The organism is Actinoplanes sp. KI2, assembly GCF_025630775.1.
GTDB lineage: Bacteria > Actinomycetota > Actinomycetes > Mycobacteriales > Micromonosporaceae > Actinoplanes.
Genome location: NZ_JAOSZE010000063.1, coordinates 1 through 49,807, shown reverse-complemented (window position 1 = coordinate 49,807; position 49,807 = coordinate 1). Strand labels below are relative to the sequence as shown.

The window sequence follows — 49,807 nt, the reverse complement described above, 5'->3', positions numbered from 1 at the left end:
ACCGCGCCGTTCGACGATCAGACGCATGGGACGATCGCGCCGTTCGACGATCAGACGCACGGAACGACCGTGCCGTTTGAGGGTCCTGCGCCGCGGACGATCGCGATCCCGGAGGGCTTGCTGACGCTGCGGGAGCGGTTCACCGATCGGCTCTGGGTCGCCGACGCCGATGTGCCGGGCACGATGGTCGACTATCTGGCGCGGCACGGGCGGCCGATCCGGTATTCGTACACCGACCGGGACTGGCCGTTGGAGACCTATCAAAATTCCTATTCCGTACGGCCGGGCAGCGCCGAAATGCCGAGTGCGGGGCGACCGCTGACCGGCCGGGTGCTGGCCGAGCTTGCCGGGCGGGGCGTCCTGGTCGCGCCGATCACGCTGCACACGGGGGTCGCGTCGGCCGAGGTGGACGAGCCGCCGTATCCGGAATGGTTCGAGATTCCGCAGGCCACCGCCGAACTGATCCGGCACGTGCACGCGGCCGGGGGCCGAGTCGTCGCCGTCGGCACGACGGTGGTGCGGGCGCTGGAGACAACCGGTGGTGCGGCCTGCAGCGGTTGGACCGACCTGATGATCGGCCCCGAACGCCGGGTCCGGGTGGTGGACGGGCTGCTCACCGGCCTGCACGAGCCGCGCGCCTCGCACCTGCGCATGCTCACCGCGATTGCCGGCGAGGAGGCGCTGCGGGCCGCCTACGCCGAGGCGCTGCGCGGCCGCTACCTGTGGCACGAGTTCGGCGACGTCCACCTGATCCTGTCCGGCGCCCGCCTGGCCGGCCCGACGACCGCGACCGCCAGGAACAGCACGACGACGACACCCGACCAGGACGCGGCGACGAGCACCCACGACCACGACGCAGCGACAGAAGCCCGCCACCGAGGCGGCAAGACAACGGCGCCCAACCGGGACGCGGTGACGGGCGCGCGCAACCGGGACACGGCGGCAGGCGCCCACAACCGGGACACGGCGGCAGGCGCCCACAACCGGGACACGGCGGCAGGCGCCCACAACCGGGACACGGCGGCAGGCGCCCACAACCGGGACACGGCGACAGGCGGCCACAACCGGGACACGGCGATGGGTGCGCACGATCCGGCAGGATCAGGCGCGCATCACCGTGGCGATGGGGATGCCGGCGGCTCGCAGGGCCGGGATGAAGCCGCCCAGGACGCCGGCCACGATTCCCGCGATGATGCCGGCCACGCCGGCCTCCCAGGGGAACTGGACGTTGTGCAGGAGCGGCTGTGAATCGCCCAGCAGCATGGAGACGACCTTGAGTGCGGCGGCGCTTGCCGCGATTGCTGCGGCGGCGGTGAGCAGGCCGGTCAGCAGCGTCTCGGCCAGCACGATGCCGGCCAGCAGGGTGCGCGGCGTGCCGACGGCGCGGCGCAGGGCGAATTCCTCGACGCGTTCGCCGACCGTTGCGAGGCCGACGTTGAGGATGCCGGCCACGCCGATGAGCAGAACGAGTCCGGCCATCGAGAAGAAGATCAGGCGCATCAGCGTCAGCTCTTTGCCGCGCTCCTTGTGGGAGTCCACCGTGGAGATCGACGTTTCGACGCCCAGGCCGCGCAGCTTGGCCGTGAGCACCTGCTCCACCGGGGTCGACGGCTGGAACATGACCTGTAACCCGCTGCCGGTGTTGGGGTCGGACAGCCCGCTCGTCGGCAGCCAGTTGGTCAGCTCGTCGGCCCGGGCGTACGCGTGTGGTTGCGAGTCGCCGTCGTCGATCACACCGATGAACTGCGGCGTGATGTTGTTGGCCGCCCCGTTGACCCGCATCTCGGCGGGCACATGATGCCGGCTGAAGCCCTTCGCCGCCTCCTGGTTGAGCACCAGCCGGGGCGCCAGCGCGGGCACGGTGGTGAAGTCCAGCCACCGGCCCGACTGCTGGTGGAACGGCCGGAACACCCGGACGTCCCCGGTCAGCGCGATGAGTCGCAGCTCGACGGCCTCGCCCTTCGGGCCGCCCTGGGCCTCGCAGTGGCCGTCGCCGTAGCAGACCCGGGCGTCGCCCCAGTTCTCGTCCAACGGGGAGCCGCCCGGGTTGACCGGGGTGACGCCGGGCTCGCCGATGATCGCCGACATGTCCATCGTCGCCACCGCGTCGGACCGGCCGCGCAGGGTGCTGGTCACCACCTCGGCGGTCCCGGGGGCCGGCGCAAAGCCCATGACCCGGGTGCCGTCGATGCCGTTGGTGAGTTCCAGGTCGGACAGCAGCGCCCGCTCGGCGATGCTCGCGCCGGCCTGCACCACCACGACCGCGAGCACCCCGAGGAAGAGGCTCACCATCGACAGCAGCGTGCGCAGCTTGCGGGCCCGGATGCCCTGCAGGCCGATGATCAGCGACGACCGGAGCCGGCCGGAGAGTCGGATCATGCCGGCACCCGCTCGGTGAGCACGCCGTCGACGAGGTCGAGGATTCGGCCCATCCGCGCCGCGTGGTCTCGGTCGTGGGTGACCAGGATCAGGCCGCAGCCGTGCTCGGTCGCCCCGAGCAGGGCGTCGATCACCAGCGTGCCGGTTTCGGTGTCGAGCGCGCCGGTTGGCTCGTCGGCCAGCAGGATGCGAGGGTTGCGAACCAGGGCCCGCGCGATCGCTACCCGCTGCTGCTCGCCGCCGGACATCTTGGCCGGTCGGTTCTTCGCCAGGTGGGCGATGCCGACCTGGTCCAGGGCCGCCATCACCCGCTTGCGCCGCTCCCGCCGGGGCAGCCAGCCCTGGCCGTTGACCAGTGCCATCGCCACGTTCTGGGCCGCGGTCAGGTGCTTGAGCAGGAAGAACCGCTGGAACACGAAGCCGAAGTGGGAGCTGCGCAGCTTCGCGGCCCGGCGCTCGGGCAGGCGGCTGATGTCCTCGCCGGCTAGCAGGTACCGGCCCGCGTCCGGCCGGTCGAACAACCCGACCACGCTCAGCAGGGTGCTCTTGCCCGAGCCGGAGCGGCCGACAATGGCCACGCTCTCGCCGGCCCGCACGGTGAGATCGACGCCGTCGAGGATCGTGCGCGGCTCCTGCTGGCCCTTGAGCACCTTGGTGATGCCGGTCAGCTCAACCAGCGGCTCTGCGACCAGGCTCATCCGGGCGCCCCCGAGCCGCCCTGGTCGGTGTTCGGCGCGGCGGTCGGCAGGTCCGGGCCCGGGACGGCGATCGTCTCGTCGCCCTTCAGTCCCTTGCGGATCTCGATGACCTTGCCGTCGGTGATGCCGAGCGTGACGTCGACGGTTCTGCGGGTGCGGTCCGGCCCGACGATGTCCACCTTGCCCTTGCCCTGCACCCCGGCGACCGCCTCGACCGGCAGCACCATCGCCTGCGTGGCCTTGGCGGTGATCACGTCGAGCGTCACGGCGGCGCCGTTGATCAGCTTGACGCCGGCGGGCGCGGTGCAGACCAGCCGCATGCCGGTCGGCTCGGAGCCTTCGGCCGAGCCACCGGCCGACGGGTCTTCGACCGCCCCCTGGGGCGGGCCGGCGGACGGCGGCGCGGAGGGATTGGTGGTCGGCGGCGGTTCGGGGATCGTCCCGGCGGGCAGTGCGGCGATCGTGCCGAGCGCCCGGCACGGGAAGGGGCCGGGGCCGTTCTTGATCTGACCGCGCACGGTCTGCACGGACCCGGAGATCCGGTACGCCTGGGAGCTGTCGATCTCGGCGACGATGCCGTACCCGGAGTGCTTCGCCGACGCCACCGGCATGCCGGCCGTGACGGCGGCATGGTCGGCCATGAGCCGGCCGGCGAAAGTGGAGCCGGTCGGGATGTACACCCGGTTCGGCGCCCCGTCCCGCCACACCGAGCCCACCCACAGCGGCTCGGTCGCGGGTTTGGCCGACGGCTGCCGGTTCACGTACCGGATCTCGCCGCTGACCGGCGCGACGATGCCGAACACCGGGTCGATCTCGACCTTGCCGGTGAGACTGAGTTGGTTGGTCAGGTCCTGCCGGGTGGGTTTCACCGTGGTCAGCACCGTGCCGCGCGGCTCGAGCCCGGGCGTGTCCGACTTCTCGGCCTGCGACGTGCACCCGCACAGCAGAGCGCCGGCCGCGGCCACCACCCCGAGGCAGGCGAGCCTGCGTCTGTCCAACGGATCCCCCTAGCGGTCCGGGGAGCCAGCGATGATCACCGATCGGCTCCGCGGTCGAGACCCTACCTGGATCATGCAAGCCCGCCGCCGCTCCGGGCCCGGCCGAGACGGCCCCCGGCAGAAGACGGCCCCCGACCGGAGACGGCCCCCGGCAGAAGACGGCCCCCGACCGGAGACGGCCCCCGGCAGAAGACGGCCCCCGACCGGAGACGGCCCCCGGTAGAAGACGGCCCCCGACCGGAGACGGGCTCCGACCGGAGAACCGGCGCGCATCCACCGGCGGGTTAGGGCCGGCCGCCGTACGAGGGATGGCCCACCGGCTCTTCCGGTGATCATTCATGAACAACGGCCCACCTGGGGATACGCTCCCTGCCGTGGCGACGCGCGTGGTGGTGCTGGGTGCGGGATTCGGCGGGCTCGAGCTGGCGACGGAGGTGTCCGGCCGCTGCGGCGCCGATGCGCAGGTGACCCTGATCGACCGGGCCGAGGGGTTCGTCTTCGGTTTCTCGAAACTGGACGTGATGTTCGGCCGGCGACAGGCCGAGCAGGTGCTGCACCGCTACGCCCAGATGGTCAGCCCCAGCGTGCGGTTCATCGGCGCGACGGTCACCGGCATCGACCCGGCGACCCGGCATGTCGAGACCACCGCCGGTGACTTCGACGCCGACGTCCTCGTCGTGGCGCTCGGCGCCGACCTGCACCCCGAGGCGACGCCCGGCCTGGTCGAGGGCGGCCACGAGTTCTACACCTTCGCGGGCGCGTGCCGGGCCCGGGACGCGCTGCGGGACTTCGCCGGCGGCAAGGTGGTCGTGGCCGTCACCTCGACACCGTTCAAATGCCCGCCCGCTCCGAGCGAGACGGCTTTGCTCGTACACGAAATGCTGGAAGCTCGTGGCCTGCGCGACCGTTCGGAGATTTCCCTGGTGATGCCGCTCGGGAAGCCGATCCCGCCGTCGCCGGCGGCGTCGGAGGCCGTGCTGGCGGCGTTCGCCGAGCGCGGCATCGAGTGGGTGCCCGAGCGGCTGGTCCGCGAGCTCGACCCGGCCCGCAAGGTCGCCGTCCTCGGTGCCGGGAGCGGCGAAAGCGGCGGCGGCGAGCTGCCCTACGACCTGTTCCTCGGCGTGCCCGTGCATCGCGTGCCGCAGGTCGTGGCCGACTCCGGGCTCGCCGTGGACGGCTGGGTCCCGGTCGATCCGCTCACCTTGGAGACCAAATTCCCGGATGTGTACGCCGTGGGCGACGTCACCAGCATCGGCACTCCCAAGGCCGGCGTCTTCGCCGAGGGTCAGGCGGCCGCGGCGGCGGCCCGCATCGTCGCCAAGGTCAAAGGCCGGACCCCGGACACCGTGTACGACGGGCACGGCGTCTGTTATCTGGAGTTCGGCCACGATCGGGTGGCCAAGGTGGGTGTCACCTTCGTCGCCGGTCAACCGCCGGTCGGCGACCTGGAGGGCCCTTCGGCCGCCCTGGCCGCCGACAAGACAGCGTTCGGCGCGAATCGGATCCGCCGCTGGTTCGGCCACGAATGGGCGTGATCTAGGAGGGACCGTGGTTCACCCACGAGCGGGGTGATCTACGGCGCGACGCCCTTGGCGACCGCCGTGACCGAGCCCTGATTTATGCCGTTCACCGAGCAGGTCTTCGTCGCCAGCGGGACGAAGACCGACTTGGTCTCGTCCGGCGGGTAGACCCGGTAGCCACGGACGCTGACCGGCTTGCACTGGGCCGCGTCGTAGAAGCCCACGTCGTGCGTGGCGAGCATGGAATGCGCGGCGCCACCGGCGGCTAGCTTGATCGTGCCGCTCGGCGCCTCGGTCTCGGCGCGGGCGAACGGCGCGTTGACCCGGTGCTCGTCGGCGCCCGCTACCCAGTGGACGCCGGGAAAGCCGGTCAGCGTGCAGGCGTGGCCCGAGACATTCTTGAACCTCAGCGGCGTGTACGTGGTGCCGGCCGCGCCGTCTCCCTCGCCCAGCGAAAGTTTGAGGTCACCAGTGTGACACCGTGGCGTGCTCGCCGACTTCGTAGCCGCGCCGGAGGCGGGAATCCGGCCGGAGCCGGTACCCGCGGCCGTGGTCGGGGCCGTGGTCGGGGCCGTGCCGGTCCCGGCGCCCGGCGAGCCGGCCGGAGTGGTGGACGTCACCGTGGTGGTCGGGGCGGCCGTGGGAGTGCCGCTCGACGACGAACAGCCGGCGGCGAACAGGAGTGGCGCGGCGGCCAGGGCCAGGAGTCGTTTCATGACAACAGTGATATCCCCCTTGGATCACCGGAACCTCACGAACTCGTGCCGCGATGGTGTTTCTTGACGTAGGTGTAACCCGGCTCGAGCGGTTTGCCGTCGACCTGCTCGTGCAGCGTGATCTGTTTCTCCGATGCGTGCGCCCCGGGCGGGAGCTTGCGCACGAACCCGTTGACGAGGTGGTCGCGCCGCTCGCTGGCCTCGTCGTCGTCCGGGTCGGCCGGCTCGACCAGCGGCGCATAGAAGAGCATGCTGACCGGCTTCTGCCCGGCCACCGCCGGGTACCACGGATAGCCGGAGGACTCGACGCTGCCCTCGACCCGGGTCAGGTACCCCTCCCGGATCAGCTGGTCGACGGCGTTGCGCAGCAGGAACGCGGCCTTGGCGCCCCGGCCGAGCCCGGTCTGCGCGGCCAGCCCGGCCTCGGCGAGCACCGCGCTGCCGTCCTCGAAGACCCGGCCCTGTTTCCGCACGGCGGCGAGCACCCGCCCCCGGTTGGAGGGGCCGGCCTCGAACTCGCGGGTGACGACCTTCGGGTCGTACTCGTGGAAGTAGTTGATCCCGTCGACGTTGATCGGCTCGTCGAGGGCCGTGGTGCGCACCAGCACCTCGGCCTTGCCGACCGGCCAGACGACCGTGACCAGCACGCCGGGGTGCAGGTCGAGCGGCCAGGCGAGGCCGGTGAGCTGCCACTCGACGTCCTCCCGGAGGGTGGATTCGAAGACCGGCCGGGTGGCGGTGCGGCCGCGCGCTCGATGCTCCAGAACAACCGAGATGGCCGCCCGGTCGCGAAGGAAGCCGACGCACTCCTCGGGCACGGCGCAGACCCCGTCCACCAGGTCGGACCGCCACAGCGCCAGCCGGCGCGTCGCCGTCTTCATGTGAGCCCGTCCTTCGGTCAGGAATCGAGAAGCGCCTGCTGACAGCCGCGACAAGAGTACGACTGGTTAGGTTAGATCAAGCCGAGCGCCCGGCCCGCGGAAAGCCGAGCGTCCGCCCGTAGAAAGCCGAGCGCCCGGCCCGTAGAAAGCCGAGCGCCCGGCCCGGAGGAGAGCCGTGCGCCCGACCCGAGGAGACGCGATGCCCAAGGCCGCGCAGACCGCCGCCGACAGCCACGACCTGATCCGCGTGCACGGCGCACGGGTCAACAACCTGAAGGATGTCAGCGTCGAGATCCCGAAGCGCCGGCTCACGGTGTTCACCGGCGTCTCCGGCTCGGGCAAGAGCTCGCTGGTCTTCGGCACCATCGCGGCCGAGTCGCAGCGGTTGATCAACGAGACGTACAGCGCGTTCGTGCAGGGCTTCATGCCGTCGCTGGCCCGGCCGGACGTCGACGTGCTCGACGGGCTGACCACCGCGATCCTGGTCGACCAGGAGCGGATGGGCGGCGACGTGCGCTCGACCGTGGGCACCGCGACCGACGCGAACGCGATGCTGCGCATCCTGTTCAGCCGCCTCGGCGACCCGCACATCGGCTCGCCCCAGGCGTACTCGTTCAATGTTCCCTCGGTCAGCGGGGCCGGCGCGGTCACCATCGAGAAGGCCGGCCAGAAGACCAAGGAGCGGCGCAGCTTCAGCATTCTCGGCGGCATGTGCCCGCGCTGCGAGGGCCGCGGCTCGGTCAACGACATCAACCTCGCCGAGCTGTACGACGAGGAAAAGTCGATCAACGGGGGCGCCATCAAGATCCCCGGCTACAGCATGGAGGGCTGGTACGGCCGGATCTTCCGCGGCGTCGGGTACTTCGACCCGGACAAGCCGATCAAGAAGTACACCAAGAGGGAGCTGAACGACCTCCTCTACAAGGAGCCGACCAAGGTCAAGATCGAGGGCATCAACCTCACCTACTCGGGGCTGATCCCGGCGATCCAGCGGTCGATGCTCTCCAAGGACATCGACGCCCTGCAGCCGCACATCCGCGCGTTCGTCGAGCGGGTCGCGATCTTCAGCACCTGCCCCGACTGCGGCGGCACCCGGCTCGCCGCCGAGGCCCGCTCCTCGAAGATCAAGGGGCTCAACATCGCGGACTGCTGCGCCATGCAGATCAGCGACCTCGCCGAGTGGGTCCGCGGGCTCCGCGAGCCGTCGGTCGCGCCGCTGCTCACCGCGCTCGGCGAGACGCTGGACTCGTTCGTCGAGATCGGCCTCGGTTACCTGTCGCTGGACCGGCCGTCCGGCACCCTGTCCGGCGGCGAGGCGCAGCGGACCAAGATGATCCGGCACCTCGGCTCGGCGCTGACCGACGTCACGTACGTCTTCGACGAGCCCACCATCGGCCTGCACCCGCACGACATCCAGCGGATGAACGACCTGCTGATCCAGCTGCGGGACAAGGGCAACACGGTGCTGGTCGTCGAGCACAAGCCGGAAGCGATCGCGATCGCCGACCACGTGGTCGACCTCGGGCCGGGCGCGGGCGGCGCCGGCGGCGAGGTCGTCTTCGAAGGCACCGTCAAGGGCCTGCGCACCAGCGGCACCCTCACCGGGCGGCACCTCGACGACCGGGCCGCGCTCAAGGACGAGGTGCGAAAGGCCCAAGGCGCTTTGGAGGTACGCGGAGCCGACACGCACAACCTGCAGAACGTGCACGTCGACATCCCGCTCGGCGTGCTCGTGGTCGTCACCGGCGTGGCCGGCTCGGGCAAGAGCTCGCTCATCCACGGTTCGGTGTCCCCGCGGGACGGCGTGGTCTCCGTCGACCAGGGCGCGATCCGGGGCTCGCGGCGCAGCAGCCCGGCCACGTACACGGGCCTGCTCGAACCCATCCGCAAAGCGTTCGCGAAGGTCAATGCGGTGAAACCGGCGCTGTTCAGCGCCAACTCCGAGGGCGCCTGCCCGAACTGCAACGGCGCCGGCGTCATCTACACCGACCTGGGCATCCTGGCCAGCGTCGCGACCACCTGCGAGGTGTGCGAGGGCAAACGCTTCGACGCGTCGGTGCTCGAATACAAGCTGGGCGGCAAGGACATCAGCGAGGTCCTGGCCATGCCGGTGACCGAGGCCGAACAGTTCTTCGGCGCCGGCGACGCGAAGATCCCCGCCGCGCACGCGATCCTCGCTCGCCTGGCCGACGTGGGCCTGGGCTACCTGAGCCTGGGCCAGCCGCTCACCACCCTGTCCGGCGGCGAGCGGCAGCGCCTCAAGCTCGCCACCCACCTGGGCGAGAAGGGCGGCATCTACGTCCTCGACGAGCCCACCACCGGCCTGCACCTGGCCGACGTGGAAAACCTGCTGGGCCTGCTGGACCGCATCGTCGACGCCGGCAAGTCGGTCATCGTCATCGAACACCACCAGGCCGTGATGGCCCACGCCGACTGGATCATCGACCTGGGCCCGGGCGCCGGCCACGACGGCGGCCGAGTGGTCTTCGAGGGCACCCCGGCCGCCCTGGTGGCCGACCGCACCACCCTGACCGGCCGCCACCTCGCCGACTACGTGGGCGCCTGATCACGGGGGCGGCGGTGCTAGCATTGCTATCACTTGTTCGTAGGTGGAGGTGAGCCGTGGCGGCCCTCAGCATTCGGGATCTGGACGACTCCGTACGCGAGAAACTGCGTCAGCGCGCGGCACGCCACGGCAGGTCGATGGAGGCCGAGATCCGCGCCATCCTGACCGAGGCCGTCGACGACGACGGGCCCCGGCCCGACCTGTTCAGCGCCCTGACGGAGCGGTTCGCCCGCCTCGGCGGCGTCGACCTGCAACCGCCGGCGCGCAACACGCCAACGCGCGCGGCGGACCTGCCGGAATGATCGTTCTCGACACCAACGTCGTTTCCGAGCTCATGCGCGCCGAACCGGCGGCCGCCGTCCTCGCCTGGACGCAGCAAAACTCCAGCAGTGGCCTCTACACGACAACCGTCACCGTCGCCGAGATCCGTTACGGCATCGCGCGGCTGCCCGAGGGGCGCCGCCGCGAGACTCTCCACCAGGCCGCCAACGAGATCTTCGCGGCGTTCCCTCGCCAGGTTCTCCCCTTCGACCTGGCGGCGGCCAACGTCTACGCGGACGTCGTCACTGTCCGGGAAGGACTGGGGACCCCGATCGACGGATTCGACGCCCAGATCGCCGCCATCTGCCGCTCCCAGGCGGCCGCGCTCGCCACCCGCAACACCAAAGACTTCAGCAACACCGGAATTGCCCTCGTCGATCCTTGGCAGGCGCCGTAACGGGCTCGCTCGGGCGTCAGGCGCTCATGCCGCCGTCCACGACCAGGGTTGCGCCGGTCATGAAGGCGCTGTCCGGGCCCGCCAGGAACAGCACCGCCGCCGCGATCTCGTCCGGCGTGGCGTGGCGGCGCAGCGGGATCATCTCGTCGAACACCTGGGCGGCGCGGTCGGCCGGCGCGCCCGTGGCCGCCACCTCGATGGCGTGCTGGAAGTCGTTGTCGATCGGCCCCGGGTGGATGGTGTTGACCCGGATCGCCCGGGAGGCGACCTCCTTGGCCAGCGTGCGCATCAGGCCCACCAGCGCGTGCTTGGCCGTGGCGTACGCGCTGATTCCGGGGTCGGAGGTCAGGCCCACCACGCTGGAGTTGATGATGATGCGGCCGCCGTCGGGCAGGGTCGGCAGGCTGTATTTGCAGGTCAGGAACGATCCTCGGACGTGCACGGCGAGCACCCGGTCGAACTCGTCGTCGGGGTACTCGGCGACGGGGGCGATCACCCCGGCCACGCCGGCGTTGCTGAAGACGATGTCGAGGCGTCCGAACCGGGCGATCGTGGCGCGTACGGCCGCCCGCACCGAGGCGGCGTCGGTCACGTCGGTGCGCAGAACGGCCGCCACGTCGTCGCCGAACTCGGCCCGGCACGCGGCCAGGCCGTCGGGCGCGATGCCGGCCAGCACCACCCGGCAGCCCTCGCGGACCATCGCTCGCGCGGTCGCCCGGCCGACGCTGCCCTCACCGCCGGTGATCAGTGCCACCTGGCCGTCCAACCGTCCCACGACGGTCATCCTCGGCGGCCGGCGGCCAGCCGTCTTGCTCAGGAGCGCACAGCGCTTGACGGAGCGCGCGGTAGTCCCGCGGGCTCGACCCGTACGCGGCCCGGAAGAGACGGCTGAAGTGGGCGGCGTCGGGCAGGCCCCAGCGCGCGCCGATCGCGCTCACCGGGCGGGAGGTGTGCAGCAGGTCGTGCCGGCACGCCTCGAGTCGGCGGCGGCGGATCCACGCGGACACCGTTGCGCCCTCGGCCTGGAACAGCTTGTGCAGGTAGCGGGTGGAGATGTGCTGCTCGGCGGCGACCTGGTCGGGGGTCAGCCACGGCTCGCCGAGATGCCGGTCGATGTAGGCGACCGCCCGGGTGAACAACGCCCGGTGCGCTGCGCCCGGGTCCTCCGGCCGCACGTCGAGATGCCCGGCCAGCGCGGTGGTCAGCAGGTCGAGCACGTTGGTGCCGAGGCGCTGGTTGTCCCGCACGTCGACCTCGTCGAGCACGTCCGCGGCCCGGCTCAGGAACGAGCTGATCAGGCCGCCGAGGCCGCTCGCGCCGGCGAACCGGGTCGCGGTGATCTTGCCGACGTCAAGAGCGGAGAGGCCGAGCAGGGCGCGCGGGAAGATCAGGACGAGCAGTTCGCAGGGGTCGTCGAAGGAGAACGTGTACGGCCGGGTGGTGTCGTAGACCGCGAAGTCGCCGGGGCCCAGGACGGCGTCCCGTCCGTCCTGCACGAGCACGCTGCCGCCGGTGCGTTGCAGGCCGAGCTTGAAGTAGTCGCCCTGCTCGGCGGAGATCAGCCGGCTGGTGCGCCGCACCTGGTGGCTGTCCGCGTCGACCTGGTAGAGCCGCAGCGGGCCGAGGCTGGCCCCGCGCAGCTCGCCGCGGAAGGCGCCGTCGCCGGTGCGGGACGCGTCGAGCGGCACGAACGCCTCGGAGACCGCGTGCCGCCAGTAGTCGAAGCGCTCGCCCGGGGGAAGGTCGTCGGTCCGCACGACATCGATCATGGTCAACCTCCGACGTCAGGAGACTCAGCCTCCTGCGGCGGGCGCGGACGGTCAAGCGGTGTGCGTTCGCATTCAAGACCTTTCCGGCGTACGGCGAGTACACCGATGACCATGGGTAGGACGATGAGCCGGCGTACCCTCCTCGGCGCGGCGGGGCTGGCCGCCGCGGGCCTGGCCGGCGCGTGCAGCAAAGGCCTCCAGAGCAGCACCACGTCGAGCGGCAAAAACATAAAGATCGGATATGTCATCCCGAAGACCGGGCCGCTGGCCGTCTTCGGCGAGTCGAACGACTACGTCTTGGGCGTTATCCGAAACGCCCTCAAAGACGGAATCACCGTGGGAAGTACGAAATATACGATCGAGATCGTCGACAAGGACAGCCAGTCGAGCAGCGCCAGAGCCGCCCAGGTCGCCGGCGAGCTGATCAGCCAGGACCAGGTGGACATCGTGCTGGCCACCTCGACGCCCGACACCACCAACCCGGTCAGCGACCAGTGCGAGGCCGCGAAGGTGCCGTGCATCGCCACGATCTGCCCGTGGGAGATCTGGTACTACCCGCGCGGCGGCAAGGACTTCGAGTACACCTATCTGCACTTCATCGGCACCCAGGCCGAGGCGCAGGTGTTCGCGAAGCTGTGGCAGCGCGTTCCCGGCGCCCCGCACACGGTCGGCGCGCTCTGGCCCAACGACGTCGACGGCGAGAGCTACCGCAAGTACTTCACCCCCGTCGTCAAGGACCTGGGATACCAGCTCGTCGACCCCGGCGCGTACCAGGACGGCACGCAGGACTTCACGCCGATCATCTCGACCTTCAAGAACGGCGGCGTCGACATCCTGCAGGCCGCCCCGATCCCGCCCGACTTCATCACGTTCTGGAAGCAGGCACACCAGAACCGCTTCACCCCGAAACTGGCCACCATCGCCAAGGCGCTGCTGTTCCCCAGCGCGGTCGAGGCGCTCGGCCCGCTCGGCAACAACCTGGTCGCGCCGGCCTGGTGGCACCGCGACTATCCGTACAAGTCCTCGCTGGACGGCACGACGGCGGCCGCCTTCGCCGACGGCTATCAGCAGAAGACCGGCAAGCAGTGGACCCAGCCGATGGGCATGGACCACGCGGTCTTCGAGATCGCGGTGGCCGCCCTCAAGGCCTCCGGCAACCCCAAGGACAGAGCCGCGGTGGCGCACGCCATCGGCCAGCTCAAGGGTGAGTCGATCACCGGCACCTACGACTTCACCAGCGGACCGGTCAAGAACGTCGCCCTCGCCCCCGACCTGATCGGCCAGTGGCGGCTCAACGCGAGCGGCAAGTTCGACCTGATCGTCGTCGACAACAGCGCGGCACCGAGCATCCCGGTCCAGGGCGACCTCCAGTTCCTGCGATGACGGCGGCCCTTGAGGTCCGCGGGGTCGGCAAGCGGTTCGGCGCGCTCACCGTGCTCGACGACGTCTCGTTCGAGGTGGCCGAGGGCGAGGCGCTCGGGGTGGTCGGGCCGAACGGCGCCGGCAAGACCACTCTGCTCGACATCGTGGCCGGGGCGCAGCGCCGCGACCACGGGCGGGTGCTGCTGTGCGGTGTCGAGGTGACCGGGATGCCGACGGCCCGGCGCTGCCGGCTCGGGCTCGCCCGGACGTTTCAGGTGCCGCGACCGCTCGGCGACCTCACCGTGTACGAGACCGCGCTGCTCGCTGCCGTGCGGGGCGGCGGCCGGCGGGGGAAGTCCGCCGAGCGCGCGGCGATCGACGCGCTCGGGCGGGCGGGCCTGCTCGACGAGGGCGACCGGCGCTCGTCCGGGCTGCGGCTGCTCTCCCGCAAGCGCCTCGAACTGGCCCGGGCGCTGGCCGCCGGGCCGCGGGTGCTGCTGCTCGACGAGATCGCCGGCGGGCTGACCGACGCGGAGACCGGGGCGCTGATCGGCACGGTCCGCGAGCTGTCCGCGGGCGGGGTCGCGATCGTCTGGGTGGAGCACGTGATCAGGGCGTTGACGCAGGTGGCGACCCGTCTGGTGTGCCTCGCCGATGGCCACGTGCTGGCCTCGGGCGAGCCCGCGGCCGTGCTCGAGGACCCTGCGGTGCGCCGGGCCTACTTCGGGCGGGGCGTGTTGTGAGCCTGCTGCGACTGGACGCTCTCGACGTACTTTATGGAGATTTTCAGGCTCTTTTCGGGGTTGATCTGGAGCTTGCGGAGAACGGTTCGCTGGCCCTGGTGGGCGCCAACGGCGCGGGCAAGACGACGCTGCTGCGCACGATCGCCGGCGCGATGACGCCGGCTCGCGGCACGATCGAGTTCGCCGGTTCGGACATCACCCGGACCAAACCCCATTTCCGGGTGCGCCGCGGGATAGCTCTCGTCCCGGAGGGGCGAAGGCTGTTCCCGTCGCTGACCGCCGAGGAGAACATCCTGGTCGGCGGCGTGCAGGCCGGCCCGGACGCGTGGCAGCTCGCCCGGATCTACGAGGTCTTCCCGCTGATCGCCCGCTGCCGGAACCGGCGCGCCGCGCTGCTGTCCGGCGGCGAGCAGCAGGCCGTGGCGATCGCCCGCGCCCTCGCTTCCGGCCCGCGGCTGCTGCTGCTCGACGAGATCTCCCTCGGCCTGGCACCGGCCATCGTGGACGAGCTTTACGAGACACTCGCGTCCCTGCGGGCGGCCGGGACCTCAATGATCCTGGTGGAGCAGGACCTCGACCGCGCGCTCGCCGCCTGCCCCTCGGTCGTGTGCCTGCTCGAAGGCCGGGTCGTCCTCGCCGGGCCGTCCGCCCGGACCAGTCGCGCGCAGGTGATCGACGCCTACTTCGGGACCGCGTCGTGACCTGGCTCAACGCGGCCGTCCAGGGCATCCTGCTGGGCGGCGAGTACGCGCTGATCGCCTGCGGCCTGTCCCTCACCTTCGGCGTGATGCGCCTGGTCAACCTGGCCCACGGCGACCTCGCGGTGTGCGGCGCCTACCTGGCCCTGGTCTTCTCGTCGGCGCTCGGCGTGCCCGCCTGGTGGGCGTTGCCGCTGATCCTGCCGCTCGCCTTCGGCGCCGGCGCGGTGCTGCAGGTGTCCGTGCTCGGCCGGGCGCTGCGCGGCGGCGACCTGGCCCCGGTCCTGGTGACCTTCGGGCTGTCGGTGGTGATCGAGAACCTGCTGCTGGTCGGCGCCGGCGCGAACACCCGCTCGCTGGAGGGCGGCCGGCTCGCCCAGGCCAGCGTCGAGCTGGCGGGCGGCATCGTGGTGTCCTGGCTGCGGGTGACCGGCCTGCTCGTGGCGCTGGCCGTGCTCGGCGTGCTGCAGGTGCTGCTCTCGTCCACGTCGTGGGGGCGCAGCGTGCGCGCCACCTCGGACGACGTCGACACCGCGCGGCTGGTCGGGGTGCGGGTGCGGCCGGTCTTCGCCACCGTCGCCGGCGTCGCGGTCGCCACCGCCGCGCTGGCCGGCGTCTTCCTCGGCATGATCTCCGCGTTCGACCCGCTCGCCGGCGGCACGCTGCTGATCTTCGCGTTCGAGGCCGTGGTGATCGGCGGCCTCGGCTCGCTGTGGGGCACCCTGGCCGGTGGCATCGCGCTCGGCCTCACCCAGCAGCTGGTCGGCGAATGGAACTCGCAGTACGCGGTCCTCGCCGTCCATCTGCTGTTCCTGCTCGTCCTCGCCGTACGCCCGCAGGGAATGTTCCGATGACTCCGGTGATCAGCCGGTGGAGCCGGACCGCCACGGTCACCTCGTCGATCGGCGGCGCGGCGGCGCTCGTGCTCGCCGCGGTGCCGTATTTCGCCGCCCGGGCCGAGACCGCGCTCATCGACCTCTTCCTGTTCGTGGCGCTGGCCAACCTGTGGAACCTGCTCGCCGGCTTCGCCGGCCTCACCTCGTTCGGGCAGCAGGCGTATCTGGGCGTCGGCGCGTACGCCCTGTACCTGTACGCGGCGGCGGGAATCGACCCGGCGCTCGGCGTGGTGCTGGCCGCCCTCACCGCCGCGGCGGTCTCGCTGCCGGTCTCCCTGCTGGTGCTCCGATTGACCGCCGGCTACTTCGCCGTCGCCACCTGGGTGGTCGCCGAGGTGCTGCATCTGCTGGCCACGGTGTCTCCGCGGGTCGGCGGCAACACCGGGGTGAGCCTGCCCGGCGTGGACCGCTATCCGCTGGTGCTGTGGCAGGCGATCACCTACTGGTGGGCGCTGGGGTTGGCGCTGGCCTGCGTGGTCGGCATCGCCGTCCTGATCCGCAGCCGGTTCGGCCTCGACGCCCGAGCCGTCCACTTCGAACCGACGGCGGCGGCCGCGGCGGGGGTGGCGGTCGGCCGGGTCCGCCGGGTCGCCTACCTCCTGTCCGCGCTCGGCACCGGCGCGGTCGGGGCGGTCGTGTTCTGCCACACCCTCTACGTCCAGCCGGCCTCGATCTTCGGCCCGCAGTACAGCGTCTACATGCTGTTCATGGTGCTGATCGGCGGCATCGGCACGTTGGAGGGGCCGCCGCTGGGTGCGCTGCTGTTCGTCACGATGCAACAGTTCCTGGCCGGCTACGGCGCGTGGTACCTGGTGATCCTCGGGGCGGTGGCCATGCTGGTGACGCTCTTCGCGCCGCGGGGGTTGTGGGGCGCGGTGGCCGGCCGCTGGGACATCTCCCTGCTGCCGGTCGGCTACCGCTACCGGCGTTCGTGAGCCCGGCTCGCGTACGTCCGCGATCGGACCACCGGGTCCGGCCGCCCCGCGATCGACGTGGTGGCCGACCGGCTCGGGCTGCGCACCTACCACTGGGCGGACCCGGTCCCGCCCCGGTCGGCGCAGGCGCGACCACACCCACCAACGGCGCCCGGGCGAGCATCGTGGCACCGAGGTCCAACGCTCGCGCCGGCCGAGCGTGGGTTCGGCCTCAGGCCGGCTGGCTGAGGGAGAGCGTGTTGCCGTCCGGGTCGTGGAACCATGCGACCCGCGCCCCGCCCGGCGCCGTCCACACCCCGCGGTCGTCGTGGTCCAGGCCCGGGTAGCGGAGGAACTCGACTCCCCCGGCCAGCAACTCGTCGACCTCGGCGGCGACGTCCTCGACCTCCCAGCCGAGGACCGTGAACGACTGGACGCGCAGCGCCGAGCCGACGTCGGTGATCCGGATCAGCCCGCCCGGCCCGTCCACCACTACCGCGAAGCCGTCCGCCGACACCACCGGCAGACCCAGCACCGACTCGTAGAACGCACGGGATCGGCCCAGGTCGGTGGAGGGCACGAAGGCGACGGTACGCGCGGAAGCGAGCATGCCCTCCACGCTGCCCCGACCTCACCCCGGAATCAACTGATCGGCCCCGGCATAGTGCTCCCACCACCTATCCCGGCGATGCTTCGTGAGCTCACCCTTCCGGCGGGCGAACAGCAGGATGTCCCCGTTGAAGTCGAATGTCGCATCCTCCGCCCCGGTGTCCAGCACGCGCCGAACAACGGTCAGCATGTTGGTCACGACCCACGGGATATCGGCGAACTTGTCCAGCCGAAACCCGACCCGGACGCAGGACTCGGGCTCCCACTCCCACGGGCCGTCGTCGGTCTCCAGGCCGAGGTAGCCGTCCTTCCCGGCGACAATCGTGACGTTGAATCCGTACTTCTCCTTGTGCTCCGCGAAGAGCCGCCGCGCGGTGCCGGTCGGACGCTCGCTCGGCTCCGGAAACGCGCGCCCGGCCACCTGGTCGACCGGAGTCTCCCCGGCAAGGGTCAGTCGGTATTCGAGAGCCATGGACCTACTTTCCCTCCCGCTGGCATGCGGGGCGGCATGGGGCGGGCCCAACCTGGGTGGGCCCGCCCTGCGTCCGGTCAGTGGATGGTGATGTTGAGCGTCCTGGTGCCGGTGGCCGGGATGCCGACCGTGCCGTCGTACGAACCGTGGTGGTCGATCCCGTTCAGGTAGTAGGTCCAGTCGATTTTCACCTGCTGGGGGCCGATCAGCCCGGTCCGGTAGGCGCCACCGGGCCCAGCGGCGGACGAGTCGAACTCGCCCATCAGGTCGCCGGTGACCGCGTTGAGCATGTGCAGTCGCCAGGTCGAGCCGGCCGGTGCGGTGACCGTGCCGGCCAGCACCGCGCCCTTCGCCGGGGTGAAGTTGTACGTGCCGGTCACCCGGTCGGCCAGGAAACGGTTGCCGACGTGCCCCGACCACTGCGACGGGTAGCCCTTGCCGAAGAACAGCAGCGGCCACCCGTACGGTCCGAGGTTGTCGAAGGTGTATCGCCCCTGCGTGTCGGTGATGGTGTTCCAGGCCGGGCCGGCGTCGCCGAATGCGCTGAACGCCACGTACATCTGGGTGAGCGGCGCGCCCGCGGCGTCCGTGAGCACGCCGGTGATCGGGCGCGGCGGGTCGAGGAGCATGGCCGGCGCGGTCACCGTCTTGCCGGGCTTGACCTGCACCCGGGCCGCCGCCGTCTGATCGCCGGTGCCGCCCGCGCGGCCGACCCACTGGTCGCCGTAGCCGGCCGGCGCCGTCCCGAAGATCTCGTACGTCCCGGTGGCCATGTGCACCGAGGTGGCCTTGCCGGTGGCGTCGGTGCAGTTGCCGTAGCCGTCCGGAAGGCCGCCCTGCCCGAGCACCTCGAAGATCGCGCAGGCGTGGGGGACCGGTGCGCCCGTCGCCCGGGCGGCCGCGGTGTACGCCACCTTGCCGCCGAGCGTCAGCCGCACGGTGATTCGGGTGGTGCGGCCGGGGGTCAGCGTGACCGGACGTCCGGCGCTCTGTAGGTAGTAGCTGTCCTCGTTCGGCGTGGCCTGCGCCGTGAACGAGCCGCCCGGCAGGTCCTCGATCGTGACCCGGTTGCCGGTGGTGGCGCAGCCGAAGCCGTCGCCGGGCGAGTCGACCCAGACGCAGTAGTCGGGCACCGGGGCGCCGCTGCGCGCGTCCACCGCGTCGACCACCAGGGTGGCCCCCGGCAGCCAAGTGTCGTCGACCGTGACGTCCGCCCCCGCGGCGACCGGGATCACCGTCGCCTCGGCCTCGGTACCCTTCCCGTACGCCCATTGGGTACGCCGGTAGTCCGGGGTGGTGAAGGAGACCTTGTAGTCGGCGGGGAAGACTCCCGCGACACTCCAGGTGCCGTCCGCCGCGGTCTGCGTGAAGAACTGGACGTCGTTGGGGAGCTGAACGGTGACCTGCATGTCGGCCTTGGGGCTGCCGCCCGTGTCGACCAGCTTGCCGTGCACGGTGGCCGGCGTGGGCCGGCGGTCGTCCACTGTGGTGTTCTGCCCGGCGACCACCGCGAACGGCCGCGCCTTGCTCTCGTCGACGGTGCCCGGCACGTACAGCTCGGCGGCGCCCTCGGTCGAGTAGGACAGCGTGTAGCCGTCGCCGGCCAGCGCCTCGCCGAGCGTGTAGGTGCCGTCTTCGCCGGTGACGGCGAACCCGATCGGGTCGCCCGCGTGATGCAGGGTCACCCGGGCGTCGGCCAGCGGCGAGCCGTCGGCCTCGGTGAGCCGCCCGCCGACGGTGCCGACCGGCAGCTTGTGGTCGTCGACCGTGGTGGTCTGCCCGGCCGTGACGGTGACCGGGGTCGCCGCGGCCTCGCTCGCCGCCTGCACCGCGAACTGCTGGGCGCTCTGCCAGCCGAAGCGGACGTGGTACGTGCCGGGGAACGCCGCGATCGAGTAGGCCCCGTCCGCGTCGGTCCACCCGTTGAGCGTGGCCGGGCTCCCGGCGGCCGCGAACACGGTCACCGTGGCGCCGGCCGCCTCGAAGTGGCCGGCGATCGTACCGGTGACCGGCTGCTGCTCGTCGACGGTGAGCGTGCCGCCCGCGGCGAGCGAATAGATGGTGGCCGACCCCTGGTCGAGCACGCCGGGCGCCCAGTGCACCAGGCCGGCGTTGTCGAACTGGAGCTGAACGCCGCCGGCGGTGATGTTGCGCAGGGTGTACTGACCGGTCGCGCCGGTCTGGGTGTCGTTCAGCCAGTCACCGTCCCCGGAGTATGCGGTGACGGTGGCATTCGCGATCGGCGTGCCGCTGCTGGTGGTGAAGACGCCCTGGACGGTGCCGACGCCGGCGGCGAGGGCGGGGGTGCTCAACGCTCCCGCGATCAGCAAGCCGACGGCTACGGCAGAGCCAAGACGAGCCGGATGAAGGCCCATCGATTCCCCCATGAGTCGTGTGTGGACCTAACGCTAGACCCGATCGGCCAATGGACCGAGCGTCTGATTTCCTACACAGCGGCACCGTGCGCGGCCCGGCGGGAGGACCGTACGAGCATGCGGCCATCTCGCAAGCTGTTGTTCGCTGCCGTGCTCGGTCTGGTCACCACCGGGCTCGGCGTGCCCGCGACCGCACAGTCCGCGCGTCCGGACCTCGATGCGGTGCGGAGCTGGAACGAACGCGCGCTGAACGCGGTGCGCGCGACCCGGGCTTCCGACGCCGACGCCGCCCGGCTCTACGCCATGGTCGACGTCGCGATGTACGACGCGGTCAACGGCATCGCCGGCACCCGCGCCCGACCGCAGCGGGCGCCGGCCCTCGTGCCCGGGCCCGGTCCGCGGGACGGGGACGAGCAGGCGGCCGCGGTGGCCGCGGCGCACGCCGTCCTGGTACGCCTGGACGTCTCGCGGGCGGCCGACTACGACGCCGCGCTGGCCGCCGACCTCGCCCGCCTCGGCTCCGGCCACGGGGTGACCAGCGGGGCGACCTGGGGTGACCAGGTCGGTGTCCGGGTGGTCGCCGCGCGGGCCGACGACGGCTCGACCCCGGTGGAGACCCAGCCGGCCGGCACCGGTCCGGGCGTCTTCCGGGCCGCGTGGCCGGGGACGCAGTACCGCCACGTCCGGCCGTTCGCGGTGACGGATCCGGCCCGGTACGTGCCGGGACCGCCGCCCGCCCTCGACTCGGTCACCTACGCGGGCGCGTTCGCCGAGGTTCAGGTGCTCGGCAACGCCGCCCTCGCCGCGCCGGACCTGCTGGCCACGTTCCAGTTCTGGGCGCTGCCGGCCGGATCCGATCAGCCGCCCGGCGAGTGGCTCCGGATCGCGCTGACCGTCGCCGCCGACCGTCGCCTGCCGCTCGGCGAGCAGGCCCGGCTGACCGCCCTGCTGACGATGGCCCTGGCCGACACGACCGTGACGACCGTGGCCACCAAGTTCACGTACCAGCATTGGCGCCCCACCACGGCGATCCGCGAGGCCGACACGGACGGCAACCCGTCGACGACGGCCGACCCGACCTGGACCGCCCGGGCCGGCGCGGTGGGCGGCACGCCCGAATACGTCTCCGGGCACAGCTCGTACAGCGGGGCCGGCGCGGCCGTCCTGCAAGGCTTCTTCTGCACCGACGCGATCCCGTTCTCGCTGGCCACCGACTCGGCGCCGGGCGGCACGGCGCGCAGCTACCCGAGCTTCTCGGCGGCCGCCGCGGAGGCCGGCCGCTCCCGGATCTTCGGCGGCCAGCACTTCGAGTTCAGCAACCAGGCGGGACTGGCGATCGGCCGGGGCGTGGCGGGTGAGACCCTGGCCACTCGGCTGCTGCGCGGCGCGGGACCGACACATTTCGGCGCCTGTCCACTGTGACGCGCCGGGCCGGACTCAGCGGGGCAGGGTCAGGATCAGGTCGACGATCAGCGCCGTCCAGCCGGTCTGGTGCCAGGCGCCCAGGCCCGCCCCGTTGTCGCCGTGGAAGTACTCCGGAAAGACGATCAGGTCTTTCCAGTCGGGGTGCTTCTGGAGGAACTCGTTGGCGCCGTAGATCGGCCGGTGCCCGTCCTCGTCCGGCACGAACAACGAGATCAGTCGGCGGGACAGGTCGTCGGCGATCCTGGCCAGCGGGATCTTCTTCTGCGAGCCCGTCGGGTACTCGGCGAGCAGATCGTCACCGAAGAACGCGGCGTACTCGCGCAGCGCCTCGATGAGCAGATAGTTGACCGGCATCCAGACCGGGCCGCGCCAGTTGGAGTTGCCGCCGAACAGGCCGCTGGTGCTTTCCGCGGGTTCGTAGCCGACCGTGAAATCCGAGCCGCCGAGCGACACCGTGAAGGGTTTCTCCAGGTGGGCGCGGGACAGGGTCCTGATCCCGTACGGGGAAAGGAACTCCTCGGGGTCGAGCATCCGGGCGAGAATGCGCAGCAGCTGGTCCTGTCCCACCATGGACAGCAGGCGCTGCTGGCGGCCCTCGGCCGACAGCCGCCGGGCGCTGATCACGTCCGCGTACTCCTGCGAGTAGCGCAGCCAGCGCAGCCGGTTCGCCAGCTCGGGCAGCCGGCTGAGGGTGGCCGCGGTGAGCCGGGTGGTGGCGGCCAGCGGCAGCAGGCCCACGATCGAGCGCACCTTCAGCGGCAGCTTGTGCCCGTCCGGCAGGCGCAGCTGGTCGTAGAAGAAGCTGTCCTCCTCGTCCCACAGCCCCTGCTGGTAGGCGGCCTCGGCGATGTACGCGAAGTGCTCGAAGAACTTCGTCGCCATGTCCACATAGGTACGGTCGTTGAGCGCCAGGCAGACCGCCATGTCGAGCAGGTTCAGCGCGTACATCGCCATCCAGCCGGTGCCGTCCGACTGCTCGAGCACCCCGGCCACCGGCAGCGCGGCGGACCGGTCGAACGGGCCGACGTTGTCCAGCCCGAGGAAGCCGCCCTCGAAGACGTTGTTGCCGCCGATGTCCTTGCGGTTGACCCACCAGGTGAAGTTCAGCAGCAGCTTGTGCATGACCCGGCCGAGGAAGTCGAAGTCACGGCCGCCGTCGATCTCGAAGACCCGCAGCGCGGCCCAGGCGTGCACCGGCGGGTTCACGTCGCCGAACGCCCACTCGTACGCCGGAATCTGGCCGTTGGGGTGCATGTACCACTCCCGCAGCAGCAACAGCAGCTGCTGCTTAGCGAAGCCGGGGTCGACGCGGGAGATCGAGACACAGTGGAACGCCAGGTCCCACGCCGCGTACCAGGGGTACTCCCAGGAGTCGGGCATCGAGATGACGTCGAAGCTGTTCATGTGCCGCCAGGCGTTGTTGCGCCCGTAGCGGCGGCCCGGCGGGGGCGGCGCCGAGCCGGGGTCGCCGGTCAGCCACTGTTTCACGTCGAAGTGGTAGAACTGCTTGCCCCACATCAGCCCGGCGATGCCCTGCCGGGCCACGGCCGCCTCGTCGGGTGTCGCCGCGGCCGGGATGATCTCGGCGAAGAACTCGTCGGCTTCGGCCTTCCGCAGACGCATCACCGACTCCCAGTCCACGCCCAGGTCTAGGCCGCCGGCCCCGTCCTCCGACTGGGCCAGCCGCAGCCGGATCGTGTGGCTCTCCCCCGGACCCAGCGTGAGCACATAGTGCAGCGAGCCCTTGGTGCCGACGCCGGCCGGGTTCACCGTCGGCGCGTCCGCGATCAGGTGGTCGTTGATCCCGTCCTTCGGATACATGGTCGTGCCCGGCTGTCCCCAGAGGCGCTGCGCGTTCGTCTCGTTGTCGCAGACCAGGGCCGGCGGCGCGTCCTGTCCTTCGAGCAGCAGCCGGCCGAGCGTGCGATGGGTCCCCTCGAGGCGGCCGGGGCGGCCGGCGAGCGAGGGCTTCGGCCGGTTCGGCAGGCCCCACGACCAGGTGTTGCGGAACCACAGCGTGGGCAGCACGTGCAGGGTGGCGGCGGCCGGCCCGCGGTTGGCGATCATCACGGCGATGCACATGTCCCGGGGCGTGGCCTTGGCGTAGTCGACCGTGACGGCCCAGTAGCGGTCCTCGTCGAAGACGCCGGTGTCGACCAGTTCGTACTCGGACTCCTCGCGGGAGCGCTGGCCGTTCACCCGGACCAGCTCGTCGTACGGGAACTCGCGCTGTGGATAGTGGTACCGCCAGCTCATCCACGAGTGGGTCGGCGTCGAGTCCTGGTACCACCAGTACTCCTTGGCGTCCTCCCCGTGGTTGCCGCCGTCGCCGCCGAGGCCGAACATCCGCTCCTTGAGGATCGGGTCCACGCCGTTCCAGAGGGCCAGCGCGAAGCAGAACGTCTGCCGCTCGTCGCAGATGCCGCCCATGCCATCGTCGTTCCACCGGTACGCTCGGGACCGCGCATGATCGTGCGGGAGGTAGTCCCACGCCGTGCCGTGCTCGCTGTAGTCCTCCCGCACCGTGCCCCAGGCACGCTCGGCCAGATAGGGGCCCCACGCGCGCCACGGCTGCTCACCGGAGTCGGCCTGCGCCAGGCGCAAGTGCTCCACGCCGTGACTCACCCCCAAACCTCGATCATCATCACCGATACGACCACACCGATTGTGCCCGAGAACTGGAGGTCATCTAGTGGCTACCGTGCGTCGCCTCGCGTTCGGCCCCCAGGTTTGCGGCAACGTCGAGGAGGGCTCCGCCCGGGAGTGGCTGCTGACCGACGGACGCGGCGGCTACGCGATGGGCACCGTCAATGGCCTGCGCACCCGCCGCTACCACGGTCTTCTGATCGTGGCCGGGGAAACACCGGCCACCCGCCGCCTCGCGCTGGCCGCGCTCGACCCGATCGTCGTGCTGCCCTCGGGCGCGTCGGTGCGGCTCGCCACGCACGAATGGGCGGATGGGACGATCGCCCCCCGCGGGCACGAACTTCTCGCCGGTTTCGAGCTGGTCGACGGCCTGCCCCGGTGGCGCTGGCGGATCGGTGACGTGGTGCTGGAGCGGGAGATCGCGATGGTGCACGGCCGGCCCGCGGTCGCCGTGGTGCACCGGCTGCTCACCGGCGGCCCGGTCAGCCTCTCCCTGGAGGCGCTGGTCACCTGGCGGGACAGCCACGGCGAGCGCACCGCGTGCGGTCCGGCGCCGGCCGTCGAGTCCGACGAGAGCGGATGCGTGGTCGAGCGGGCGTACCGCTTGCGCGGCCCGGCCTTCCGCACCGCGGGTGTGTGGTGGCGCGGGGTGCGGCACCGCGCGGAGGCGGCCCGCGGCCTGCCACCCCAAGAGGATCTTTGGTACGCCGGAAGCTTCCACGCCGAACTGCGGCAGCCGGGCGCCACCGCCGAGGTCCGCGCCTGGGCCGGCGACCTGGACGACCAGCCGCCCGCACCGGCCCAGGTGGTCGACGCGGCGCGGGCGCGCCACCGGGCGGTGGTCCGGGCCGCCCAGCCGGCCGACGACGCGCAGGCCACCCTCGCGCTGTCCGCCGACTCGTTCATCGTGCGGACCGCGGCGGGCGTCGACGTGGTGGCCGGATACCCGTGGTTCGGCGCCTGGTCGCGGGACACCATGCTCAGCTACGAGGGCCTGTTCCTGACCACCAACCGGGCCGCCGAGGGGCGGGAGCTGCTGATCTCGTACGCGGAAACGCTCTCCGAGGGAATGCTGGCCAACACCGCGGACACCGGCAGCGTCGAGTACAACACCGCGGACGGCACGCTGTGGTTCCTGCACGCGGTCGGCCGGCACGTGGCCACCACCGGCGACGTCGACCTGGCCGCCGAGTTGTTGCCGGCGCTGCTCGACGTGGTCGATCACCACCTCACCGGCACCCGGTACGGCATCGGCGCCGACCCGATCGACGGGCTGCTCCGGCAGGGCGCCGCCGGGGAGGCGCTGACCTGGATGGACGCCCGGGTGAACGGGGTGCCGGTGACCGCGCGGACGGGCAAGCCGGTCGAGGTCAACGCGCTCTGGGTGAACGGGCTGGCCACCGTGATCAAGCTGGCCTGGCAGGCGCGAACCGGCGCCGGCACGGCGGTGCGGGCGCATCCGGACGCGCTGACCGGGTTCGCCCGGCGATTCCCGGCGCCGACGGGGTGGCTGTACGACGTGGTGGACGGGCCGGCCGGCGACGATGCGACGCTGCGGCCCAACCAGTTGCTGGCCTGGTCGCTGCCGTACGCGCCGCTGCGCCCGGAGCCGGCCACCCTGCAGGCGATCGGCTCGGCGCTGATGACCCCGCTCGGGCTGCGCAGCCTCGCCCCTGGCGCGCCCGGCTACCACGGCGTGCACCGCGGCGGTCCGGCGGCGCGGGACACGGCGTACCACAGCGGCACCGTCTGGCCCTGGCTGACCGGGCCGTTCGTGGCCGCCTGGCACCGGCTGGGCGTCGCCGCCGACCAGACCATCTCGGACGCCGACGACCACCTCGGCGAGTACGGCCTGGGCTCGGTCTCCGAGACGGCGGACGGCGACGCGCCGCACGAGGCGACCGGCTGCCCGTTCCAGGCCTGGTCGGTGGCCGAGACGCTGCGCGCCCGGCGGCTCTAGGGCGGTGGCTTCAGGGCGTAGAGCGTCCCGGTCGTCCCGACGACGAAGATCCCGGTCGGGTCGGACGCCGGCTCCATTGCGAAGCGGTCGCCGGTCGCGTTGCGCCACAGCTCCTCGCCGCTGCGCGCGTCCAGCCCGGCCAGCGTCCCGTCCGGATAGGCCACGTCGACCTCGGACGAGCCGGCCGCCGGGAAGCCCGCCTTGGCCGGCCTCGGGTACCGCCACAGCACCTTCGCCGTGTCCGGTTCCCAGCCGGCGATCGAGCCGTCCGCGGCGGCCGTGTAGAGCACGCTCCTGCCACCGGCGATGCGCACGATCGGGGTGGCCTGCGAGATGCCGCTCAGCTCGGCGCCGTCGGCCACGCGGACACACCGTACGGTCCGGTTGTCGATCGTCACGCACGCCGCGTTGCCCGCCGCGACCGGGCCGTCGGTGGCCTTGCCCACCCTCGTGACCCACCGCTGCGTGCCGGTCGGGCTCACGCCGTACAGCTTCCCGTCGCCCGAGGCGACCACGACGATGCCGCTCACCACGAGCGGAGGCCGGTTCATCTCGCCCGGGGTGTGCAGGCGCCAGCGCCGACTCCCGCTGCCGATCCGGTACGCGTCGAGCACACCGTTGCGCCCGACGGCGTAGGCGAGCGGGGAGCTCGCCACCGCCCGCGCCCCGGTCGGCGCGCCGACGCTCCGCCGCCACAGCACCGCGCCGCCGTCCGCGTCGATCCCGGTCACCTCACCGTCCCCGGTGGTGGCCACCACGACGTCCCCGTCGATCCGGGTCGACACGCGCAGGCCCGCGCCCAGCGTGACCTGCCAGTCGAGTTTGCCGTCCGCGCGCCGGAAGGCTCGCAGCGTTCCGTCCTGCCCGCCCACGACGATCCGCTGGGCGCTGACCGCCGGCGGCCCGGTCGCCCCCGCGCCGGTCGCGACCCGCCACAGCACGGCGGCCTCGGTGCCGCCCGCGGACCCGGACGCCGGGGCCGAGGTGGACGGCGGGGTCCCGGCGGCGGCCCGACCGCCCGGGTCGTCGCGGTCCACGGGCCAGGCGATGGCCGCGGCGACCGTGGTGACGGCCAGCAGCACCGCGGCGGTCCCGCCGATCACCGGCCAGCGATACGACCGTCGTTCGGCAACCGCCGGTACCGGAGTCGGGGTCGCCACCACCGCGGTCGACAACCCCCGCGGCGACGGCAGCGGGTGCGGCGCCGTCGGCTCCGCGTTCCAGGCCGGATGGCGGGGCGACGACGGCGGACCCACCGGATCCGGCTCGCGACCCGGAACGGATGCCCGGCCGACGACGGTCGCCGGGGGCAGCGGCCCGCACGGCTGCGGGTGGTCGACCCCGACCTGGCCGCCCAACGACTTCGCCGACCCGTACGTGGCGATCACCGGCGCCGCGACACCGCAGAGCTGGGCCGCGCCCAGCGCGATCCCGCTCTCGGCCCGGTCGAGGAGCGTGACCGGCCGGCCGAGCGCCCCCGACACCATCTGGTGGACCAGCGGGATCCGCGACGACCCGCCGGCCAGCACCACGCGGCGCAGCCGGCCGGCCGGCACCGACGCCGAGTCCAGCGCCCGCCGGACGGCCGCGACCGTCTCGTGGATCGCCGGCCCGATCATCGCTTCGAGGCTGTGCCGCCGGATGCTCACCCGGGTGTGCAGCCGCGGCAGCGCCACCTCGATCTCGGCCCGGGTGTCGAAGGACAGCGCCTCCTTGGCCGCCACGCACTCGCGCCGCAGCCGGGCCAGCGCTTCGAACACCGCCGGATCGTCCGGGTCGAGTCCGGCGAGCCGGTCGCCCAGCGTCGCCCGCACGAGACTCAGCATCGCCTCGTCGAAGTCGGCCCCGCCCAGCTGCTCGACGCCCTCCGGCTCACCGAGCAGCTCGAAGCCGTCGGCCGTACGGAGCAGCACGGCCGCGTCGAAGATGCCGCCGCCCAGGTCGTAGACGAGCAGGGTCTCGCCCAACCCGACCCGGCTGGTCGCCGCGTAGCGCGTCGCCAGGGCTTCCGGCTCGGCCCGCAAGGTCACCTCCGGCAGGCCGGCCAGCCGGGCCGCCTCGAGCAACCGGTCCCGCTTGTACCTGCCCCAGACGGCCGGGTGGGTGAGCACGACCCGGCTCGGCGGCCCGCCCCGCCCCTCGGCGGCGGTGGCGGCCACCTGCCGCAGCAGCACGGCGGCCAGCTCTTGCGCGGCGAGCGGCGACTCGTCGAGGTCCGCCGGCACCGGGTCGCCGATCCGCCGCTTGAAATCCCGGGCCAGCCGGGCCGGGTCGGTGTCGCCGCGCTGCTCCGCCGCCGCGCCGACCAGCGGCTCGCCGTGCTGCGGCCGATAGACCAGGGTGGGCATCTGCGGCCCCGGGAATCCGAGCGGGACAGTCTCCAGCGAACCGTCCACGTTGACCGCGGCGGCCGTGCAAGTCGTCCCGAAGTCGATCCCGAGGCCGTACTCCACCACCCCTCAAATGCTAGGAGCGGGAATCGAACGCGAGAAGACCTCAGAACTGTCGGTGCTCGGCCATCGCGGCAAAGAACTCGACCAGCCCGCGCGGGGCGTCGTCGCGGAAGCACATCTCCAGGCTGTCGACGGCTTGGGTGGCGATCTCGGCGGCCCGCGCGACCATCGGCGCCTCGTACGCCTCCAGCGCCGCCGCGCGGTCGCCGGGGTGGGCGGCGATGGCCCGGCCCAGGTCGGCACCGTCGATCAGGGCGAGGTTCGCGCCCGCGCCGGCGAACGGCGACATCAGGTGGGCGGCGTCGCCGAGCAGGGTCACGCCCGGCTTGCGCCGCCAGCGATGCCCGATCGGCAGGCCGTGGATCGCCCGCGGGGTCAGCTCGCCGTCCCCCTCGCTGATCAGGTCGAGCAGCTCGGGCGCCCAGCCCGCGAACTCACCGAGCAGTGCCGCCTTGCCCCGCACGGGGTCGGCCCAGTCGATGCCGCCGAGCCAGTCCTGCGGCTTGCGCAGCGCGACGTAGATGTGCACGCTGTCGTCCGGCTCCCGATGCGCGAGAAAGCCCTGCCCGGCGCCGAGCGCGAACAGCATCCCGCCGCCGACGACCTGGGCCGGCCCGGGGTGCCGCCGGTCCGCGTCGAAGTGGTCCACCTCGACGAACGAGATGCCCAGGTACGCCGGCGTCGCCTCGGTGAGCAGCGGCCGCACCCGCGACCAGGCGCCGTCCGCCCCGACCAGCAGGTCGGCGGTCACCGTCCCGCCCCCGGTCAGGGTGATCTCGTGCCGCCCGCCGGCCGACTCGCGCGCCGCGGTGACGCCGCTGCCCCACCGGATCGTCCCGGCCGGCAGCGAGTCGAGCAGGATCTGCCGCAGCCGCCCCCGCTCCACCTCGGGCCGCCCGCGTCGCGGGTCATCGGGTTCGTCGACATGGACCGCGCCGGTCCGGTCGAGCACCCGCATCGCCTGCCCACCGGGGTGGATGATCGCCCGGAACTGCTCGATCAGCCCCGCCTCGCGCAGCGCGACCTGCCCGTCCTCCTCGTGGATGTCGAGCATCCCGCCCTGCTTGCGCGCGGTCGGCGAGCTGTCGAGCTCGTAGATGGTCGCGGCGATGCCGTGCACGTGCAACGTCCGCGCGAGCATCAGCCCACCCAGCCCCGCCCCAACGATCGCAATCTCCGGCTGCTTCATGATCTCCCCCAGGTGCCCTCAGAACACGTTCCCGATGAACACGTTCGCCGCTATCAGAACACGATCGTAACGAACATGTTCGTTCAGCGCCACCCCACAGCCCCGGCCTTTCCTTATCCGAGGACTCAACCTGCCGATGGAGCGGCTGAACTTTCGACGAGCGGAAGGCCAGGCGCGTCCCATGAAGTACCACCTTGTTGCGGCGGCCGTGGCCGCGAGCCTGTCGGTGTCCGGCCTCGCCGGCTGCGGATCCGGGGACGGCCACGCGACGCCCGCCGCCAAGGCAAGCTCCGCCCATGCCACGCCGGTCCTGACGGTGAAGGCGGCCGGAGAGACGTATCTGAAGCTCAGTGCCGCCTCGAACGCTGCCCGTGAGGCCTGGATGTCCGCACCGGCGCCGACCGCGCAGAACCTCGCCAAGCACAAGCGGCTCGCGGCGCGTGCGGCGGACGCCACTGTCGCCTTCTCCCAGGGGCTTCGGGCACATCGCTGGCCCGGCCGGGCCCAGCCCTACGTCACCGCCCTGGACAAGGCGCTCCAGGAGCGCGCGGCCGCGTACCGGCGGGTCGCCGCGGCCGGCACCGTGTCCGCCTATCTGGCGGCCGCGGCACAGGTCCCGGTGACCACCAGCCTGACCGCCGACGTACGCAAAGCACTCGGCCTGCCGGAAGCCGCAATCGTCAAGGGTGTGACTCCGCGCTAGCGAGCTCCGGCGACAACCGTCAGCGGCTGCTGTCCGCGATCGCGTCCAACTCGAACCGATGCAGCAGCCCCGGGGCGAACATCGCCGCGATCGCCAGCAATGCGACCAGCGTGAACGCCGTACGCAGGACGATGGTTTCGATCTTGCCGCCGACTCGGACCGCCATCCCGTTGGGGACGCCGACCATCCGCCACATCCGCCGGCCGGTCGGTATCGGCCACAGGATCGGCACCCCGGCCGACGTGATGATGTCGCCGAGCAGGTGGACGACGCACCCGAAGCCGACCGCGAAGCCGAGCATCGGATAGCCGCGATCTCCCGGCAGCCGCGCCGCCGTGAACACCGCGATCGACGCCGAGCACAACGTCACGATCAGCCAGCCCGCGCGCTCGGCCCATTCGTCGAACAGCCCGCGCAGCGCGAGCCCGGCCATGAGGAAGATGATGCCGACGACCGCCCACTTGCCGTAGTGCGTGGCCAGCGCCGTGGTACCCCACCCGACCAGCGCGGCGAACGGCAGCGTGTGGGTGAAGGTGCGGTGCCCGTTGTGCCGGTGCGGGTCGCGGGCCAGGCGGGTCGCGCTGTAGATGCCGAGCGACACCTTCTCGATCACCTCGGCCACGAACAGCGAGAACACCCCGAACGTCCGGGCCACCGTGGCGCCGCCCTGGTTACGGGTGACCTTGCCGGAGAGGTCCAGGTCGGGCAGCAGCGCGCCGCCCGCGCAGACCGTGGCGCCGAGCCCGACCGCCAGCGGCGACTGGTGGTAGCCCGCGAACGTGTCCAGCGCCCAACTGCCGGCCAGCCAGGCTGCCGCCCCCGACAGGGCGTGCGACGGACCCATCATCTGTGTTGACCCTCCCCGCGCAAACCCGGTCACTCTCGCAGAGCGGGGAGGGGTGATCAACGACCCGGCCGTCCACTATGGAACGTGGCGGCTCGGCGCGTTCCAGGGCGCCACCCGGTCGTGGTAGCCGTAGCGGCTCCAGCGCGCGTGCCGCACCAGACCCATGACCAGGAACACCAGCGGGATGGCCGGCCAGAAGAAGTGCGCACCGGAGAGCACCCAGAGGCCGGTCAGAAAGAGCGCCGTCAGCACCACGAAGCTGGTGTGCCGGCGCAGGTGTCGGCGTGTCGCGAGACGCGCCTGCGGAGTGGCGGCCAGAGCACGCCGGCCCCCGTCGGGGAGATCTGCCGTCAGCGGGCCGAGCTCGTCGCGATACTTTGCTGCGTACGCGGAGGCCAGGCGCTCCTCGCCCTCCTCCAGGGTCAGCCGACCCTCGGTCATCGCCGCGCGCAGGATCTCGGCGATCTGCTCGCGTTCCTGGTCGGAGGTGCGCATCCGGGCCGGGCCGTTCCAGTTCTCGCTCATGCCCTCTACGGTCCGCTCGCCTCGCCCTCCGGGCGTCGGCTCGCCGTCGCATCTTTCCTGCGGCTTCTGGGTGCTTCTGCGGCATTTCCCGTACGTCCGGGGACCGTCCCGTACGACCAGGGTCGTACGCCGCCCGTACCGGGGATCAGACCACGCTCCGATGCGGCCCGATCGCCGGTTGCCGTAGGTTCGGCCGCATGGAAGAGACACGCCCCTGGGGGCCACCCTGGCGGCAGGATCGCCGCACCGGGCGGTTCCATCCCCGGGTCGGGGTCGGCGCCGCGGTGGTGGCCGGCTTCTTCCAGGTCGTCGGCGCCAACAACGCCGCCGCCGAGGGTGGCGTGTTCCGGCCGATGACCCCGCTGGTGTATGCGTTGTTGCTGATCGGCCCGTGCGCCCTGCTGTGGCGGTGGCGGTTCCCGGTCGCGGCCTTCGTCGTGTCCGGGGCGGCATCGCTCGTGTTCGCCACCTTCTCCGCGCCGCGCTGGACGATCGCGGTCGCCCCCGGCATAGCGCTGTTCAACCTCGCCAAACGCGGCCACGCCCGGGCGGCGATCGGCTGCGCCGGCGTGGGCTACGCGGCGTACCTCGCGGTCTGCTGGGTCTTCGCCGACCGGCTCGGCGTGCCCGCCGACGCCCGGGCCGACCTGCGCTCGGCCGTGCTGCTCGCGGTCGGGTTCGCGGTGCTGATCTTCCTCGGCGGGGCGGCCAAGGTTCGCGGCGAGCACATGGCCGAGATGATGAAGGTGCGGGCCGAGCGGGCCCGGGTCAAACAGGAGCAGGAGCGCCGGCAGGCCTCGGAGGAGCGGCTGCGGATCGCCCGCGAGCTGCATGACGTGCTCGGCCACCACCTGTCGCTGATCAACGTGCAGGCCGGCGTCGGGCTGCACCTGATGGACAGCCGGCCCGAGCAGGCCCGCGAGGCGCTGGCGGCGATCAAAACGGCGAGCGCGGAGGCGTTGCGCGAGGTTCGCACGGTGCTCGACGTGATGCGCGCCGACGACGAGGCGGCCCCGCGTCAGCCCGCGGTCAGCCTCAACCGCCTCGGCGACCTGACCGCCGACGCCGGCCTGCCGATCACCACGAAGGTCACCGGCGACGAGCGGCCGCTGCCGCCCGAGGTCGACCGCGCGGCCTACCGGATCGTGCAGGAGGCGCTGACCAACGTCCGCAAGCACGCGGGCGCCGGCGCGACCGCGTCGATCGCGGTGGACTATCTGCCGACCGCGCTGCACCTGGCGATCCGCAACGAGGGCCCGGCCGTCGAGACCGGCGACGCGACCCCGGGCGAGGGCACCGGCATCGCCGGCATGCGCGAGCGCGCGCAGAGCCTCGGCGGCAGCGTCGAGGCCGGCCCGGTCGAGGGCGGCTTCCTGGTGTCGGTGCTGCTACCGACCCCCGACGACCCGCCCCGCCCGGATCGCCACTACGACTACGACCACGATCTCGAGGGCGGGAGGGCCGGATGATCTCGGTGTTGCTGGCGGACGACCAGGCACTGGTGCGGGCAGGCTTCCGGGCGCTGCTCAACGCCGAGCCGGACATCCGGGTGGTGGCCGAGGCGGCCGACGGGCTCGAGGCGGTCAAGCAGACCCAGCAGACCCATCCCGACGTGGTGCTGATGGACATCCGCATGCCGGGCGTCGACGGGCTCGAGGCGACCAAGCGGATCGCCGCCGATCCGGCGCTCGCCGAGACGCGGGTGGTCATCCTGACCACGTTCGAGCTGGACGAGTACGTCTTCGAGGCGCTCCGGACCGGCGCGTCCGGGTTCCTGGTCAAGGACACCGAGCCGGTCGAGCTGCTGCGCGGGGTGCGTGCGGTGGCGGCCGGGGACGCGTTGCTGTCGCCGAGCGTGACCCGGCGGGTGATCGGGGAGTTCGCCGGAAAGGGCGCGCTGGGCCGGCCGATCGCCCGGCCGGCCCAGCTCGACCTGCTGACCGACCGCGAACGGGAGGTGCTCGTCCTGGTCGCCGAGGGTCTGTCCAACGACGAGATCGCCACCCGCCTGGTGATCAGCCCGGCGACCGCGAAGACCCACGTGAGCCGCACGATGATCAAGCTGGCCGCACGGGACCGGGCCCAGTTGGTCGTCTACGCCTACGAGGCCGGCCTGATCCGCCCCGGCTGGCTGACCTGACCCCCACCGCGCGTGAGCGGCCGGCCGCGATGGGATGATTCCACTATGGACGGCGAGGAGTTGCTGACGGCTCGGCTCTCGTTGCGGCGCCCGACCCCCGCCGACATCGAGGAGATCTTCCGCATCCATCGCGACCGGCAGGCGTGCGCGCACAACCCCGCCGACATGCTCGCCACCCGCAGCGACGCCGCGGACCGCTACCGCCGGTGGGCGGAGCACTGGGACCGGCACGGCTTCGGTTACTGGGTCATCCGCCGACGGGACGGCCATCGGCACGCGGCCGTCGCCGGGTTCTGCGGCCTCAAGCTGATGCGGCTCCACGATCGGGACGTCCTCAACCTGTTCTACCGCCTTGATCCGCCGGCCTGGGGTGACGGCGTGGCCACCGAAGCGGCGACCGCGGTCGTCGCCTGGGCGATCACGCACGTCGCCGGTCTTCCGGTCGTCGCTCGCGTCCGGCCCGGCAACATCGCATCGAGGACGGTCGCGATGCGAGCCGGCTTGTGTCGCGCCGAGCACCTCGACACGGACGGGGAAGATGGTCTCGACCGGGTCTATGCCAAAAACTGGCACGACGAGCTTTAGACGTCGCGGCGGGCGAACACCAGGAAGGCGGCCGCCAGCATCACGGTCCCGAACGCCGCGAGCACGCCGAACCCCGCCCAGGGCGCGAGCACTGACGGATCCGGCACCACGGTCACCACCCGCAGACCCGCCATCGACGGCCACCATTTGGCGACCCAGCGGGCCAGCGCCTCCGGCAGCGCCGCCGAGAAGATCGGGGCGAGCAGCAGCACCACGATCACGATGGTCAGCGCGCCCGCCGTCGATCGCAGCATCGCGCCCACCGCGAGCCCGAACAGCGCCGTCACCGCCAGATACAGCCCTGCGCCGAGCAGCGCGCGCAGCACCGGGCCGGAGCCGAGCGAGGCCGCCGCCAGCCCTTGGCCCGCGATGACCCGCTGGGCGAGGAGGAACGCCGCGACGCCACCGGCCCAGCCGATCACCAGCGCCACCGCGGCCGCCGTGGCCGCCTTCGCCGCCAGCAGCCGGCCGCGCACCGGTACCGCGGCCAGGCTGGGCCGGATGCTGCCGCTCGCGAACTCGCTGGTCACCACCAGCACGCCGAGCACGCCGACGGCGATCTGCGCGAGCAGCATGCCGGAGAGGCCGGCCGCGGTCGGGTCGAAGGCGGCCCGGTCGGCCGGGGTGCCGGAGACCGCGAGCTCGTGGGCCTTGCCGAAGCTGAACAGCGCACCCAGCCCGACCATCAGCGTCAGGACGGCGGCCGTCGTCCACAGCACCGACCGCAGCGAGCGCAGCTTGATCCATTCGGCGCGGAGGACGCTCATCGCGCACCCCCGCTGAACTCCACGCTCTCCGCGGTCATCGCCATGAAGACCTCTTCCAGCGAACTCCGGCGCGGGCTCAGTTCGGTCAGGACGGTCCCGCTCGCCAGGGCGAGCTTTCCCACGCCGTACGCGTCGATGCCGCCGACCAGCAGGCCGCCGTCGTCCTGAGCGACCACCGTGGCACCGGCCCCGCGCAGCGTCTCGGCGAAGCCGGCGTCCGCGGCCCGCACGACCATTCCCGCTGCCGTCTGCGACGCTGCCGTCTGCGACGCTGCCGGCTGCGAGGCGAGGAACTCGGCCAGGGACGTGTCCGCGATCAGCCGGCCCTTCCCGATCACCACGAGGTGGTCGGCGGTCTGCTCCATCTCGCTCATCAGGTGGCTGGAGACGACCACGGTCCGCCCCTCGGCGGCGAGGCCGCGCATCAGCGTCCGGGCCCAGGCGATCCCGCTCGGGTCGAGACCGTTGACCGGCTCGTCGAAGAGCAGGATCGGCGGGTCGCCCAGCAGCGCGCCGGCGATGCCGAGGCGCTGGCTCATGCCGAGCGAGTAGGTCCCGGCCGCCTTGCCCGCCACCGCGGTGAGGCCGACCAGGTCGAGCACCTCGTCGACCCGGCGGCGCGGCAGGCCGTTGCTGGTCGCCAGCGCGAGCAGGTGGTTGCGGCCGGACCGGGCGTGGTGCACCGCTCGCGCGTCGAGCAGCGCCCCGGCCTCCCGCATCGGCACGGGCAGGTCCCGGTATCGGCGCCCGCCGAGGAGCGCGCTGCCGGCGGTCGGCCGTTGCAGGCCGAGCGTCATCAGCATGGTGGTGGTCTTCCCGGCGCCGTTGGGCCCGAGGAAGCCGGTGACCACGCCCGGTCGGAACGTGCAGGTCAGGTCGTCGACCGCGGTGGTGTCGCGGTAGCGCTTGGTGAGTCCGCGCAGTTCAATCATGCCGAGAGCCTGGCGCCCGCGGCTGCGAACGGGGTCAGAGGTCCTGAGTGCCCTCTGTGCTCGCCAGACATATCCGAAATGTCGCTCCGGTGCCTCCGGGGACGACCTCGATCCGACCGCCGTGCGCCTCCACCAGCGACCGTACGATCGCCAGCCCCAGCCCATGACCGGTGGTCCGAGAGGCGTCCCCGCAGGAGAAGCGGTCGAACAAACGATCTTCCTGCCCGGGCGGGATACCCGGCCCGCTGTCGGCGATCTCCAGGACGGCGTCCGTGCCGACCCGCCCCACCCCGATCCGCGCCGGCGCGCCCGGCGGGGTGTGCGCGTGCACGTTCCCCACCAGGTTGACCACGACCTGCCGCAGCCGCGCCTCGTCCCCCAGCACCGGCGCCGCCGCGCCCTCCCCCGCCCCGCCCGGCCCGGTGATCCGCACCGGCCGATCGGGGTCGAGCGCCCGCAGGTCGGCCAGCGCCGAGGCCGCGAGCGTCCGCAGATCCATCGGCTCGAGGGAGAGCACCGGCCCCTGCACGTCGAGCCGGGCCAGCAGCAACAGGTCTTCGACCAGCGCGGCCAGCCGCCCCGCCTCGGTGTCGATCCGGCGCAGCGTCCGCTCGACCTCCGCCGGCGACGACACGCCGCCCATCAGCGCCAGCTCGGTCGACCCCTTGATCCCGAACAGCGGCGTGCGCAGCTCGTGGCTGACGTCCGCGACGAACTGCCCGCGCGCCGCGAAGGCCCGGTCGAGCTGGGCGAGCATGCCGTTGAGCGCGGCGGTGAGCCGGCCGATCTCGGCGCCCGGGCGTGCCCCGCCGGGGATCCGATGGGAGAGGTCGCCCGCGGCGATCGCCGTGGCGGTCTCCTCGATCGCCCGCAGTGGCCGCAGTCCCGCCCGTACCAGAAACCAGCCGGCCGTTCCCAGCGCGGCGATCAGCAGCAGCCCGGTGATCGCGCAGATCAGCTGCAAGCGGCGGACGGTGCCGTCCACCACGGAGAGCGAGCCGGCCACCGCGACCGAGCCGCCGGCCGGCCGGGCCACCACGATCGCCCGCCAGTTCCCGGTGCTGAAGAGCGGGCGCGGCACCGCCGACACCTCGGGCGCCACCGCGCTGGTGTGCACCGAGCTGATCACCCGGCCGCCCGGGTCGAAGTAGACGATCGCCATGTCCGCCACCAGGTCGAGCCCGCCGCCGGCCCGCCGGGTGACGTCCGCACCGGGCGGCCCGAGCGCCGACGGGTCGACCCGGGCCATCAGCTGGGCGAGCGGCGTCAGCTGCCGGTCCACCCGCTCGACCAGGTGCCGTCGCAGCGCGCCCAGCACGACCGCGTCGCTCGCCACTATCCCCACGACCAGCAGGACCGTGGTGATCAGCAGCAGCCGGACCTTCACCGGCGGGGCACCCGCAGCACGTACCCGACGCCGTGCACGGTGTGGATCAGCTTCGGCTCGGCGGTGTCCACCTTGCGGCGCAGATAGCTGATGTAGGTGTCCACGATGCTGGTGTCCCCGGCGAAGTCGTACCGCCAGACCTCCTCGAGGATGCGCCGTTTCGGCACGGTTTGCCCGGCGTGCCTCAGCAGGCAGTGCAGCAGCCGGAACTCGGTGGGCGACAGCCGCACCGGCCGGCCCGCCCGGCTGACCGCCTGGTCGAGCGGGTCGAGCGTCAGGTCGCCGGCGGCCAGCGCGCCCTCGCCGCCGCCGGCCGCCCGGCGCAGCACCGCGTGGATGCGCGCGATGAGCTCGGGCAGGTGGAACGGCTTGGTCACGTAGTCGTCCGCGCCCAGGGTCAGCCCGTTGACCTTGTCCTCGGGTGCGTCCCGGGCGCTGAGGAACAGCACCGGCACGTGCCGCCGGCCGGCCCGCAGCCGCCGCACCACCTCGAAGCCGTCCATCCCGGGCAGCATCACGTCGAGCAGGATCAGGTCGGGCGGGTCGTCGGCCGCGCCGCGCACCGCCTCGTCGCCGGTGGCGGCGGTGCCCACCTCGAAGCCGGCGAACCGCAGCGCGTCGGCGAGCAGGCCGCGCACGGTGTCCTCGTCGTCGACCACCAGCAGCCGGGCCATGCCACCGAGGCTAGCCAGGCGCGGTTGAGATGCCGCTGTGAGTGTTCGCAGGCGTCCTGGGAAAACTGTCGTACCCGCTCCGGAGAATGGAGGGCGTGCTGGTAGCGGTGTCGCCCGACGGGCGCCTTCAAGACCTGCGGGCCGATGGTTCGCCCGCCGGTCCGCCGCGGCCGGTCGCCGATCTCGCCGCCGCGATCGCCGAGCGCGAGGCGGCCGACCAGCCCCGCTGGGTGTGGCCGGCCACCGCCGATCTCTATCCGATGCTGCTGCGGGCCGGGGTGCGGGTGGCCCGCTGCCATGACCTCGAGCTGACCGAGGCGCTGCTGCTCGGCCACGCCGGCCGCTGGGGCGCGCCCCGATCGCTCGCCGCCGCCCGGGCCCGCCTGCTCGGCCTGCCCGTGCCGCCCGACCCGCCGCCGCGCCAGCCGGACCCGCCGGGCTTCGCCCAGGGCGCGCTCTTCGAGACCACCTCCGCTCCGCCGGCCGCCGCCGGCTTCGACGTGCTTGCGGCCGTTCAGCTGGTGTACGCCGATCAGCTCGCCCGGATCGGCGCCGCCGAGCACCCCGGCCGGTTCCGCCTGCTGGTCGCCGCCGAGTCGGCCGGCGCCCTGGTCGGGGCCGAGATGGGCCACGCCGGGCTGCCCTGGCGCGCCGACGTGCACGATCAACTGCTGCGCGAGCTGCTCGGCCCACCCCAGCCGGTCGGCCCGCCACGCCGGCTCGCCGAGCTGACCGCCGAGATCAACGAGGCGCTCGGCCTGCGCGGCCTGCACCCCGACTCCCCGGCCGAGGTGGTCCGGGCCTTCGCGCGCAACGGCGTCGACATCCCCAATACCCGGGCCTGGGTGCTCAAGCGGGTCGACCACCCGGCCGTGCGCCCGCTGCTGGAATACAAAGAGCTCTACCGCATCTGGACGGCGCACGGCTGGGCCTGGTGCGACGCCTGGGTGCGCGACGGCCGTTTCCGCCCGGAGTACGTTCCGGGCGGCGTGGTCTCCGGCCGGTGGGCGACCCGCGGCGGCGGCGCGCTGCAGGTGCCCAAGGTCGTGCGCCGCGCGGTGATCGCCGACCCGGGGTGGCGGTTCGTGGTCGCCGACGCCGGCCAGCTGGAGCCGCGGGTGCTCGCCGCGGTCTCCGGCGACCGCCGGCTGGCCGCGGCCGCGGCGGCCGGCGATCTTTACGCGGCGCTCGCCACCGACTCGTTCGACGGCGACCGCGCCAAGGCCAAGGTCGCCCTGCTCGGGGCGATGTACGGGCAGACCGGCGGCGCCGCGATCCCGGCCCTCGCGGTGCTGCGCAAGCGCTACCCGGTGGCGTTCGAGTTCGTCGAGGCGGCGGCCCGCACCGGCGAGGCCGGCGGCCTGGTCCGCTCCTGGCTGGGCCGCACCTGCCCGCCGGCGGCCGCCGCCTGGCGGGACGCGGGTCTGGATCCGCCCGAGGAGGCGGGCTCGGCCGAGATGCCGCAGGGCGGTGCGTCCGGCCGCGCCCGGGGCCGCTTCACCCGCAACTTCGTGGTCCAGGCCACCGCCGCCGAGTGGGCGCTGGTGCTGCTGGCCACCCTGCGGACGGCGCTGGAGGACAGTAAGGCCGAACTCGTCCTGTTCGTGCACGACGAGGTGGTGGTGCACTGCCCGGAGGAGGAGTCGGCCCGGGTCGCCGACGCGGTGACCGCCTCCGCCGTCGAGGCCGGCCGCCTGCTGTTCGGGGAGACCGCGGTCCGATTCCCGCTCGACGTCTCAGTAGTTGGCGCGTACGCCGACGCCAAATGAGATTGCGGTACCTTGGATGGTCCGAAGCGAGAGGCGCTGCAACGGGGTGACACCCGCCACGCTCGCTCGGTGAATTCCGACCAAGGGCGCCTCCGTTGCAACCACGGAGGTGGGTCGGTATGGAGAGAAGTGCCCGGATTGCTGAGCTGAAAGGCCTGCTTGCGGAGCGCATCCTGGTTCTCGACGGCGCCTGGGGCACGATGCTGCAGGGTGCCAAGCTCAAGCCCGAGGACTACCGCAACGAGCTGATCCCGGCCGACCATCCGCAGGACGTGACCGGCGACCCCGACGTGCTCATGCTCACTCGCCCCGACGTGATCCTCGACATCCACCGGCAGTACCTGGCGGCCGGCGCGGACATCACCACGACCAACACGTTCACCGCCACCAGCATCGCCCAGGCCGACTACGGCCTCGAGTCGCTGGTGAAGCAGATGAACGTCCGCGGCGCGCAGCTGGCCCGCCAGGCCGCCGACGAGGCCGAGGCCCGGGACGGCAGGCCGCGGTTCGTGGCCGGCTCGGTCGGCCCGCTGAACGTCACGCTCTCGCTGTCCCCCAAGGTCGACGACCCCTCCTATCGCGCGGTCACGTTCGACCAGGTCAAGGCGGCGTACGCGGAGCAGATCGCGGCGCTCGCCGAGGGCGGTGTCGACCTGCTGCTGATCGAGACGATCTTCGACACGCTGAACGCGAAGGCGGCCGTCGCGGCCGCCCACGAGGTCGCCCCCGACCTGCCACTGTGGATCTCCGTGACGATCGTCGACCTCTCCGGGCGTACGCTCTCCGGCCAGACGGTGGAGGCCTTCTGGCGCTCGATCGAGCGCGCCCACCCATTGGTCGTCGGCGTGAACTGCGCGCTCGGCGCGACCGAGGCGCGACCGCACGTGGCCGAGTTGGCCCGCCTTTCCGATGTCTTCGTCGCCTCCCACCCCAACGCGGGTCTGCCCAACGCGTTCGGCGGCTACGACGAGACCCCCGAGCAGACGGCGGCATTGATCGGCGAGTTCGCCAGCGCCGGCCTGGTGAACATCGTCGGCGGCTGCTGCGGCACGACCCCGGCGCATATCAGACGAATCGCCGAAAGTGTCCGAGACGCCGCGCCGCGCGCGATCAACCCGCCACCGGCGACCACCCGGTTCAGCGGCCTCGAGCCGTTCGAGATCGGCCCGGACACCGGCTTCGTCATGATCGGCGAGCGGACCAACGTCACCGGCTCGGCCCGGTTCCGCCGGCTGATCGAGGCCGACAACTACCAGGGCGCCGTCGACGTGGCCCTCGACCAGGTGCGCGGCGGCGCCAACCTGCTCGACGTGAACATGGACGCCGACCTGCTCGACAGCGAGCAGGCGATGACCACCTTCCTCAACCTGATCGCCACCGAGCCCGAGGTCGCCCGGATCCCGATCATGATCGACAGCTCCAAGTGGAGCGTGCTCGAGGCCGGGCTCAAGTGCGTGCAGGGCAAGGGCGTGGTCAACTCGATCAGCCTCAAGGAGGGCGAGGAGGTCTTCCTCGATCACGCCCGCCGGATCAAGGACTTCGGCGCCGGCGTGGTCGTGATGGCCTTCGACGAGCAGGGCCAGGCGGACACCCGGGACCGGAAGGTCGAGATCTGCGGCCGCGCGTACGACCTGCTGGTGAACGTGGCCGGGTTCGCCCCCGACGACATCATCTTCGACCCCAACGTGCTGGCCGTCGCGACCGGCATCAGCGAGCACAACGGGTACGCGAAGGCGTTCATCGAGGCCCTCCCGCTGATCAAGGAGCGCTGCCCGGGCGCCCGCACCAGCGGCGGCATTTCCAACCTCTCGTTCTCCTTCCGCGGCAACGACGTGGTCCGCGAGGCGATGCACTCGGCGTTCCTCTTCTACGCCGTGCAGGCGGGCCTGGACATGGGCATCGTCAACGCCGGTCAGCTCGCCGTCTACCAGGACATCCCGGCCGACCTGCTGGAACTGGTCGAGGACGTGCTCTTCGACCGGCGTCCGGACGCCACCGACCGGCTGGTGAGCTTCGCCCAGACCGTCACCGGCAAGGGCAAGCAGCGCGAGGTCGACCTGTCCTGGCGCGAGGCGCCGGTCGCCGAGCGGCTGTCGTACGCGCTGGTGCACGGCATCGTCGACTACATCGAGGACGACACCGAGGAGGCCCGTCAGCTGCTCCCGCGGCCGCTCGACGTGATCGAGGGCCCGCTGATGGACGGTATGAAGATCGTCGGCGACCTGTTCGGCTCCGGCAAGATGTTCCTGCCCCAGGTGGTCAAGAGCGCCCGGGTGATGAAGCGCTCGGTCGCCTACCTCGAGCCGTTCATGGAGGACGAGAAGGAGCAGGCCCGCGCCGCCGGCATCGTCGAGACCGGCCGCGGCCAGGGCAAGGTCGTGCTGGCCACGGTCAAGGGCGACGTGCACGACATCGGCAAGAACATCGTCGGCGTGGTGCTGGGCTGCAACAACTACGAGGTGATCGACCTCGGCGTGATGGTGCCGGCCGCGAAGATCCTGGACACCGCGGTGGCCGAGGGCGCCGACGTGATCGGCCTGTCCGGCCTGATCACCCCGTCGCTCGACGAGATGGTGTCGGTCGGCGCCGAGATGGAGCGGCGCGGCCTCAAGCTGCCGCTGCTGATCGGCGGGGCGACCACCTCGAAGCAGCACACCGCGGTGCGGATCGCCCCGGCGTACGGCGCCTCCACGCTGCACGTCCTCGACGCGTCCCGGGTGGTCGGCGTGGTCTCCGACCTGCTCGACCCCGATCGCGCCGAGCAGCTCGACCAGGCGAACCGCGCCGACCAGGAGCGCCTGCGCGAACAACACGCCAAGCGGCACGCCCAGCCGCTGCTGACCCTCGAGCAGGCCCGGGCCAACCGCGAACAGGTCGACTTCGCCGAGCTCCCGACGCCGGCCTTCACCGGTGTCCGGGTGGTGGAGCCGTCGATCGCCGAGCTGCGCGAGATGGTCGACTGGACGTTCCTGTTCCTGGCCTGGGAGCTCAAGGGCAAGTTCCCGGCGATCCTCGAGCAACCGGTGGCCCGCGAGCTGTGGGACGACGCCAACACCCTGCTCGACAAGATCATCGCGGAGGGCTCGTTCCAGGCCCGCGGCCAGTACGGCTTCTGGGGCGCGCACGCCGAGGGCGACGACATCGTGCTCACCGTGCCCGATCGTTCTGGCGGCGTGAGGTTCCCGATGCTGCGCCAGCAGACCGAGAAGCCGGCCGGCCGGGCCAACCGCTGCCTGGCCGACTACATCGCACCCCAGGGCGACCACCTGGGCGGCTTCGCGGTCGCCATCCACGGCGCCGACGAGCTGGCCAAGCGCTACGAGGCGGAGAAGGACGACTACCGGGCCATCATGGTCAAGGCGCTGGCCGACCGGCTCGCCGAGGCGTTCGCCGAGTACCTTCACCTCCAGGCCCGCCGCGAGTGGTTCGAGCCCGGCGCCCAGCCCAAGCTGGAGGACCTGCACGCCGAGCGGTTCCGCGGCATCCGGCCGGCCCTCGGCTACCCGGCGAGCCCCGACCACAGCGAAAAGAAGGACCTCTTCGAGCTGCTCGGCACCGACGCGATCGGGGTGGGACTGACCGAGTCGTACGCGATGACCCCGGCCGCCGCCGTGAGCGGCCTGATCTTCGCGAACCCGGCGTCCCGCTACTTCACCGTGGGCCGCCTCGGCAAGGACCAGATCACCGACTACGCCACCCGCCGCGGCATGACCGTCGACGAGGTCGAGCGCTGGCTGCGCCCGAACCTCGCCTACGAGATCGACTGATTTGCGACGCCTGCGGCCAGCCCTTCCACCAGCGGAAACTCGTCGAAGGGCTGGTCGTAGTCGCCGAAGTGCCCGTCGTTGCGCACGATCTGCGTCCCGCCGAGCCGATCGAACATGGCCCGCCCCTGCCCCGCGTCGCAGCCGTACGGGTCGACCGCCGAGTTGACGAAGTAGATGTCCCGCACGTGCGCGCGAATGGCATCCCAGTCGTACTTCTCCTGCAGCACCGGCTCGTCCGAGGTGTTCGGCGGCGTGCAGTACCCGGCCACCAGAACCGCCCGCGCCACCGTCACGTCCAGGTGCTCCAGCAGCGCCAGCAACAGCGCCGCCCCACCCGAGTGCCCGATCAGGACAGTCTCCTCGTCGAACCGATGCGCACTCAGCACCTTCGGCAGGAACTCCCCGATCGGCTCCACATTCAGCCCCGGATAGTGCGGCACCTCAACGGCAAATCCACGCTCCCGAAGCCGCCCCGCCAGCCACGGATACCACGCCACATCCGGGTTGCCCCCGGTGCCATGAAAGATGATCGCTTTCGCCGTCATCCCCGAACGATAACGACCACAACCGCCGCGCACGGCCCCGCCCGGCCACCCGTTCGGAACGGGCCGCAATGATCTGGCGGCACGTCGCGAGGCACCGCCGGGGTCGGCCGCGCATCATCGAGCGGGGAGAGAGGTGGATCAGGCCGCTTGCTGCTCGATCCGGCGGGCCGCCTCGAGCAGCAGCTCACGGGGGATCTCGACGAGCAGCTCGCCGTTCGGAACGGCGATGCCGGTGACCGCGCCGCCCTGCACCAGCACGGTGTCGCGGTCGGTCGTGTAGACGGTCGGACAGGTGCCTCCGCCGCACAGGCTGATCACCAGTCGCGCGGCAGGCTCCGGGGTGACCGGCGGACCGTCAGCGACGACCAGGTAGTCGGCGTCCTCGTGGTTCGTCATACCGTCACGGTAGAAAACCGCGGTGAGCCGAGACAAGTGCGTAAGATTTCAGGCCAAACCCTAGTTCGGCAGCAACATTCGCGCGTAGCGCTTCTCGTAGTCGTTGAGGATGTTGCCGGCGTCGGGCAGGGCGACCGCTTCGAGCAGGTCGAACACCCGCCGGTAGGTGTGGACGATTTTGGCGCCGCGGGCCTTGAGCGTCGAGTTGAAGAGGTCGACGCTGACCCAGCGGTCGTCGGCGACGTAGAACCCGTGGAACGGCGCGATCGGCAACTCGGCGTCGTCCCCGATGATCCGCAGGCGGACGTTCGGATAGGCGGCCAGCTCGCGGAGCCGGGCGATCTGCGCGATCATCGCCGCCGGCTCGCAGACCTGGTTCCGCAGGACCTGCTCGGTCATCAGGAAATGAAACGACCGATCGGGCAGAAGAAGGATCCCGGCGCGCTGGACGCGGGCGTTGACCGCGTTGGCCACCGCGATCGCGGAGTCGGCGACCCGCGCGTCGTCCAGCCCATCCTTCAGTCCGGACAGGACGGCCCGGGCATAGACGTCGGTCTGCGCCAGACCGGGCACGACGGCCGGCTGGAAGACCCGGATCTCCTTGGCCGGCTTCTCGATCCGCGCCGTCTCGTCCTGTCGTTCCGCGAGATCCAGGCTTTCCGGGAGCCAGTCGGTGAGCCGCTCGTCGACGCGCTCGACCATGGCGACGACCTTTTCCACGTCGTCGGCCGGTACGCCGAGCTCCCTGCCGAGCGCTCGGATGTCGCTGGGCTCGGCGGCGATGACCCCGGTCTCCAGGCGAGAGATGCGGCTCTGGGTCATGCCGACCCGGTCGCCCAAGGCCTGACCGGTCAGTCTTCGCTGCTTACGCCAGCGGGCGAGGATCGCCCCGACGGGCTGGCCGGTGAAGTCGGGAGAGTCGGCCATCGCAGCCCGCCTCCCTCCAGCCCACCAAAATCTATGTTATGCACCCGCCTGCAGGGCGGCGGCCAGCAGCTCCGCCGGAATCTCGACCAACTGCTCACCGGCCGGCAGGTTGATGTCTACATTGTCCGCGGACACGGTATAGCCCTGTACGACCAGGGTGCCCCGATCCGTCCGGTAAACAGTCGGACAGCTGCCGCCCCCGCAGAGCGTGGCGACCAGAGCCAGTTTCGGCGCGGGAACCACAGTGTCCGTCACGCCCCCGTTGTCATAGTTCACGGGGGAAAATGATACCGGGCACGGTACGCCGACGGTCAAGTCGATCTAGGAATATTCAACTTCTGCTCAACGTACTCAGACGACGAGACCCGCACAAGAACTCCGGAGTCACGGACCGATATGGAGCCTGGCCGCACATCTGACGCTGAGTCACTGGATTCGCAAGATGAAATTTGCTCATGCGCATGGCCATTGCCAATCCCTGCATAGCGGCGCATATTCAGGAGTGAGGGTCACGGAGACGTAGCGAGTTCTCCCGATCCGATCCACGGTCGGTGATCGCGAGCCTCCTGGACGACGATGTCGCAACCCTCACGGTGCATATGCGCGGTGATCCCGGGTGGACACCAGGATCGGAGGCCGACATGAGCGGATACGTTGTGATCGTCGCCGCGGGCGCGCTGGCGGTTCTCATCCTGACCGAGATCGTCGCGGCCGTGCTGCCGGTCGTCATTGTCATCGCGGCCGTCCCGCCGGAGGAGCGGGACGCGCTCGCCAGGCTCCTCGCGGCCTGCGACAGCAGCCGCAAACTGCGTCTTTGGCCGGCTCTCCGGGCGGCGGTCCGGGCCCGGCGCGCCGAGTCCGAACACCTGCACTGATCAAGCCTCGCTGGAGCGGGCCCAGAGGTTGATGCCGGACTCGGTGGCGTACTTGTCGATCTCGGCCAGTTCCTCGTCCGTGAAGGACGTGTTGTTCAGGGACGCCACGTTGTTCTCCAGTTGGGCGACGCTGCTCGCGCCCAGCACCACCGACGTCATCCGGGGGTCGCGGATCGACCAGGCGATCGCCATCTGGGCCAGCGACTGACCGCGCCGGGCGGCGATGTCGTTCAGCTGCCGGATCTTGTCCAGGTTGTCCGGCGAGAGCAGACCGGCGGAGAGCGACTTGTGCTCGGTGGCCCGCGAGCCCGACGGCACGCCGTTCAGATAGCGATCGGTGAGCATCCCCTGGGCCAACGGCGAGAAGCCGATGCACCCGGCGCCGACCGACTCGAGCGTGTCGAGCAGGCCGTCGTGCTCGATCCAGCGGTTCAGCATCGAGTACGACGGCTGATGGATCAGCAGCGGCGTGCCCAGATCCCGCAGAATCGCGGCCGCCTCGGCGGTCTTGGCCGGCGAGTACGACGAGATGCCGACGTAGAGGGCCTTGCCGGCGCGTACGGCCGAGGCCAGCGCCCCCATCGTCTCGTCCAGCGGCGTTTCGGGATCGAGGCGGTGCGAGTAGAAGATGTCGACGTAGTCGAGGCCCATCCGCCGCAGCGACTGGTCGAGCGACGCGGTCAGGTACTTCCGCGATCCCCACTCCCCATAGGGCCCGGGCCACATGTCGTACCCGGCCTTGGTGGAGATCACCAGCTCGTCCCGGTAGGGGTGGAAGTCCGCGTGCAGGTGCCGGCCGAGGTTCCGCTCGGCCGAGCCGTACGGCGGGCCATAGTTGTTGGCCAGGTCGAAGTGCGTGATGCCGAGGTCGAAGGCGCGCCGCAGGATGTCCCGCTGCGTCTCGAACGGCTTGTCGTCGCCGAAGTTGTGCCACAGGCCGAGCGACACGGCGGGCAGCCGGAGACCGCTGCGGCCGGTCCGGCGGTACTCCATCGACAAGTAGCGGTCAGCGGAAGCGTCGAACACGGCAGTCCTCACGGAAGAAGGGCCAGGTCGTCGGCGGTCAGGGTCAGGTCGACGGCCAGGGCGGAGTCGGCGATGGTCTCGGGGCGGCTGGCGCCGGGGATCGGGATGACGACGGGCGACTTTGCGAGATGCCAGGCCAGGCAGACCCGCTGCGGGCTGACCCCGTAGCGGTCGGCGACCGTCACGAAGCCGCCGCCGAGCGAGCCCGCCCGGCGGATGCCGCCCAGCGGCGACCAGGACAGGAAGGCGATCCCCAGCGAGTCGCAGAGGGAGAGCTCGGGCGCCGAGGACAGGAACGACGGGGAGAACTGGTTCTGCACCGAGACCAGCCGGCCGCCGAGGATGTCCTGGGCCTCGAGGATCTGCCCCGGGTTCGCGTTGGAGACCCCGGCCATCCGGATCTTGCCGGCGTCGAGCAGGTCGCGGAGCGCGCCGATCGAGTCGGCCCACGGCACCCGCGGGTCGGGGCGGTGGTACTGGTAGAGGTCGATCGCGTCGACGCCGAGCCGCTTCAGCGACTCCTCGCATGCCTGGAAAATGTACGACGGCGAGCCGTTGATCGTCCAGCTGCCGTCGCCCGGCCGCAGGTGCCCGGCCTTCGTGCCGACCAGGACGGACGAGCGGTCGCCACCGTACGAGGCGAGCGCCCGCGCCACCAGGACCTCGTTGTGGCCGACCTCGTCGGCGTGGATGTGGTACGAGTCGGCCGTGTCGATCAGTGTGATGCCTGCGTCGAGCGCGGCGTGAATCGTCCGGATCGAGCGCTCGTCGTCGGGCCGCCCCTCGATCGACATCGGCATCCCGCCGAGCCCGATCGCGCCGACCGTGGTGTCGCCGATGCGACGGCTCTTCATGGGTCCTCCTCCCCAACCACAGTTACTACCCCGGCGAAGCACGGCCCGCCACCGAACTGTCGAAGATGGCGATTCCGGGCAAGATGAGGACATGAGCGAGAGTCTGTCCGTGGCCGTCCTCGGTGCCGGGATCATGGGCGCCGCGATGGCCCGCACCATTGCGAAGGCCGGGCACGACGTGACGGTGTGGAACCGCACGCCCGGCAAGGCCCGGGCGACCGGCCTGCCCACCGCGGCGACTCCGGCCGAGGCCGTCCGGCACGCCGACGTCGTGCTGACCATGCTGTTCGACGGCGACACCGTGCGCGAGGTGATCGAGCAGGCGGCGACCGCGCTGCGCCCCGGCACCTACTGGATCCAGTCGACCACCTCCGCCCCCGCCGACGTCGCGAAGCTGGCCGCGGCCGCCGCCGAACGCGGCGTGATCTTCTTCGATGCTCCGGTCCTCGGCACCCGCCAGCCCGCCGAGGCCGGCCGGCTGACCGTGCTGGCCGCCGGCCCCGAGGAGTACCGGGCAGCGGTGCAGCCGATCTTCGACGCGGTCGGCACCCGCACCACCTGGACCGGCACCGACGCCGCCGACGCCGGCGCCACCAGGCTCAAGCTGGTCGCCAACAGCTGGGTGCTGGCCGTGACCCACGGCGCCGCCGAGACGCTGGCGCTGGCCAAGGGCCTCGGCGTCGACCAGGCCGCGTTCTTCGACCTGATCGCTGGCGGCCCGCTCGACCTGGGCTATCTCCGCGCGAAGGCACAGCTCATCCTTGACGACCGGCTGTCGCCGGCCAGCTTCGCGGTGAACACGGCCGAGAAGGACGCCCGCCTGATCGTCGATGCGGGCCGAGACCATGGCGTACGCCTGGACGTGGCCGAGGCCGGCGCCGAGCGCTTCCGCCGGGCGGCCGCGCAGGGCCACGCCGACAAGGACATGGCCGCGTCCTATCTGGCCAGCTTCGACTGACTCTTCCGCAATTTTCCCGTACAAGGTGATGAAGGGCCGTGCTGAACCACGCTGCTTACTTGACGGCGCCGGCGGTCAGTCCTGCTTGGATTTGTCGTTGGAAGATGGCGTAGATGATGATCATGGGGAGGATCGACAGGGTC

Annotated in this window: 44 protein-coding genes and 2 pseudogenes; 20 read left to right on the top strand and 26 right to left on the bottom strand. The window is 71.9% G+C overall.

The genetic code is table 11. From position 1 onward, the window contains the following. Positions 1-69: 69 nt before the first annotated feature. Positions 70-741 (top strand): annotated as a pseudogene (locus ODJ79_RS42185) (S-adenosylmethionine:tRNA ribosyltransferase-isomerase); the annotation flags it as partial. A 360-nt stretch (positions 742-1,101) separates the two neighbouring features. On the opposite strand, the gene ODJ79_RS42180 reads toward ODJ79_RS42185, so the two are convergent. From ODJ79_RS42180 to ODJ79_RS42170, 3 genes are read right to left on the bottom strand one after another with little or no spacing between them, the layout of a single operon-like run. Beyond that, positions 1,102-2,379, bottom strand: coding sequence for an ABC transporter permease (locus tag ODJ79_RS42180; protein WP_263029343.1), 1,278 nt, complete (start codon positions 2,377-2,379; stop codon positions 1,102-1,104). Beyond that, on the bottom strand, positions 2,376-3,077 hold the full coding sequence (locus ODJ79_RS42175) for an ABC transporter ATP-binding protein (RefSeq protein WP_263029342.1): 702 nt from the start codon (positions 3,075-3,077) through the stop codon (positions 2,376-2,378). Before ODJ79_RS42175 ends, ODJ79_RS42180 begins: the two co-directional genes overlap by 4 nt. Beyond that, a complete protein-coding gene (locus tag ODJ79_RS42170; RefSeq protein ID WP_263029341.1) occupies positions 3,074-4,075 on the bottom strand; it encodes an efflux RND transporter periplasmic adaptor subunit in 1,002 nt (333 codons plus the stop codon). The genes ODJ79_RS42175 and ODJ79_RS42170 overlap by 4 nt, the downstream gene beginning before the upstream one ends. Positions 4,076-4,449: 374 nt before the next feature. On the opposite strand from ODJ79_RS42170, the gene ODJ79_RS42165 reads away from it, so the two are divergent. After that, complete coding sequence (locus tag ODJ79_RS42165) at positions 4,450-5,610, top strand: NAD(P)/FAD-dependent oxidoreductase (RefSeq protein ID WP_263029340.1); 1,161 nt, start codon at positions 4,450-4,452, stop codon at positions 5,608-5,610. Between the two features lie 38 nt (positions 5,611-5,648). Here ODJ79_RS42165 and ODJ79_RS42160 read toward each other — a convergent pair whose 3' ends face one another. Both ODJ79_RS42160 and ODJ79_RS42155 read right to left on the bottom strand, forming a co-directional pair. Beyond that, a complete protein-coding gene (locus ODJ79_RS42160) occupies positions 5,649-6,311 on the bottom strand; it encodes a DUF4232 domain-containing protein (protein WP_263029339.1) in 663 nt (220 codons plus the stop codon). Between the two features lie 35 nt (positions 6,312-6,346). Continuing rightward, the gene (locus ODJ79_RS42155; RefSeq protein ID WP_263029338.1) at positions 6,347-7,192 is read right to left on the bottom strand and encodes a hypothetical protein; all 846 of its coding nucleotides are present in this window, start codon (positions 7,190-7,192) and stop codon (positions 6,347-6,349) included. 199 nt (positions 7,193-7,391) lie between these two features. On the opposite strand from ODJ79_RS42155, the gene ODJ79_RS42150 reads away from it, so the two are divergent. From ODJ79_RS42150 to ODJ79_RS42140, 3 genes are read left to right on the top strand one after another with little or no spacing between them, the layout of a single operon-like run. After that, positions 7,392-9,758: an excinuclease ABC subunit UvrA gene (locus tag ODJ79_RS42150; RefSeq protein ID WP_263029337.1), complete on the top strand. Its 2,367-nt coding sequence runs from the start codon at positions 7,392-7,394 to the stop codon at positions 9,756-9,758. 56 nt (positions 9,759-9,814) lie between these two features. After that, positions 9,815-10,060 carry a FitA-like ribbon-helix-helix domain-containing protein gene (locus ODJ79_RS42145; protein WP_263029336.1) on the top strand — a complete coding sequence of 82 codons (246 nt, stop codon included), beginning with the start codon at positions 9,815-9,817 and terminating at the stop codon, positions 10,058-10,060. Then, positions 10,057-10,476, top strand: coding sequence for a type II toxin-antitoxin system VapC family toxin (locus tag ODJ79_RS42140; RefSeq protein WP_263029335.1), 420 nt, complete (start codon positions 10,057-10,059; stop codon positions 10,474-10,476). Before ODJ79_RS42145 ends, ODJ79_RS42140 begins: the two co-directional genes overlap by 4 nt. Before the next feature lie 16 nt (positions 10,477-10,492). Here ODJ79_RS42140 and ODJ79_RS42135 read toward each other — a convergent pair whose 3' ends face one another. After that, the gene (locus ODJ79_RS42135; protein WP_263029334.1) at positions 10,493-11,251 is read right to left on the bottom strand and encodes an SDR family NAD(P)-dependent oxidoreductase; all 759 of its coding nucleotides are present in this window, start codon (positions 11,249-11,251) and stop codon (positions 10,493-10,495) included. Further along, positions 11,208-12,245, bottom strand: a complete 1,038-nt coding sequence (locus ODJ79_RS42130; protein WP_263029333.1) for a helix-turn-helix domain-containing protein — start codon at positions 12,243-12,245, stop codon at positions 11,208-11,210. The genes ODJ79_RS42135 and ODJ79_RS42130 overlap by 44 nt, the downstream gene beginning before the upstream one ends. 123 nt (positions 12,246-12,368) lie before the next feature. On the opposite strand from ODJ79_RS42130, the gene ODJ79_RS42125 reads away from it, so the two are divergent. From ODJ79_RS42125 to ODJ79_RS42105, 5 genes are read left to right on the top strand one after another with little or no spacing between them, the layout of a single operon-like run. Further along, entirely contained in the window at positions 12,369-13,628 is a 1,260-nt protein-coding gene (locus ODJ79_RS42125) for an ABC transporter substrate-binding protein (RefSeq protein ID WP_263029332.1), read from the top strand. Next, entirely contained in the window at positions 13,625-14,350 is a 726-nt protein-coding gene (locus ODJ79_RS42120; RefSeq protein ID WP_263029331.1) for an ABC transporter ATP-binding protein, read from the top strand. Before ODJ79_RS42125 ends, ODJ79_RS42120 begins: the two co-directional genes overlap by 4 nt. After that, a complete protein-coding gene (locus ODJ79_RS42115; RefSeq protein ID WP_263029330.1) occupies positions 14,347-15,051 on the top strand; it encodes an ABC transporter ATP-binding protein in 705 nt (234 codons plus the stop codon). The genes ODJ79_RS42120 and ODJ79_RS42115 overlap by 4 nt, the downstream gene beginning before the upstream one ends. After that, a complete protein-coding gene (locus ODJ79_RS42110) occupies positions 15,048-15,902 on the top strand; it encodes a branched-chain amino acid ABC transporter permease (protein WP_263029329.1) in 855 nt (284 codons plus the stop codon). The genes ODJ79_RS42115 and ODJ79_RS42110 overlap by 4 nt, the downstream gene beginning before the upstream one ends. Beyond that, positions 15,899-16,879 (top strand): branched-chain amino acid ABC transporter permease, encoded by a 981-nt coding sequence (locus ODJ79_RS42105; protein WP_263029328.1) that lies wholly within the window; start codon positions 15,899-15,901, stop codon positions 16,877-16,879. Before ODJ79_RS42110 ends, ODJ79_RS42105 begins: the two co-directional genes overlap by 4 nt. A 211-nt stretch (positions 16,880-17,090) precedes the next feature. Here ODJ79_RS42105 and ODJ79_RS42100 read toward each other — a convergent pair whose 3' ends face one another. From ODJ79_RS42100 to ODJ79_RS42090, 3 genes are all read right to left on the bottom strand, one after another. Beyond that, a complete protein-coding gene (locus ODJ79_RS42100) occupies positions 17,091-17,468 on the bottom strand; it encodes a VOC family protein (RefSeq protein WP_263029327.1) in 378 nt (125 codons plus the stop codon). A gap of 21 nt (positions 17,469-17,489) precedes the next feature. Then, positions 17,490-17,939 carry a SitI3 family protein gene (locus ODJ79_RS42095; RefSeq protein WP_263029326.1) on the bottom strand — a complete coding sequence of 150 codons (450 nt, stop codon included), beginning with the start codon at positions 17,937-17,939 and terminating at the stop codon, positions 17,490-17,492. Between the two features lie 77 nt (positions 17,940-18,016). After that, positions 18,017-20,251 carry a carboxypeptidase-like regulatory domain-containing protein gene (locus tag ODJ79_RS42090; protein WP_263029325.1) on the bottom strand — a complete coding sequence of 745 codons (2,235 nt, stop codon included), beginning with the start codon at positions 20,249-20,251 and terminating at the stop codon, positions 18,017-18,019. A gap of 180 nt (positions 20,252-20,431) precedes the next feature. Here ODJ79_RS42090 and ODJ79_RS42085 point away from each other — a divergent pair, with 180 nt between their 5' ends. Further along, positions 20,432-21,736 (top strand): vanadium-dependent haloperoxidase, encoded by a 1,305-nt coding sequence (locus tag ODJ79_RS42085; RefSeq protein WP_263029324.1) that lies wholly within the window; start codon positions 20,432-20,434, stop codon positions 21,734-21,736. 15 nt (positions 21,737-21,751) lie between these two features. On the opposite strand, the gene ODJ79_RS42080 is transcribed toward ODJ79_RS42085, so the two are convergent. Beyond that, positions 21,752-24,364, bottom strand: coding sequence for an MGH1-like glycoside hydrolase domain-containing protein (locus ODJ79_RS42080; RefSeq protein WP_263029323.1), 2,613 nt, complete (start codon positions 24,362-24,364; stop codon positions 21,752-21,754). Positions 24,365-24,440: 76 nt separating this feature from the next. On the opposite strand from ODJ79_RS42080, the gene ODJ79_RS42075 reads away from it, so the two are divergent. Beyond that, positions 24,441-26,345, top strand: coding sequence for an amylo-alpha-1,6-glucosidase (locus ODJ79_RS42075; protein WP_263029322.1), 1,905 nt, complete (start codon positions 24,441-24,443; stop codon positions 26,343-26,345). On the opposite strand, the gene ODJ79_RS42070 is transcribed toward ODJ79_RS42075, so the two are convergent. Beyond that, complete coding sequence (locus ODJ79_RS42070; RefSeq protein WP_263029321.1) at positions 26,342-28,801, bottom strand: Hsp70 family protein; 2,460 nt, start codon at positions 28,799-28,801, stop codon at positions 26,342-26,344. The genes ODJ79_RS42075 and ODJ79_RS42070 overlap by 4 nt on opposite strands. 40 nt (positions 28,802-28,841) lie before the next feature. Then, complete coding sequence (locus ODJ79_RS42065) at positions 28,842-29,987, bottom strand: FAD-dependent oxidoreductase (RefSeq protein WP_263029320.1); 1,146 nt, start codon at positions 29,985-29,987, stop codon at positions 28,842-28,844. 136 nt (positions 29,988-30,123) lie between these two features. On the opposite strand from ODJ79_RS42065, the gene ODJ79_RS42060 reads away from it, so the two are divergent. Further along, positions 30,124-30,690 (top strand): hypothetical protein, encoded by a 567-nt coding sequence (locus ODJ79_RS42060; RefSeq protein WP_263029319.1) that lies wholly within the window; start codon positions 30,124-30,126, stop codon positions 30,688-30,690. Positions 30,691-30,709: 19 nt separating this feature from the next. On the opposite strand, the gene ODJ79_RS42055 is transcribed toward ODJ79_RS42060, so the two are convergent. Then, complete coding sequence (locus ODJ79_RS42055; RefSeq protein WP_263029318.1) at positions 30,710-31,537, bottom strand: metal-dependent hydrolase; 828 nt, start codon at positions 31,535-31,537, stop codon at positions 30,710-30,712. A 75-nt stretch (positions 31,538-31,612) separates the two neighbouring features. Next, on the bottom strand, positions 31,613-32,062 hold the full coding sequence (locus ODJ79_RS42050) for a DUF1707 domain-containing protein (RefSeq protein ID WP_263029317.1): 450 nt from the start codon (positions 32,060-32,062) through the stop codon (positions 31,613-31,615). 197 nt (positions 32,063-32,259) lie between these two features. Between ODJ79_RS42050 and ODJ79_RS42045 the strand changes: the two genes are divergently transcribed. From ODJ79_RS42045 to ODJ79_RS42035, 3 genes are read left to right on the top strand one after another with little or no spacing between them, the layout of a single operon-like run. Continuing rightward, positions 32,260-33,531 carry a sensor histidine kinase gene (locus tag ODJ79_RS42045; protein ID WP_263029316.1) on the top strand — a complete coding sequence of 424 codons (1,272 nt, stop codon included), beginning with the start codon at positions 32,260-32,262 and terminating at the stop codon, positions 33,529-33,531. After that, the gene (locus tag ODJ79_RS42040; protein ID WP_263029315.1) at positions 33,528-34,202 is read left to right on the top strand and encodes a response regulator transcription factor; all 675 of its coding nucleotides are present in this window, start codon (positions 33,528-33,530) and stop codon (positions 34,200-34,202) included. The genes ODJ79_RS42045 and ODJ79_RS42040 overlap by 4 nt, the downstream gene beginning before the upstream one ends. A gap of 45 nt (positions 34,203-34,247) precedes the next feature. Continuing rightward, positions 34,248-34,787, top strand: a complete 540-nt coding sequence (locus tag ODJ79_RS42035) for a GNAT family N-acetyltransferase (RefSeq protein ID WP_263029314.1) — start codon at positions 34,248-34,250, stop codon at positions 34,785-34,787. On the opposite strand, the gene ODJ79_RS42030 is transcribed toward ODJ79_RS42035, so the two are convergent. Genes ODJ79_RS42030 through ODJ79_RS42015 form a run of 4 tightly spaced genes read right to left on the bottom strand, consistent with a single transcriptional unit; the run spans position 34,784 to position 38,565 of the window. After that, complete coding sequence (locus ODJ79_RS42030; protein WP_263029313.1) at positions 34,784-35,554, bottom strand: ABC transporter permease; 771 nt, start codon at positions 35,552-35,554, stop codon at positions 34,784-34,786. The two genes, ODJ79_RS42035 and ODJ79_RS42030, sit on opposite strands and share 4 nt — an antisense overlap. Continuing rightward, complete coding sequence (locus tag ODJ79_RS42025; RefSeq protein WP_263029312.1) at positions 35,551-36,486, bottom strand: ABC transporter ATP-binding protein; 936 nt, start codon at positions 36,484-36,486, stop codon at positions 35,551-35,553. The genes ODJ79_RS42030 and ODJ79_RS42025 overlap by 4 nt, the downstream gene beginning before the upstream one ends. Positions 36,487-36,520: 34 nt before the next feature. Beyond that, positions 36,521-37,873: a sensor histidine kinase gene (locus ODJ79_RS42020; RefSeq protein WP_263029311.1), complete on the bottom strand. Its 1,353-nt coding sequence runs from the start codon at positions 37,871-37,873 to the stop codon at positions 36,521-36,523. Beyond that, positions 37,870-38,565 carry a response regulator transcription factor gene (locus ODJ79_RS42015; RefSeq protein WP_411267428.1) on the bottom strand — a complete coding sequence of 232 codons (696 nt, stop codon included), beginning with the start codon at positions 38,563-38,565 and terminating at the stop codon, positions 37,870-37,872. The genes ODJ79_RS42020 and ODJ79_RS42015 overlap by 4 nt, the downstream gene beginning before the upstream one ends. A gap of 77 nt (positions 38,566-38,642) precedes the next feature. On the opposite strand from ODJ79_RS42015, the gene ODJ79_RS42010 reads away from it, so the two are divergent. Together ODJ79_RS42010 and metH are read left to right on the top strand one after the other, a co-directional pair. Beyond that, on the top strand, positions 38,643-40,316 hold the full coding sequence (locus ODJ79_RS42010; RefSeq protein WP_263029309.1) for a bifunctional 3'-5' exonuclease/DNA polymerase: 1,674 nt from the start codon (positions 38,643-38,645) through the stop codon (positions 40,314-40,316). Between the two features lie 119 nt (positions 40,317-40,435). Next, positions 40,436-44,083 (top strand): methionine synthase, encoded by a 3,648-nt coding sequence (gene metH / locus ODJ79_RS42005; protein WP_263029308.1) that lies wholly within the window; start codon positions 40,436-40,438, stop codon positions 44,081-44,083. Here the strand turns inward: metH and ODJ79_RS42000 are convergent. The 4 genes from ODJ79_RS42000 to ODJ79_RS41985 all read right to left on the bottom strand — a co-directional run bounded on the left by ODJ79_RS42000 (position 44,068) and on the right by ODJ79_RS41985 (position 46,227). After that, on the bottom strand, positions 44,068-44,628 hold the full coding sequence (locus ODJ79_RS42000; RefSeq protein WP_263029307.1) for an RBBP9/YdeN family alpha/beta hydrolase: 561 nt from the start codon (positions 44,626-44,628) through the stop codon (positions 44,068-44,070). The two genes, metH and ODJ79_RS42000, sit on opposite strands and share 16 nt — an antisense overlap. 138 nt (positions 44,629-44,766) lie before the next feature. Then, positions 44,767-45,024, bottom strand: a complete 258-nt coding sequence (locus ODJ79_RS41995; RefSeq protein WP_263029306.1) for a hypothetical protein — start codon at positions 45,022-45,024, stop codon at positions 44,767-44,769. Positions 45,025-45,084: 60 nt separating this feature from the next. Next, a complete protein-coding gene (locus ODJ79_RS41990) occupies positions 45,085-45,951 on the bottom strand; it encodes a helix-turn-helix domain-containing protein (protein ID WP_263029305.1) in 867 nt (288 codons plus the stop codon). Between the two features lie 36 nt (positions 45,952-45,987). Beyond that, positions 45,988-46,227: a hypothetical protein gene (locus ODJ79_RS41985; RefSeq protein WP_263029304.1), complete on the bottom strand. Its 240-nt coding sequence runs from the start codon at positions 46,225-46,227 to the stop codon at positions 45,988-45,990. Positions 46,228-46,592: 365 nt separating this feature from the next. On the opposite strand from ODJ79_RS41985, the gene ODJ79_RS41980 reads away from it, so the two are divergent. After that, a complete protein-coding gene (locus tag ODJ79_RS41980) occupies positions 46,593-46,826 on the top strand; it encodes a hypothetical protein (RefSeq protein WP_263029303.1) in 234 nt (77 codons plus the stop codon). Here ODJ79_RS41980 and mgrA read toward each other — a convergent pair whose 3' ends face one another. Continuing rightward, positions 46,827-47,819, bottom strand: a complete 993-nt coding sequence (mgrA, locus tag ODJ79_RS41975) for an L-glyceraldehyde 3-phosphate reductase (RefSeq protein WP_411267427.1) — start codon at positions 47,817-47,819, stop codon at positions 46,827-46,829. Positions 47,820-47,860: 41 nt separating this feature from the next. Continuing rightward, positions 47,861-48,706, bottom strand: a complete 846-nt coding sequence (locus tag ODJ79_RS41970; RefSeq protein WP_263029301.1) for an aldo/keto reductase — start codon at positions 48,704-48,706, stop codon at positions 47,861-47,863. On the opposite strand from ODJ79_RS41970, the gene ODJ79_RS41965 reads away from it, so the two are divergent. Further along, complete coding sequence (locus tag ODJ79_RS41965) at positions 48,690-49,664, top strand: NAD(P)-dependent oxidoreductase (protein WP_317620750.1); 975 nt, start codon at positions 48,690-48,692, stop codon at positions 49,662-49,664. The genes ODJ79_RS41970 and ODJ79_RS41965 overlap by 17 nt on opposite strands. 55 nt (positions 49,665-49,719) lie before the next feature. Here the strand turns inward: ODJ79_RS41965 and ODJ79_RS41960 are convergent. Further along, positions 49,720-49,807, bottom strand: a pseudogene (locus tag ODJ79_RS41960) (carbohydrate ABC transporter permease); the annotation flags it as partial.

Coding starts and splice junctions, on each gene's coding strand:
- ODJ79_RS42180 (WP_263029343.1), bottom strand. CDS start 2,379: ATGATCCGACTCTCCGGCCGGCTCCGGTCGTCGCTGATCATCGGCCTG.
- ODJ79_RS42175 (WP_263029342.1), bottom strand. CDS start 3,077: ATGAGCCTGGTCGCAGAGCCGCTGGTTGAGCTGACCGGCATCACCAAG.
- ODJ79_RS42160 (WP_263029339.1), bottom strand. CDS start 6,311: ATGAAACGACTCCTGGCCCTGGCCGCCGCGCCACTCCTGTTCGCCGCC.
- ODJ79_RS42155 (WP_263029338.1), bottom strand. CDS start 7,192: ATGAAGACGGCGACGCGCCGGCTGGCGCTGTGGCGGTCCGACCTGGTG.
- ODJ79_RS42150 (WP_263029337.1), top strand. CDS start 7,392: ATGCCCAAGGCCGCGCAGACCGCCGCCGACAGCCACGACCTGATCCGC.
- ODJ79_RS42140 (WP_263029335.1), top strand. CDS start 10,057: ATGATCGTTCTCGACACCAACGTCGTTTCCGAGCTCATGCGCGCCGAA.
- ODJ79_RS42130 (WP_263029333.1), bottom strand. CDS start 12,245: ATGATCGATGTCGTGCGGACCGACGACCTTCCCCCGGGCGAGCGCTTC.
- ODJ79_RS42125 (WP_263029332.1), top strand. CDS start 12,369: ATGAGCCGGCGTACCCTCCTCGGCGCGGCGGGGCTGGCCGCCGCGGGC.
- ODJ79_RS42120 (WP_263029331.1), top strand. CDS start 13,625: ATGACGGCGGCCCTTGAGGTCCGCGGGGTCGGCAAGCGGTTCGGCGCG.
- ODJ79_RS42105 (WP_263029328.1), top strand. CDS start 15,899: ATGACTCCGGTGATCAGCCGGTGGAGCCGGACCGCCACGGTCACCTCG.
- ODJ79_RS42100 (WP_263029327.1), bottom strand. CDS start 17,468: ATGCTCGCTTCCGCGCGTACCGTCGCCTTCGTGCCCTCCACCGACCTG.
- ODJ79_RS42095 (WP_263029326.1), bottom strand. CDS start 17,939: ATGGCTCTCGAATACCGACTGACCCTTGCCGGGGAGACTCCGGTCGAC.
- ODJ79_RS42085 (WP_263029324.1), top strand. CDS start 20,432: ATGCGGCCATCTCGCAAGCTGTTGTTCGCTGCCGTGCTCGGTCTGGTC.
- ODJ79_RS42065 (WP_263029320.1), bottom strand. CDS start 29,987: ATGAAGCAGCCGGAGATTGCGATCGTTGGGGCGGGGCTGGGTGGGCTG.
- ODJ79_RS42060 (WP_263029319.1), top strand. CDS start 30,124: ATGGAGCGGCTGAACTTTCGACGAGCGGAAGGCCAGGCGCGTCCCATG.
- ODJ79_RS42055 (WP_263029318.1), bottom strand. CDS start 31,537: ATGATGGGTCCGTCGCACGCCCTGTCGGGGGCGGCAGCCTGGCTGGCC.
- ODJ79_RS42050 (WP_263029317.1), bottom strand. CDS start 32,062: ATGAGCGAGAACTGGAACGGCCCGGCCCGGATGCGCACCTCCGACCAG.
- ODJ79_RS42045 (WP_263029316.1), top strand. CDS start 32,260: ATGGAAGAGACACGCCCCTGGGGGCCACCCTGGCGGCAGGATCGCCGC.
- ODJ79_RS42040 (WP_263029315.1), top strand. CDS start 33,528: ATGATCTCGGTGTTGCTGGCGGACGACCAGGCACTGGTGCGGGCAGGC.
- ODJ79_RS42035 (WP_263029314.1), top strand. CDS start 34,248: ATGGACGGCGAGGAGTTGCTGACGGCTCGGCTCTCGTTGCGGCGCCCG.
- ODJ79_RS42030 (WP_263029313.1), bottom strand. CDS start 35,554: ATGAGCGTCCTCCGCGCCGAATGGATCAAGCTGCGCTCGCTGCGGTCG.
- ODJ79_RS42025 (WP_263029312.1), bottom strand. CDS start 36,486: ATGATTGAACTGCGCGGACTCACCAAGCGCTACCGCGACACCACCGCG.
- metH (WP_263029308.1), top strand. CDS start 40,436: ATGGAGAGAAGTGCCCGGATTGCTGAGCTGAAAGGCCTGCTTGCGGAG.
- ODJ79_RS42000 (WP_263029307.1), bottom strand. CDS start 44,628: ATGACGGCGAAAGCGATCATCTTTCATGGCACCGGGGGCAACCCGGAT.
- ODJ79_RS41995 (WP_263029306.1), bottom strand. CDS start 45,024: ATGACGAACCACGAGGACGCCGACTACCTGGTCGTCGCTGACGGTCCG.
- ODJ79_RS41990 (WP_263029305.1), bottom strand. CDS start 45,951: ATGGCCGACTCTCCCGACTTCACCGGCCAGCCCGTCGGGGCGATCCTC.
- ODJ79_RS41980 (WP_263029303.1), top strand. CDS start 46,593: ATGAGCGGATACGTTGTGATCGTCGCCGCGGGCGCGCTGGCGGTTCTC.
- mgrA (WP_411267427.1), bottom strand. CDS start 47,819: ATGGAGTACCGCCGGACCGGCCGCAGCGGTCTCCGGCTGCCCGCCGTG.
- ODJ79_RS41965 (WP_317620750.1), top strand. CDS start 48,690: ATGCGACGGCTCTTCATGGGTCCTCCTCCCCAACCACAGTTACTACCC.
- ODJ79_RS41970 (WP_263029301.1), bottom strand. CDS start 48,706: ATGAAGAGCCGTCGCATCGGCGACACCACGGTCGGCGCGATCGGGCTC.